Origin of the sequence: Novispirillum itersonii subsp. itersonii ATCC 12639, from assembly GCF_000381985.1 — a bacterium.
Classification (GTDB): domain Bacteria; phylum Pseudomonadota; class Alphaproteobacteria; order Rhodospirillales; family Rhodospirillaceae; genus Novispirillum; species Novispirillum itersonii.
This window is the reverse complement of record NZ_KB907338.1, coordinates 55,664-113,334: the sequence shown is the minus strand read 5'-3', so window position 1 is coordinate 113,334 and position 57,671 is coordinate 55,664. Positions and strand designations below refer to the sequence as shown.

Genomic DNA, 57,671 nt, shown 5'->3' with positions numbered 1-57,671 from the left:
CAACTGCGGCCAGAGCCCGAGACCGCAAATCAGAAGAGTAGCTTTGTTCCTGTCGCCAACCCATCGCCTCACCTGCGCATTCGTAAAATCCGGAAGCAGTGAATTACGGATGCGTGCAGATGGGAATCCCATATAGATTCCGGTCATTTTAAGAATGCTCTAGCCCCTCACGCGGCGGGCGGGCGCGTCAGGGCCTGTGACAGCCGGGTCAGACCCGCCTCGTCCGGCAGGCCGAAGCGCAGGTGGTCCGGGGCGCGGTCAAACCGGCGGACCAGAATCCCCTGCCGTCCCAGTCTGTCATACACCTGTTGCGCCTGCGGGTGCGCATACAGCCGGAACAGCCCGGTGCCCCCCACCAGCCGGAACCCCGGATCACTGCCCAGCACCACCTGATCCAGCCGCACCGCCAATGCCGCCAGCCGGTGCCGCATCGCCGTCGCCCACCGGTCATCGGCAAGCGCCACCGCCGCGCAGCGCAGGGCCGGGCCGCTGACCGCCCACGGCCCGATCAGGTCTGACAGCGCCCCGATCAGCCCCGGTGCCCCCAGCGCCACCCCCAGCCGGACCCCGGCCAGACCGTAAAACTTGCCGAAGGACCGCAGCACGATCAGGCCATCAGCCCCCGTGCTGCCATCAACCGCCGTCGCCGGGTCAATGTCGGCGAAGGCCTCGTCACAGACCAGCAGCCCCCCCTGCGCCGCCAGCGCCTGCCATAGCCGCCGCAACACCGCCCCCGGCAGCACCCGCCCGCTGGGATTATCCGGGTTGACCACCACCAGCGCCCGCAGGCCGGGCGGCAGATCCGGCAGGGGCCGCGCGGTATCAGGCCCGGCACCATCAGATGCAGCCTCAAACAGGGGGTGATCCGCCGTCACCTCGCGCACCGCATACCCTGCCAGCGCCCAGCAGCGGGCGTGTTCGCCATAGGTCGGACCAAGAATCCAGACCTCCGGCATGGCCCCGGCAGGCAGGCAGGCATCAGCCCGCTGCCAGGCCAGCGGCAACATCTGGATCAGCGCCTGCGATCCCGGGGCCAGACACACCGCCGCCCCGGCCCCGGCCCCATAGGCCCGGCGGGCGGCCTGTTCCGCCGCCTGTTCCAGATCGGCATCGGGCAGGCGGGTCCAGTCATCAGCGGGAAACACCGGCAGCGGATAGGCAAACGGATTGATGCCGGTCGACAGGTCCAGCCAATCCGCCGCCGCCACGCCAAAGCGGGCCGCCGCCGCCGTGCGGTTGCCGCCGTGGTCCCGCACGGCCATCCCGGTAAGGGGGGTGTCCATTGTCGCTGTCCTCCGCCGCCACCGGCCCGGAACATCCGGCCCGAAACATCCAAGCCTTATACCCAGCCGGTCCCGCCGCCACCATCCCCATAAAAAAACCGGCCCCATACAAAAAACCGGCCCCATACAAAAAACCGGCCCCATACAAAAAACCGGCCCCATACAAAAAACCGGCTCCATAAAAAAACCGGCGGCAGGCCGGATCATCCGCCTGCCGCCGGTCCTGTGCGCAGATCACCGCGCCCTGTGCGGCCTTATGCCGACCGCAGGGTCTTCAGAAAACCGGCCATCCGGTCCTGCAAGGTCTGGGCATGGTCCGTCAGCGTGCCCGACACCGCCAGCAAGCCGTTGGCGTCCTGCTCGGTCTGTCCGGCGGCCATCGCCACATCGGCGATGATTTCCGTCACTTCCTGCGTGCCCGCAGACGCCTGCGAGACGCTCTGCACGATCTCCCGCGTGGCCTCTTCCTGCTGGTTGATCGTCACCACGATGGACTGTGACGCCTCGCTGATCGCCCCGATCGCCTGCACCACGCCGGAAATCGCCTGCACCGCCCGCTGGGTGGTGCCCTGAATGGCCGACACCTGCTGGCCGATCTGTGCCGTCGCCGCCCCGGTCTGGGTTGCCAGCGCCTTCACCTCGTTGGCGACCACGGCAAAGCCCTTACCGGCCTCACCGGCGCGCGCCGCCTCGATGGTGGCATTCAGGGCCAGCAGGTTGGTCTGCCCGGCAATCTGCGAAATCAGATCGACAATGGTGTTGATGCGGCCTGCGGCCTCGTCCAGCTCGGCGATGATGTCGGATGCGACCTTTGCCTCGCCGACCGCCGCCTGTGCCCGGTCCGCCGAGAAATCCACCTGCCGGGAAATTTCCCCCACCGAGGCCCCCAGCTCTTCCGCCGCACCGGCCACCGCCGCCACATTGGTCGATGCCTGTTCCGCCGCCGCCGACACCGTGGTGGACTGCCGCAGGGTCGAGGCTGCCGACTCCGACATGCCCCGGGCCGAGCCATCCATCTGCCGGGCCGCATCAGACACCGCCCGCGCCGCCGCGCCGACGGTCTTTTCCAGCTCCTCGGCCATCTGACGCAGGGTTTCCGCCCGGCGGGCCTCGCCGTCACGGCGGGCCTGCCCGGCCTCGTCCTCCAGCGCCCGGCTGCGGACCAGACTGTCCTTGAACACCTCAACCGAGCGGGCCATCTCGCCGATTTCGTTGCCGTAACGGGTATAGCCGACGGTCGCCGTCAGGTCGCCCGCCGCCAGCGCCCGCATCGTTCCGTTCAGCCGTGACAGCGGCACGCTGATCCCGCTGCGCACCACCGTCACCCCGGCCACCACCAGCAGCGCGGTGGCCAGCAGCGCCGCCCCGGACAGATACACCCCTTGCCAGGCATCGGTCTGCACCTCTTCCGCCCGCATCACCATCTCGTCCAGCGCCTCGGTGGCCAGATCGACGATTTTGCCGCTGTTGGCGGTATCGCGGGGCTGAAGATCCTTGATCTCAATGCCGGGGGCGCGGCCCTCGGCCAGCGCCTCGTGCAGGGCCTTGGCATCCTCCCACGCCTTGCCGCTGAAATTGCTGTCATCGGCTTTCTGGTACGCCACCTTCAGCGCCGGCGGCAGCCCCGGCGACGCCATCGCATCGCGCACACCGCCCCACAGCACCAGCGCCTTGCCCCGCTCTTCAAAGGCGGCGCGGGCCTCCTGCGGGGTCCAGGATTTTCCCCCGGCGACCATCCGCTGGACATTGCCCATCAGCCCCCCCAGCTGCACCCGGGTCGCCCAGGCCCCCCGTTTGATGACCAGCAGGCTGTCCACCAGCGTATCCGTGCCGAAGATCCCCAGATCCACCGCATTGGCGGTTGCGGTCAGCGCGGTCAGAAAATCCTGATACAGCGCCTGCGACTGCGGGTAAGACGTCGGGTTGCGGGCCGCTTTGGCCACGGTCAGATCCTGATCAAACTGCTTCTGCTGCGCCGTCATCGCATCATGGGCCTTGCGCAGATCGGCCAGCGTGGCGATCGCCTGCGGGCGGCCACTGGCCTGCACCTGCGCCAGCACCGCCGCATAGCCATCCTCAACCGCCTTACGGTATCCGGCCACTTTATCGCGGTGCGCCTGCTCTGCCGGGGGCTCCGCCGTCAGGGCGGTGCTGAGGGCCCCGCGCTCAAGGCGGGTGTTGAGCAGGGTGTTCAGCAGCGTGCGGCTGGCTTCTGAGGATGTCAGGATCGCCTGCGCGTTGTTCTTACGCGCCCACGCCCCGGACAGGGTGACGCCGCCATAAATCAGCGCAACGCAGCCGATTGCGGCAAGAAACAGGCCGACGACGACCCGGATGGATAATGTACGCATATGAAAAACCCCTGACTGTGCTCCGGGGTCAGCTTACACCGTTTTTCTTACAATGTGGAATGGGGAAGAAATAAGATTACAAAATAGAAATATTTTTTGCATATTATGCAAAGGTTTTGCGTCTGAACGTTATAATCATTGCGCACGCCTTACAGGCCGGGCGGCGGTTGTAAGACCAGCTCCCACAGTGCCTTGGGCAGCCCGAAGCGCAGGCTGACCCGGTGGCGGCGGTGCAGCACCCGCCACCCGGCAAACAGCCGGTCAACATCAGCGGCGCTGACAAACCGCTTGGGGCTGCCATGCACATGGTACAGGCCGGGTTCAATCCGCCGGTGCCCGGCCAGCCGCCCCAGCGCGCCATAGCAGACATCGCGGCTGGAATTGAGACGGCAGACCAGCAGCCCGTCCGGCCCCAGCACCCCTGCCGCCCGCCGGATCAGCGCCTGCGTCTGCACCCAATCAAAGTAATGCAGCGACAGGCTGGCCAGAATCACCCCGGCATGGTCCAGCGGCCACGGGTCGCACAGATCCTGCTGCAAGAAGGTCGCCCCCGGCACCCGCTGCCGCGCCTGCGCCAGCAGCGCGTCGGACAGATCCACCGCCGTCACCGCCAGCCCGGCGGCGGTCAGCACCGCCGTATCATCGCCCCAGCCGCAGCCCAGCTCCAGCACCGGCGCCCCGGCGGCATGGGCGCAGATCAGCGGCAGCCACCGCCCCAGCCATGGGTCGCGCTGCCGGGCCGCACCGATCAACCGCTCCATCGTCGTCTTCATTCCGTCGTCCCCCACAGGGTCCGCCAGACCGCCTTCGCCCCTTCCGTCACCTGCCGCACCGTTTCGGCGGGCGAAAACGCCCCGGCCTGACGGTTCAGGCGGTCAAGCTGGTGGTGGCGGGCAGCGGTCTGCGTCACCGTAATCTCGTGCCACAGCACATCAATATTCCAGGGCTCCCCGGCGGTACAGACCGCCACCCCGGCAGACCCCGGCGGCAGCCCCAGATCCTGCGCCGCCGCCGTCAGGGCCTGCGTGATCGCCTGCGCCTTGGGGCGGGGGTCGCTGCCATCCAGCGCATAGGGCGGGGCCCAATCCCGGCGCGGCGACAGCAGATCAACATGGGTCAGCACCAGCCGCACCGGCGGCAGCGGCACCCCGGCGGCGGCGGTCTGGGCCCGCAGGGTATCCAGCGCCGCCCGGTCAGCCGCCCGGCCCGGATCATTGGCCGACACCACCCACAGAATCAGGTCGGCGCGGGCGGCCTCGGCCTCCAGCGCGGTTTCGCCCCGCCCGTCGTGGCCCAGCCCCGGCAGATCGGCCACCACCAGCTGCGGGCGGTCCGGCTGATCCAGCCGCAGCACCCCGACCCCTTCCCGCGACGGAGAAATGCCGGTGCGGCGCTGCACCGTCTGCGCCAGCGCGTTCAGCAGGCTCGATTTTCCGGCACTGACCTGCCCGGTCAGCACCACCCGCACCGGATGGGCCAGATCGGTGGCGGCCCCGGCGGCCTCGCCTGCCGCCAGCAGGCGGATTTCTTCATCCGACAGGCGCAGCCGCCCGGCGTACAGGTCAATCGCCGCCCGTCCGGCCTCGCGCACCAGCATCTGGGTCAACTGCCCCTGCAACCGCAGACTGACCGCGTCGCCAGCCTTATCCATCAGGATCCCGCCGACTTCCCGCAGCAGCGCCGCCCCCGGATTGCTGACCGCCGACACCACCCGGCCACCGGTTTTTCCCATCGTCCACAGCGTTTTGACGGTGCCGCCGTGGGCGTCGTACAGGTCCTTGACCATCAGCAGGTCTGACACCCGCACATGCTGCGCCAGCGGAATATACCGCAGCCCGGCCCGCCGCAGATCCTGCGCCACCCGCTCGGTCAGCAGCAGCAGTTCCGGCAGGGTCAGGCGGTAGCGTGCCTGGGCATCGCCGGGGTGATAGTGCGCCGCCACCGCATCAACCGTGCCCCGCAGCAGGGCCAGCACATCGGTCCACAGGTCTTTCGAGGGCTGCAACGGCGCGGCGGCCAGCGCCTGCGCCTCAACCACCGCCCACGCTGCCTGTTCCTTCGGCCCCCAGCCGATGCTCGCCGGGCTGGCCTGTGCCGCCTGCGCCGCAATCTCTTCCGCCGCGCGCCGCAGGATCGACCGGCGCACCATAAAGGCCGCCGCCCCGCAGACCGCGCCCGTCAGCGCCCAGACCCACGTCCAGCCCTGCTGATACAGCCACAGCAGCCCCGGGGGCAGCAGCAGCACAAACGGCAGCGCCGCCAGAACCAGCAACAACAGCTCCCGCCGGTAGCGGCGCAGCAGAGAGGGGGAAGACAGCATCGGCAGACAGACCCGGAATCAGAAGAACATCCGCCCACACTTCAGCCGGAACGGGAACAGTGTCAAGAGGGGGGCAAACAAGGGGGAGGAAGGCGGGCGCCGCCCGCCGGCCCGCAAGGAGGCGCGGCCCCCTTGACCTCGGGTGTTTCAGGCTTTTCCGCAGGCCGGGACAGACAACGAAGAACTGAAGGGATTGGCCGAGGAACTGCGCCGGAGTGCCCCCATCCGACGCTCACCGCCTCAGAGTGCCGCCTTTACCCCTGAAATGGCAGAAGACATTCGTGCTTTTGCCAAAAGGAACCCGCAGGCGTCCCAACAGCAGATTGCCAACCATTTTCAGGTCAATTCCGGCCGCGTCTCCGAAGCGCTGAACAACCGGACCAGATTTGATTCATAAAAGCAGCGCCCCGCCCTCAGCCCTCCGGTTCCAGCCCGTCCAGCAGTTTGCCGAGCAGGGCGGAAAGCTGGTCCTGTTCGTCCGGGGTCAGCGGGGCGAGGATGGCGCGCTGCACCGCGACGTGGCGGTCAACAAGGCGGTCGATCAGGGCCAGACCCGCCGGGGTCAGCGCCACCAGCGTGCCGCGCCGGTCATCGGGGTGCGGGCGGCGGGCGACCAGCCCCAGCCGTTCCAGACGGTCAATGCGGTTGGTCATACCGCCGGAAGACACCATCAGCGCCCCGTACAGCGCCGTCGGGGTCAGCCCCTGCGCCACGCCGGAGCGGCGCAGGGTCGCCAGCACATCAAATTCCCCCCGGTTGAGGCCATGTTCGCCGTAACCGGGCTCCAGCCGGAACGTGCGGATGCGGTGCACCAGCTCTGACATCCGGCCCAGAGGCAGCATCGGGGAGGCGTCTATCTCAGGCCGCACCTGCCCCCACTGGGCCACGGCGCGGGCGGCGCGGTCCTGCCGCCGCGCCGGGTCGGGCGACGGGACCGGAGAAGAACCCGAAGAAGAACCGGACCGGGTGATGACGATTTCTGTCACGCCGGGGTCCGGGTGCTGAACGGCGGAGGGGTCGGTCATGGCGGTGGCCCTGCGTATGTCTTGATGCAATGTATCTTGACGTAAAGATACTTTTGATCGAGATAACACGGCAACCCCCTTTTTCTCCCCCCTCTCTCTCCCCTCTCTCCGTCTTAAGGCTCCCCCCGTCATGACCACCCGCCCCGCTGCCCGGCAGGATCTGCTGCTGATGGCCGCCATCATCCTGCTGGGTCTTAACCTGCGCCCGGTGCTGGCCGCCGTCGGCCCGCTGCTGGATACCCTGCAACGCGATACCGGGCTGAGCGACAGCGCCGCCGGGCTGCTGACCACCCTGCCGGTGCTGGTGATGGGGCTGGGGGCACTGGGCGGGGGGCTGCTGCACCGCCTGACCGGCACCGGCACCGGGATTGCCGCCGGGCTGGCGCTGATTGCCGCCGCCTGCGCCCTGCGCGGCGGGGTCTCGGGTGGGGGTGGGCTGATCGCCTCCGCCATCGGGGCCGGGCTGGGGATTGCGCTGGTGCAGGCGCTGCTGCCCGCCGTCATCAAGGGGCGCTTCCCTGACCGGGCGGGGCCCCTGATGGGCCTGTACACCACCGGCATCATGGGCGGGGCTGCGGTTGCCGCCGCCTCTGCCGCGCCGCTGGGGGCATGGCTGGGCTGGTCCGGCACGCTGGCGGTGTGGGCGGTGCCCGCCGCCGGGGCGCTGGCCCTGTGGCTGTGGGTCCGCCCGCCGGAAGACAGCCCGGCCCGCCGCCGCGCCGCCCGGCCCCAATCCCCGCTCCCCCTGTTCCCCCAGCCCTTCCGCAGCCGCCGGGCCTGGCTGCTGATGGTCTTTTTCGGGCTGGGCACCGGCGGCTATACGCTGGTGCTGGCATGGCTGCCGCCCTATTACACCGCCATGGGCTGGTCAGCCGCCGACAGCGGCCTGCTGCTGGGGGGCATGACCCTGACCGAAGTCGCCGCCGGGCTGGCCGTCTCGGCGCTGATCGGGCGCTTTGCCGACCGCCGCCCGCTGCTGCTGGCGGTGCTGGGGCTGATGCTGGCCGGGCTGGGCCTGCTGGCCTTTGCCCCGGCACTGGCGATCCCCGCTGTTGTGCTGGCCGGGCTGGGCATCGGCGCCCTGTTCCCGCTGTCGCTGATCATCACGCTGGATCATGCCCACAGCCCGCAGCAGGCCGGCAGCCTGATGGGCTTTGTGCAGGGCGGCGGCTATGTCATCGCCAGCGTCATGCCGGTTGTGGCCGGGCTGATCCGCGAGGGCACCGCCAGCCTGACCCATGCGTGGACGGTGATGATCGCCGTCACCGGGGTGCTGGTGGTCATCGCCCTGCGGTTTTCTCGTTCATCTTCTGCTTTGCCTGTTCATACGCCTGAGTGAAGGTGGTGCGGATCGCCTCTTCATCCAGCGCGCGGCCATCGCGGCGGCCGGACAGATAGACGCAGGCGGCCTGCCCCAGCCCATACAGCAGCGCCCCGGCGGCCAGCGCATTCAGGGCCCCGGCGAACACGGTGCCCACCACCGGGATCAGCTTGGCCGCCTCACGCGCGCCATAGCCCGCGCCGATGCCCAGCAGGGTGGCGGTGCCCAGCGCCCCGCCGAATTCGGCCAGTCTGGCCCGGGTCCAGGGTTCGTCAAACCGCCCGGCCAGCGCCCGCAGCAGCAGCGCCGCCGTGCCGGCCACCCCGCCGACCCCGGCATAGGGCACCGGCACCGCCCCGGCAGCGGCGGCGGCGGCGGCATAGCCCCAGATCAGCTGCGTCGCCCCGGCGGTGATGGTGGCACTGTCCACCCCGGCGGTGGACGGCTGACCGCCCAGCAGATGGCCAACCCCGGCCTCGCACAGGGCCGCGTGCAGGGCATCCAGCCCGAAACAGGGGTCGGTGAAGCCATCCTCCGGCTGGGTGAAATCCAGCGGCACAAAGCGCGGGGCCGGGCCGGGCAGGCCGGAAAACAGCGCCCGCTGCTCCCGCAGGGCCCGTGTCAGGCCATCGGGCACCGTTGCGTCAGGCTCGCCGGTGGCGAGGCTGTAGGGGTACACCGCCGGGTGATCGGCCCCCCGTGGATACAGGGCGTGCAGGCCGGTCTGGGCCACCACCACCGGCCAGTGACGGCGGGCGCGGTCGTCGCGGATCTCTGCCAGCACCGCCCGCACCGCCGCCTGCTTCGGGTCGTTGATCTTTGCCACCACCAGCAGCACATGCGCCTGACGGGCGGCCCCGGCCAGATCATCCGCCGGGTCATAGCCGACCTCGCCCAGCCCCCGGGTGTCGAGAAAGCGCAGCACCGGGGTTTCCGGCGGCCAGTCGTACACCACCGACGACCGGGTGCAGGAGCGGATGCCGTCCCCCACCTGCGCCCGGCTGTCGCCGGTCAGCGCCGCGATCAGCGATGTCTTGCCCGACCCGGTGCGGCCCAGCAGCCAGATCACCGGCACCCCCGCAGGCACCCCCGCTGCGCTGTCCGGGGAGGATGACAGGACGGCGGCGCTCAGGCGGTCCCACCAGTCGGTGCCCTGCCCGGACAGGGTCTCTTTCAGCCGGTCCCAGATCATCTTCATCCCTTTCCGTAATCCTGTGACGGGTCTCAGATAACCATTTTCGCGCCCTGTTGCCAGCTACCCGGTTGTCACGCATCCGGTCGTAACACATCCGGTCGTAACACATCCGGTTGTAACGCATCTCTGGGCGGTCTTTGCCCCTTCCCCGGCGCGGCGGTTTCCGCCACCATCATGCTCTGCCCGTCCTGACAGCCGGTTCTGACAGAAGAAAGCGCCCCGCCATGAACATTGCCGCCCTGCTGGCCCGCACCGCCGCCCACAGCCCCGATGCCCCCGCCGTGCTGACCGGCGACCGCCCGGTTGCGACCTATGGCCGCTGGGCTGACCGGGCCGCCCGGCTGGCGGCGACCCTGCGCGCCCCGGCAGACAGTGGCGGCCACGGCCTGCGCCCCGGCGACCGGGTGGCCCTGTTTATGACCAACAGCCCCGATTACCTTGTGGCCCTGTTCGGCGTGCTGTGGGCCGGGCTGACGGTGGTGCCGGTCAACGCCAAACTGCACCCGCGTGAGCTGGCCTATGTGCTGGACCATTCCGGGGCCGCCCTGCTGCTGGTGTCGCCGGATCTGGCCGCCACCCTGCCGCCCGGCCCGTGCCCGGCGGTCAGCACCGGCACCCCGGCATGGGCGGGGCTGTTCAGCGCCGCGCCGCTGGCCGTGCAGCACCGCGACGGCGGCGACACCGCGTGGCTGTTTTATACCTCCGGCACCACCGGCACCCCGAAAGGAGTGATGATCACCCACCGCAACCTGATGATCATGACCCTGTCCTATGCCAGCGATGTTGATCCGGTTGACCCCGCCGATGCCACCGTCTACGCCGCGCCGATGTCACACGGGGCCGGGCTGTATACCTTTGCCTCTGTGCTGGCCGGGGCGCGCCATGTGGTGCCGCCATCCGGCGGGTTTGACCCGGCGGAGCTGTGCGCCCTGTCGCAGAGCGTCGGACGGCTGGCGCTGTTTGCCGCCCCGACCATGGTGCGGCGGCTGGTGGAACACATCCGCACCGCGCAGGCCGACCCGTCGGGGTTTAAAACCATCGTTTATGGCGGCGGGCCGATGTATGGGGCCGATCTGGAGCAGGCGATCACCGTGATGGGCGACCGCTTTGTGCAGATCTACGGGCAGGGTGAATGCCCGATGACCATCACCGTCCTGCCGCGCCGGGTGCTGGCCGACCGCAGCCACCCCCGCCGGGCGGCGCGTCTGGCGTCGGTCGGGTTTGCCCAGTCGCCGGTCGAGGTGGCGGTCTGCGCCCCGGACGGGCGGTTTCTGCCCCCCGGCGAAACCGGCGACGTGGTGGTGCGCGGCGATGTGGTGATGGCCGGATACTGGAACGCCCCGGACGCCACCGCCGCCGCCATCCGCGACGGCTGGCTGTGGACCGGCGATATCGGCAGCCTTGATGCCGACGGCTTCCTGACCCTGAAGGACCGCTCGAAAGACGTCATCATCTCCGGCGGGTCAAACATCTACCCGCGTGAGGTCGAGGAAGTGCTGCTGTGCCACCCGCTGGTGACCGAGGTTGCCGTCATCGGCCGCCCCGACCCGGACTGGGGCGAAACCGTCACCGCCTTTGTGGTCGGCACCGCCCCGGTGGCCGAGCTGGACGCCCTGTGCCTTGACCGCATCGCCCGCTTCAAGCGCCCCAAAGACTACCGCTTTGTCGATGCCCTGCCGAAAAACAACTACGGCAAGGTGCTGAAGACTGCCTTGCGCCAGAGTCTTTAAAACTGGCCTGCGCCAGAGTCTTTTAAAACCGGCCTGCGGCAGAGTCTTTAAAGCGGGCCGGGTCTGTGCGCAGTGACGCACAGACCCCCGCCCGTCTGCCGCTTTAAACCGCCCGCTTAAACCGCCTTAATCCGGTTCAGGAATATCCCGACTGCGCCGGTCAGGCTTTCCGCCTGCCCGGACAGCACCCCGACGGCGCCCAGAACCTGCTCTGACGCTGTCCTGGTGTCTTCCGCCACATCGCTGACCCCGGCAATGCTGGAGGCAACCATGTCGGTGCCCTTGGCCGCCGCCATGACGTTTTCGGCAATTTCTGACGTTGCCGCACTCTGCTGTTCCACCGCCGAGGCAATTGCGGTTGAGATTTCGCTGATTTCCGAAATCCGCCGGATAATGCCGGAAATCGCCCCGACGGCCGCCGACGTCTGGATCTGTACCGAACTGATCTGTTCCCCGATTTCTTCGGTGGCCCGCCCGGTCTGCGTCGCCAGACTTTTCACCTCGTTGGCGACAACGGCAAAGCCCTTGCCGGCATCCCCGGCGCGGGCGGCCTCGATGGTCGCATTCAGGGCCAGCAGGTTGGTCTGGCTGGCAATATCGTTGATCAGGCTGATCACATCGCCGATCCGCGATGCGGTGTCTGCCAGATCCTGCACGACACTGGTGGTCCGTTCCGCCTCTTCCACCGTGGTGCTGGCAACCGTGCTGGCCCCGGTGACCTGACGGCTGATTTCGCGGATTGACGCCGTCAGCTCCTCGCTGGCTGCGGCCACGGTCTGCACCGCGCTGGTGGCTTCCTCGGTCGCCGCCGCCACCGCAGACGCGCGGGTGCTGGCCTGATCAACCTGCGAGGCCATGCTTTCCGCCGTGCCTTCCAGCAGGCGGCAGGCATCGGCCACCGCCGCCAGCGTTGCGCTGACCTCAAGATCAAACGCAACGGTCATTTCTTCCATCGCCCGGGCGCGCTCGACCCGGCGGTTCTGTTCGGCCTTTTCCTGCTCTTCCAGCGCCCGGGCCCGGATCAGGCTCTGGCGCAGCTGCTCTGACGCGCGCGCCACCATGCCGACCTCGTCTTTGGCCCCGGTCGCCGGGATATCAATCCCCAGCCGTCCGGCGGCCAGATCCTGCACCGCCCCGGTGATCGCCTGCACCGGCAGCACGATGCTGCGGGCAATCAGGCCCCCCAGACCCAGCACCACCACCAGCACCACCGCCAGCCCGCTGCCGGTCAGTATCATTTCCTGCCGGATTGCATCGACCTTGGCTGACACGCTGCGGATCAGCATGACCCCGGCCTGATCCTCCACCGTCTTCAGGCGGTCAATCCGGCCGGTCATCAGCTCAAACCACTGCGGGCCGGTGACCCCTTCCAGCGTGCCGGTGAACGGGCTTTGCAACGCGGCCTGCCGCAGGGCCGTGATCTTCGCCTGATCCGGCGCCGACGCCACCGCCGCCATCAGCGCCCGGATTTCGGGGGCCGAATATTCATCCAGCAGGCGCAGATAGGTGTTTTCCTGCGTGACGTGATCGGCAAAGGCCTGATAGGCCGCCGGATCAAAACGGCCGTTGGTAAAGGCAACCGCCCCCAGGGCCCGTTGCAGACCGGCCCGTTCCTTGACCCGCAGCAGGCTGGAATAGGCAACAATGTCACGGGCAATCGCCGCATCATTGCCGATCATCGCCATCTGCTCAACCAGACGGATCATGCCGTAGGTCATTTCGGTATAGGCTTTGGTGACATCCGCCCCGGGGCGCGCCCGCCGGTCAACATCGGCGCGCAGGGCCGCCAGCTGCTCCAGCCCCTGCTGGACGGCGGTATATTTTTTGTCAAATCCCTGACCGTAGCTGTGCACCGCGATACCGGACAGACCCTGCCGCAGTGAGGCAAGGGCCTTATCCGCCGCGACCCGCTGCCCCTTCAGGGCTTCGGCCTGCGCTGCCGGGCCGCCGTTCAGCACGCTGGCGGTCAGCCCGCGCTCGCGTTGCAGCTCGTGCACGGCGCTGCCCAGCACCGGTGCCACCGCTGCCAGAGACGACACCCGCACCAGATCATCGCGCACCGCCAGATCCGTCATCATCCGGCTGCCACCCAGACCGAGAATCAGCAGCAGCGGCAACGCCGACAGGACGGCAAGACGCTTTCCGATAGAAACAGACGTCAGCCACGACACGCGGCCCCCGCCACGGATCGCTTCAGTAGTATTCTGCACCCCATTTACTCCCCTGCGCTGGGCCTCCGCACGGCCCGCCGACATCTCAGCCGGGTCCGACAGCCCTTCGGATCCGGCAGGGGGGCAGACAGATCCGGCTTTGCCTTCAGGCAGGATTCTTCCGGCGCCCGGCCCCCGGGGAAGATGACACCCAAGGGCAGCCCGCACTGCAAGCCTTATCTCCGCGAAAATGCATAATTTTGCATATTTTGGGACAAGCCGCACGTTAAGAGAGTTTTAAAGGATAAACACCCTCATGGAGAGATAGGCTGCGGAGCGGCGGGCACCTCCACCGGGGCCGGTTCCGGCGGCGGGGGCGGCGGCAGGCGGGTCAGGTCCAGCAGCACCACCTCTTTCCCGACGCTGTAGGCCAGACGGCTGCTGTCGGGGCTGAAGGCCAGCGCCGCCGGGGCCGGGTCGTCATGCACCACCCCGCCGGTCAGCGCGCCGGAGGCCAGATCCCACACCATCACAAAGCCTTTTTCAGTCCGGTCGGTCTTGCCCGCCGTCACCGCCACCCGCTGCCCGTCGGGGCTGACGGCGATATCCTGCGGGGCCCCGGCCCCCATGGCATAGGTCTGCATCAGGCTTTTGCTGTCCGCGGCCCAGCGCCGCACCAGCAGCCGCGCCGCCACCGCCTGCGGCTTCGGCGGGCTGGCTTTGTCGGGCAGGGGGTTCCAGCGGTAGTCCGCCGGGCTGCCGCCGTCAGGCAGGGTGCCGCCGGTCAGCAGCGACCCATCCGCCGGGCTGAAGGCCAGACCCGACACCGCCCCGCTGGCATAGGCCGGGTATTCCGTCACCAGTTGACCGTCGGTCAGTGACCAGATCTGCACCATTGGCCCGGCTGCCACCGCCAGCCGGTCGCGGCGGCGGTCCAGCGCGATGGCGGAATAGGTCAGCTCCCGCCCTGCCTTATCGACCCCCGGCCCGATGGTGCGCAGCAGCCGCCAGCGCTGGGTCTCAAACAGGCCGATGCGGGTGCCGCCCAGCACCACCGCCGCCACGTCGCCATCCAGCGCGAAGGCATGGGCCTGATTGACCGCGCCGCGCGGCTCTTTGCCCATCACCGTGCGCATCACCTTGCCGTTCAGCACCGACAGCAGGGTCAGCGCCACCTCCGGCGCGTCGGTCGCCACCCCGACAAAGGGCGTCGCCACCGACAGACCATCGCGGGTAAAGGCGATATCGGTGGCCGCCGCCCCGGTGACGGCGGCGCGGTTGGCTTTCCATTGCATCCGCCCGCTGGCGGTATTCCAGATCATCACCTGCGTGCCGCTGCTGCCCGCCGCCGCCAGCAGGCTGGCATCGGGGCTCCAGGCCAGCGCCTGCGGGGCCTCCGGCGCGGTCAGGCGGCTGATCTCGGTGCCCGGCGCGGTCAGCACCGCCGGTAACGGTGCCTGCGCCGGTTGCCCGGCACACCCGGCCAGCCCTGCCGCCACCAGTCCGGCCCACAGGACCTTGCTCACCCGCCGCAGCGCCGCCGTTGCCATGCCAGTCCCCTGTCTGTGCTGATCTGACGATGGTTTTAGCGTACCCCGCCCCCCCCGAACAAGAGGGCCAGAACAGGGGGAGGGGCCCGCCACGGGATCAGCAGGCAGGCGGCGGGGTCAGCAGGGTCTTCCAGCGCTCTGTCCAGCCCCGGTCATGGGTCGCCCCCGGCACCGTCACGGCGCGGACACAGCCCGACCCCGCCGCCTGCACAAAGCGGGCGGCGATTGACGGCGGAACCGTCCGGTCCTCCGCCCCGCTGAAATGCACCTGCGGGATGCGGGCGACCTGCGCGGCAGCGCTGATCGGGTTCAGCGAGGCCGGCATGGCGGAAACCCCGGCCAGCCGGTTGACCTCGGCATGGTCAAGGTTGCCCGCCACGGTGCGCAGGCTGATCACATCCTGCCGCCGCGCGGCGACCAGCACCGCCACCGCCCCGCCGCCGGAATAGCCGACCAGACTGACCTTCTGGCCCGGGGTCTGGGCCACCACCTGATCAACCGCCTGCGACAGCGCCGAAATCACCTCGGGCGCAAACCGCCTGCCGGTCCAGTACGCCGGGGTGCAGGCCGGGTTTTTCGCCCGGTCGGTGTACTGGCAGGGCCGGGCGATATAGACCACGTTGGCGGCGGGGTCCTGCGCCGCCAGCGCCAGCGCCTGCGCCTCGCGCGGGGTCGGGTCGCGTGACACCTCGGTCCGGCTTACCCACGCCAGCCCGTCGCCTTCAAAATAGACAGTCACCGGCTGGCTGCGGTCGGTGATCCGCACAAAGGCGGTCAGCCAGAACGGATCAGTCTTGATCAGCATCCGCGCCATCTGCGCCGGTCTGGCCAGCGCGTCGGCATTGGCATCGCGGTCAAGGGTGGCGCAGCCCGACAGCCCGCAGGCCAGCGCCACCCCCAGCAGGATTTTCCACATCATTAAAACTCGGTCCGCAGTTGCAGGGATGCCGTATGGCTGAGGTAGCGGTCGGCAATATCGGCATCATACTTTACCGACAGCGTGGTGTTGCGCACCGAGGCCACGTCCACCCCCAGCCCCAGCGTCAGATGGTCGGCGGCGATGTCGGTGCCCGGCGTGGTGAACGATGCCCCCCCGGCGACAAAGGCCGAGGTCTGATCGGGGGCCGAGCCGTTAAATTCGTGGTTCCAGACCGCGCGGGCGTTGGGAATAACCTCCCAGTTGCCGACCGTCGCCACCCGGGCCGATACCTTGCCGCCCAGACCGGAGCGGATGGAATCGGTGGATGACGACCCGACGCCAAGGGCCGCCGCCCCGCCGGTTTCGGTATAACCGTCCTGCTTCAGGGTGTTATAGGCCAGCGAGGCCAGCGGCGTCACCACCACCGCCCCGAAGGTCAGCGGCATCCCGGCTTCGGCCCGGGCCCCCCACTGCTGGCCGGTGTAGTCCGCCGTCAGGGTCTGCGCCGCCGCCCCGGCAATGGCAACCTGCCGGGTGCTGTCATAGGAATGCACGCCGTAGGTCAGCGCCCCGTCCACGTACCAGCGTTTGCCGGTATAGGTGCCGTACAGGCTGGTGATGTAAGAGTCGATATCCTGCCCGCTGCCGGTCCGGTCGCCGGTGGAATCAACCCCGGTACGGGCATAGGCGAAGGAAACACCGGCCCGCACCGGGTCGGCCACCCTGGCATCAACCCCGAAGGCCAGACCATAGGTGTCGGCGTCATAGCCTGACACCGCCTTCCGTTCCTGCTGGGTGGCGGTGGAGCCGAAACCCTGCCCCCAGACGCCCAGACCCTTCAGGGTTTCCCCCGAGGCCACCCCGGTTTCGCCCGCTGTGGCAGCGGCCACCCGCACCGCGTCTGACCGCACCTGTACGGTGGACAGCGCCTGTGAGACCGCCCCCAGCGACGCCTGAAGGGTGTTGCCGGTGGTTTCCGGGCGCAGCTGGGCCCCGGCGCGGCGGATATCGCCTTCATCCGTCAGATTGTTGACCGCCTGCGACAGCGCCTGAAGCCCGGGGTCTGACCCGGCATAGCCGACAATCGCCTGCATGCCCGCGCCGTTAACCCCCCCGGCGGCCCCGGCGGCCCCGGCGGCATTCAGCCGGTCGGCGGTGATGATAAAGTTGGTGTAGCCGGTGCCGAACGAAACACCGTGGTCATCGGTCTGCCCGGCCCCGGTTTCCTGACTGACGGTCCAGCGGTAGCCGCCGCCGTTGACCACGGCGGGCAGCACATCCGCCGTGCGGCCCAGCGTATCCTGAATAATGACGTAGCGTGACCCTTTGGCCACCGTGCCGACCACGGTGGGGGTGATGGTCGGCAGTCCGTCAAACGTCTCCGAGGGGTTAAGGACACCGGGGTTGTTACCGTCGGTAAACACGATATAGCCATGCTTTCTGGCATTGGCGTCAATGGTGGTCTTAAAGGCGATCCTGCCGTTGATGATATCCGTCGGGCCCTGACCGGTGGAATAATAGGTGATGCCCATGCGGTGGGTCTTAAAGTCATAGACCGTATCGCCGGAAACATTCAGCCAGTTGTAATGCAGCTCTGAATTTCCGGCCAGTTCCAGCGTGGTGCCGTTGACGATGTTGATCTGGTGCAGGGGCGTACCGGCAGAGCCGAGATCCCCGTTCAGCCGCACCGTGCCGCTGCCTGACTGCCCGAGGGTGACAATACCGTTTCCGGCGGTGTGGACCTCGACATTGCCGTTCAGCAGGCTGCCTTTGTTCAGATAAACAGCATGGTGGCTGTTGGCGACCACCCCAAGAACGATGTCACCGTTAACCGTGCCGTTGTTGGTGAAAGAGGCATCCTCGGTCACAGTGTCGAAATCAATGCCGATGTTGTGGCTCTGCCCGGCGCCGTTGGCATAAATGGTCCCGTTGTTGACAATGGTGGCGGAAGACCGCTCATCACCGCTGATCCAGCCGTTAATAATGCCGTTGTTGGTGATGGTGTTACCGGTGGAGTAATAGTCGATACCGCCATTGATGGTGCCATTGTTGACAATGGTGGCGTTAATCGCGGTGCGGATGCTTTTGTTGCCCAGACTGATCCCGCCGTCGATCCCTTCCTGCTCCTCGCCCGGCATCTGGTTGCCGCCGGGGGTCCCGCCGCTGATGGTGCCGTTGTTGGTGATGCTGACTGCCGCGCCGTAAACGCTGATCCCGGTGGCCGCGCTGCCGTCGCCGGTCTGCCCGCCGCTGCCCGCCGCTCCGCCGGACCCGGCAATGCCGCCGCTGACCCGCGCCGCCTGCCCGACCGTGACAGAGACAGTATTGCCCTGAACAAAAATACCCGCTGACCCGCCGCCGCGACCGCCGTTATAGCCCGGTGCCCCGGCCCCGCCGTCACCGCCCCGGCCCCCGTCAACCAGTCCGCCGGTGATATTCACCTGACTGTTATGCCCGGTCACATGGATGCCGACGCTGTTTTCCCCGTTAAAGCCATCGCGGTCCTGCCCCTGCGGCCCGGCGGCAACCCCATCCTGCCCGGTGGTGGCGGTCAGGCCGATAACATCGGCAGAGCTGGTGTAAGTGGCCCCGTCCTGATCGACGGTTTCCGCCGCCATCCACCCCGCCCACGCGGTGCTGCTGAGAACGGCCAGCGCCAGCGGAGACGTCCCCGCCAGCAGAATCCGGGTAAACATGCGCATTGTTTTCTCTCCCCCCTTGATAAACATGGGTCCCTGATAAACATGGGTCCCTGATAAAAAGGGCCGCCGCCGGGCCGCACCCCGGCAGGCACCCCGGCCTGAAATCACGCGTCAGCCGCGTCCAGAAGATTGTGTTGAAGGGCGATGACAACCGCCTGTGTCGCCGTTCTGGCCCCCAGCCTGGCCCGTGCTTCAGCTATCTGCTTTTCAACGGTCTGGGGGGCGGTCCCGAGGGTGGCGGCAATCGCATCCACCCGCAGGCCTTTTGCCAGCAGGGTCAGGCATTGCCGTTCACGTCTGGTCAGTGTCAGCGGTGGAAGGGTGGTTTCGGTCATCGCCTGCCCAGCAAAAACAGTCTGTCATCGGGCCGACTGTACCGACACAGCCGCAGCGGGGGCAATTGGGGGTTTTCCACCATGGCGGGGCGGCGCAGAGTCTCTTCAGAAGAGAAAATCAATAAACTTCAATGCAATAGGTCAGACCTCGATCATCCCCAGCACCAGCGCCCGCGCCACCGCCTGCGTGCTGGTCCGGGCCCGCAGCTTGGCGCAGGCACGGCTGATCCGCACGCCCACCTGCCGCTCGGTCAGGCGCATACGGTCAGCGATGTTTTTCTGTAGCAGCCCGGCGGCCAGCCATTGCAGACAGTCCCGCTCCCCCGTGGTCAGGCCGTACAGCCCGCCCAGATGATCGCGGCGCAAAAGACTGTCAAAAGCGTGCAGAATCCCACTCAGCCCGGCCTGCCCATGCGCCCACAGGGCATCAAATTCCGGCCACGACATCCCCGCCGCATGACAGCCGAACGAGCTGAACCCCAGCCCGTTGGCAAACCGGATCGGAAAGGTAACGCCGGTGGTCACCCCATAGTCATAATCCAGATCCAGCGACTGCCGCGCCAGCGGAGAGAGCTTTTGCAGCGCGACATGAGAGGTGTCACTCCACAGGATCGGCTCGGTCTGCGTGACGGACAGATCCACATAGGCGTCGGTATAAAACAGCCCCCGGTCGAACTTCTCCCGCAGCCACTCGGGGTTCAGGCTGCTCAGCAGCCGGTAATCCGCCTGTCCGGGGGTGGTGACCGCATCCAGCCCGTACAGAACGCCGGTGATGCCGACCCCGGCCAGATGGCGGTTCAGGCGGTGCCACAGGTCATCGTGGCTCTGGGCCTGCCGGAAGTCTTCCGCCGCGTCCTGAAAAATGCGCATCACCGGATTCATCGCCTGCCCCCATCTTGCGACAACCCAAGACTGTGCAGGCACTACACACAAAAGAAAAGATTAAATCTTACCCCATACATACGCCCATACGATGCACCCCCCTACCCCCTTAACCGCCGGTACAGGGTGTTGCGGCTGATGCCCAGCCGCTGCGCGGCGCGGGACATGTTGCCGCCGCAGGCCGCCACCGTGCGCTCCATCAGGTCCAGCGACAGGCTGCGCAGATCACCGTCAGCGGCGGTGTGGGCGGCATCGGGGCTGCGCATCTCTTCCGCCACGTCATCGGGCAGGTGGTGCCAGTGAATGCGGGTGTCGCCGGGATCCAGCAGCGCAACGGCGGTGCGCAGCACGTTGGCCATCTGCCGCAGGTTGCCCGGCCAGCCATAACGGTCAAACGCCGCCGCCACCGGGTCAGACAGGGTGATGCCGCTGTCCGGGGCCAGCCCGGCCAGCACCCGCCCCGCCAGCGCCAGCCGGTCACTGCGGGCCCGCAGCGGCGGCACGGTCAGGGTCAGGCCGTTCAGGCGGTAATACAGATCCGCCCGGAACCGCCCGTCAGCCACCGCCTGCTTCAGCGGCTGATGGGTGGCGGCGATCAGCGCAAAATCGACCGCCACCGCCTTGCCGCCGCCCAGCGGCACCACCTGCCGGTCCTGCAACACCCGCAGCAGGCGGGTCTGTAGCCCGGCGGGCATATCGCCGATCTCGTCAAGAAACAGCGTACCGCCCTGCGCCTGCCGGATCCGCCCCGGTGCCCCGTCGCGCCGGGCCCCGGTAAAGGCCCCGGGGGCATAGCCGAACAGCTCTGCCTCGATCAGATGTTCCGGCAAAGCGGCGCAGTTGACCGCCACAAACGGCGCTTTCGCCCGGGGGCTGCTGTCATGCACCGCGCGGGCGAACACCTCTTTCCCCGATCCTGATTCCCCCATCACCAGCAGCGCGATGTCTTTGCCCGCCACCCGCCGGGCGCGGTCAATCGCCTGTGCCATCTGCGGGTCGCCGCTGTCCAGCGCCGCCAGCGCATCCCCGGCGGCCCCGGCCCGGCGGGGGGACCGCACGACCGCCGGGGCGGTGCCTGCCCCAGAAGAAGAAGCCGGAGAAGAGGCCCCAGAAGAAGAAGAGGAAGAAGGGGAAGAAGAAGAGCCAGAAGGCGCCAGCCCCTCTGCCCGCAGGAACAGCGCCTGCCCCGCCGCCGTCTGCACCGCCAGCGGCCCCCCACCCTGCCGCACCAGATCCATCAGGCAGGCGGTGGTGGTGTCCAGCACCGCCTCCAGCCGTTCGCCCAGCCGGGTATGGGTCAGGCCCAGCAGCGCCAGCGCCGCCCGGTTGACACCGCAGATCCGCCCGTCGCCATCCACCGCCACCAGCCCTTCCGCCAGCGTGCCGATGCCGTCAGGCTGGGGGTGCAGATGCAGCCGCAGGGCGGTGCCGTGCCGCACCTCAAACAGGCGGTTTTCAATCATATGCGCCGCCGCGCTGACCAGCCCCGCCGTGTGCGGGTGGCGGCTGCGGTGATGGCCCGAGATATCAAGCACCCCCACCAGATGCCCGTCCGGGGCCACCACCGGCGCGGCGGTGCAGGTCAGAAAGCTGTTCTGGTCCAGAAAATGTTCGCCCCCATGCACGCTGACCGCCGCGCTTTCCGCCAGTGCCGTGCCGATGGCGTTGGTGCCACGGTGGTTTTCGTGCCACGACGCACCGGGCATCAGGGCCACCCGCTCCGCCCGGCTGAGGAAATCGGCATCCCCCAGCGTCTCCAGCAGCAGCCCCCGCTCGTCGGCCAGAATCACCATCGACCCCGACCCCCGCGTCTGCGCGTGCAGATATTCCATCACCGGGCGGGCCCGCGTCACCAGATCACGGCGGCGGTCCTGCGCCTCGCGCAGCAGCGGCGCGGCCAGATGCGGGGCCTGCGCCATCCGCCACGGGGCCAGACCGGCCCCCTGACTGCGCCGCCACGACCGTTCCACCACCGGATGCAGCAGACCGGACGGCAATACCTGACCGCGCTCCAGACAGGCCCGCGCCTGCCGCAACGCCTGCCCCGGCGCCTGTCGCTTTGCCAGATCCATCACCGATCCTCCCGCTTTTCTGACAGGGCTTTATGCCCCTTCCGTCACCGCACACACCTTGATCTATCGTAAACCACCGTCAGCCCGTACCCACCCAACCACGGGCTTTGCCCGTACCGGCCCAACCACGGGCTTTGCCCGTACCCACCAAGGGCCATTGGCCCTTGGATCCCGTTTCTGGGGGGCCCACTTTTTGGGGATCCCCCCTCTTTTTTTCTGTTTTCGCAGGGCTTTGCCCTGCACCCCACCACACCAGAAACCACGGGAACACCCCGGCCCTGCGGCCAAAGCTCCCCCACCACCCCCTCATCAGGTCAAGGAGCCTGAGGCTCCCCCCCCCTCCCTTCATCAGGTCAAGGAGCCCAAGGCTCCTTGTGGGGTTTGGGGCAACGCCCCAAAAAGCAGCCTCCCCCAAAAGCAGCCTCTCCAGGAAAACGCCCCGAAACCCTGCGTTGTCCGAGTGTCGGGGACAGCGGCGGTGCAGCGCAACGGTTTCCTGTGTGTGCGGCGCAACTGTCCCGTTTTGACACACCTGTCCCGTGGCGGGACATGCTGCGGGCGCAGTAACAGACTGAAAAAGCGCGATTTCCGTCTGGCATGCCCTGTGCGGAGTGTTCAGCAGCCCGGTGAGGAAACGCCGGACCGCGACACAAGAAGTCACAGACACAAGAAATCACAGGGAGTACCGTTCATGCTGTATGCCGCCCCCGGATCCGCTGATGCCCCGGTGCAGTTCAAGGCCCGTTACGACAACTTTATCGGCGGGCAATGGGTTGCCCCGGTGAAGGGCCAGTATTTTGACAATGCGACGCCGACCACCGGCAAGGTGTTCTGTCAGGCGGCGCGGTCCACTGCTGAAGATATCGAGCTGGCGCTGGATGCCGCCCATGCCGCCGCCCCGGCGTGGGGCCACACCAGTGTTGCCCAGCGGGCGCTGGTGATGACCCGCATCGCCGACCGCATGGAAGCCAACCTTGAAAAGCTGGCCTATGCCGAGACGGTGGATAACGGCAAGCCGATCCGCGAGACGCTGGCCGCCGATATTCCGCTGGCGATTGACCACTTCCGTTATTTTGCGTCGTGCATCCGGGCGCAGGAAGGCAGCCTGGCGGAGCTGGATTCTGACACCGTCGCCTATCACCTGCACGAGCCCCTTGGCGTGGTCGGCCAGATCATCCCCTGGAACTTTCCGATCCTGATGGCGGCCTGGAAGCTGGCCCCGGCGATTGCGGCGGGCAACTGCGTGGTGCTGAAGCCGGCGGAACAGACCCCGGTCGGGATTCTGGTGCTGATGGAGCTGATCGCCGACATTCTGCCCGCCGGGGTGATCAACGTGGTCAACGGCTTTGGGGTCGAGGCGGGCAAGCCGCTGGCATCCAGCCCGCGCATTGCCAAAATCGCCTTTACCGGCGAGACCAGCACCGGCCGCCTGATCATGCAGTACGCCAGCCAGAACCTGATCCCGGTGACGCTGGAGCTGGGCGGCAAGTCGCCCAACATCTTCTTCTCTGACGTTGCCGCCGCCGATGATGACTTCTTCGACAAGGCGATTGAAGGGTTTGTGATGTTCGCGCTGAATCAGGGCGAGGTCTGCACCTGCCCGTCGCGGGCCCTGATCCACGAGTCAATCTATGACCGCTTTATGGAACGGGCGCTGGCCCGCGTGGCGGCGATCAAGCAGGGCAACCCGCTGGATACCGACACCATGATCGGGGCGCAGGCCTCGTCTGAACAGCTTGAGAAGATCCTGTCTTACATCGGTATCGGCAAGGACGAAGGGGCAACGGTGCTGGCCGGGGGCGGGGCCGCTGATCTGGGCGGGGACCTGTCGGGGGGCTATTACGTCCGTCCGACCGTGTTTAAGGGCCACAACCGCATGCGGATCTTTCAGGAAGAGATCTTCGGCCCGGTGGTGGCGGTCACCACCTTTAAGGACGAGGAAGAAGCCCTGCACATCGCCAACGATACCCTGTACGGGCTGGGGTCGGGGGTATGGACCCGCGACGGCAACCGCGCCTACCGCTTTGGCCGGGGCATCAAGGCAGGCCGGGTGTGGACCAACTGCTATCACCTGTACCCGGCCCATGCCGCGTTCGGCGGGTACAAGCAGTCCGGCATCGGGCGCGAAACCCACGCCATGATGCTTGACCACTACCAGCAGACCAAAAACCTGCTGGTCAGCTACAGCCCGAAGGCGCTCGGGTTCTTTTAAGCCTGTCAGACCTTCCGGGGTCTAAAGACCGGGGGAACCGGGGAGCCGGGGGGGATGGGGTGCGGACCCCTCCCCCCCCATCCCCCGCACCCGGATAAAAACCGTCTTCATAAGGGGGAGACCACACCCATGACCCAGACCGCGTTTTATATTCCGTCCGTCAACCTGATGGGCTCCGGCTGTCTGACCGATGCCGTCGCCCGGATCAGAAGCTACGGCTACAGCCGCGCCCTGATCGTCACCGATGCCGTGCTGGCCAAAATCGGCGTTGCCGGTAAGGTCGCCGCCCTGCTGGAGGCCGCAGGCCTGACCGTCACCGTTTTTGACGGGGCCAAGCCCAACCCCACCATCGCCAATGTTGATGCCGGGCTGGCCCTGCTGCGGGCCAATGACTGTAACGTTGTGGTCTCTCTTGGCGGCGGGTCGCCGCATGACTGTGCCAAAGGCATCGCCCTGTGCGCCGCCAACGGCGGATCCATCGCCGACTATGAAGGCGTTGACCGCTCGGCAAAGCCGCAGGTGCCGCTGGTGGCGATCAACACCACCGCCGGGACCGCCAGCGAGATGACCCGCTTCTGCATCATCACGGACGAGGCCCGCCACGTCAAAATGGCCATCGTCGATAAGCACGTCACCCCGGTGCTGTCGGTCAACGACCCCGACCTGATGCTGGCCAAGCCGCCGGGCCTGACCGCCGCCACCGGCATGGATGCCCTGACCCACGCCGTCGAGGCCTATGTCTCCACCGCCGCCACCCCGATCACCGATGCCTGTGCCCTGAAGGCGGTCAGCCTGATTGCCGCCAACCTGCGGCAGGCGGTGGCCCACGGCGATGATCTGGCCGCGCGGGAAGCGATGGCCTATGCGCAGTTTCTGGCCGGGATGGCCTTTAACAATGCCTCGCTGGGCTATGTGCATGCCATGGCCCATCAGCTTGGCGGGTTTTATGACCTGCCGCACGGGGTCTGTAACGCCGTGCTGCTGCCGCATGTCGAGGCCTTTAACGTGCAGACCAGCGCCGCCCGCCTGAAGGACGTCGCCGCCGCGATGGGCGAGCCGGTGGCCGGGCTGTCGGATGCCGACGGGGCCGCCGCCGCGCTGGCGGCCATCCGCCGCCTGTCCGCCGATATCGGCATCCCCGCCGGGCTGACCGAACTGGGGCTGAAGGATGCCGACATCCCGGTGCTGGCGGCCAATGCCCTGAAAGATGCCTGCGGCCTGACCAACCCCCGCCCGGCGGATCAGGCGGATATCGAGGCGATCTTCCGCGCGGCGGCATAACCGGGTTTTCCTCCCCACCTCAGGGGGGCACTTCCGGGTGTCCCCCTGCTTTTTTTGTCAGAGGTCAGCCAGAGACACACACATCAGAGAGAACAGGCCATGCCCACCCCACCGCCCCGCGTGCTGGCGACCCCGGCCGCCCTTGACCTGATCGCCGTGCTGCACCGCAGGCACGGGCCGCTGATGTTTCATCAGTCCGGCGGCTGCTGCGACGGCAGCGCGCCGATGTGTTATGCGCTGGGCGACTTCATCACCGGCGACAGCGATGTGCTGCTGGGCCAGATCGGCGGCTGCCCGTTTTATATGGGCCGCGCCCAGTTTGAATACTGGCGGCATACCCAGCTGACGATTGACGTGGTGCCGGGCCGGGGCGGCATGTTCTCGCTGGAAGGGGCGGACGGGCTGCGCTTTCTGACCCGGTCGCGGGTGTTCACCGATGCCGAGGCAGCGGCGCTGGATGCACAGGGCGACCCGTGAGGGAGCCCCCTTTCCCCCCCCACCCCGGTTTCTGCTGCGGGGGACACGGGCGGCCCTTTCGGCGCGGAAGGGGTCGCCCGTGACATTTTCGGCACCCATCTTCCCCTTACGTCACGTCTGGTCTTTTTTTAATCTTTCGATTTTTCAATGCATTACCAGAAAATCATTCGTCCATATGTGAAACTGAGCGTCGTTTAAGGGCCCAAAAGACGGAACTGCCCCCCTCTTTAACTGTCCCGAGTACGGAACTGCCCCCCCCTTTAACTGCCCCGAGTACGGAACTGCACCCCCCTTTAAGCGCCCCGAGTACGGAACTGCACCCCCCTTTAAGCGCCCCGAGTACGGAACTGCCCCCCCCTTTAACTGTCCCGAGTACGGAACTGCACCCCCCTTTAACTGCCGAAAAAGCGGAACTCGCGCCGCAGAGGGAAGAGGAAGAGAAGGAGGGAGAGGAGGAGGGAGAGGAGCAGGAGCAGAAGGGAAAGAGGAAAGAGGAAAGAGGAAAGAGGGAGGGGGAGAGAAGCAGGAGCAGGAGCAGGAGCAGGAGGGCAGGGGCCGGGAGCCCTGCCGCTGCTGCCCCCCACCCGCCTGCGGCCTGACGGTAATCGGTCCCGGTTGGCAGACCGGGGCGGGTCGGGCAGTGTGGATGCCCCCCCTTGCAACCGCCGGTCCTGCCCGCATATGGGAAGGCCGGATCCCCTTTCAGCGATGGACCTGCCCGCGATGACCCGCCCCGCCCTGCTTGCCGTCCTGCTGCTGCTGCCCACCCCCACCGTGGCCGGTGACTTCAATGATACCCCGCCCAATGCCGCCGCCCAGCGCCCGGCCTTCCCCGGCCAGACCCGCGCCCCGGTGATTGCCGACACCACCCGCCTTCAGCACAGCGTGGTTGCCGCCGGTCTGGAACACCCGTGGGGCATGGCAGAGCTGCCCGACGGCGGCTGGCTGGTGACGGAACGGCCCGGCCGCCTGCGTCTGGTGCGGGCCGACGGCACCCTGTCGGCCCCGGTGGCCGGACTGCCGGAGGTGGACGCCGACGGTCAGGGCGGGCTGCTGGATGTGGCGGTGCGCGACGACTTTGCCACCACCCGCCGGGTGTGGTGGAGCTATGCCGAGCCCCGGGGCAGCGACGGCAACGGCACGGCGGTCGCCACCGGCACCCTTGCCGCCGATGGCAGCAGGCTGACCGACGTGCGGGTGATCTTCCGGCAGACCCCGGCGTGGCGGTCGCGGCTGCATTTTGGCTCGCGGCTGGTGTTTGACCGCGACGGCGGGCTGTTTGTCACCACCGGCGAACGGTCAGACCGGGCGGCGCGGCCACTGGCGCAGGACCCGGCGACGCATCTGGGCAAAGTGGTCAGGATCTCGCCCGACGGCGGGCCGATGCAGGCCACCCCGGCCTTTCCCGGTGGCCTGCCGGAGGTCTGGTCGGTCGGCCACCGCAACGTGCAGGGGGCAGCACTGGCCCCCGACGGCACCCTGTGGACGGTGGAACACGGCCCCCGGGGCGGTGACGAGCTGAACCACCCGCAGCAGGGCAAAAATTACGGCTGGCCGGTAATCACCTATGGGCAGGAATACAGCGGCAGCGCCGTCGGCGGCGGCAAAACCGCGCAGGATGGCCTGGAGCAGCCGGTCTATTACTGGGACCCGGTGATCGCCCCCGGCGGCATGGCGTTTTACACCGCCGACCGCATCCCCGGCTGGCGCGGCAGCCTGCTGATCGCCGGGCTGGGGGCGCAGGCGCTGGTCCGCCTGACGCTGGACCCGGCCAGCGGGCCCGGCGGGGGATCCGGCAGTGGCGGCAGCCTTGTCACCGGCGAGGCCCGCTACTTCGACGGCACCGCCCGCATCCGCGATGTGGCGGTGGCCCGCGATGGCAGCGTCATGCTGCTGACCGACGAAAGCGACGGCGCCCTGATCCGGGTGGATGTGGCGCGCTGACGGAAAACCATCATGGCGCGCTTTAATGATAAAAATCTCTTAAAAAGAGCATTGCGCCGGGCGGGCCGGACGCCTGAGGGACCGGTCAGGGGCCGCAAAGTGACAGAAAGTGACAGATTTTGTCATAAAAGATCACATCAGGTCACAGTCAGGGGTCTTAACACGATAATCTGTCAAAAACTGTCAGTCCGCAGAGCGGCATAAATCGAGAAAACCGTTTTTTCTGAAATATCTCTGCTTTTATTTCCCCATTCCCCGCCTAGATCTTCTGTACTATTCGCGTCCATAGGCTGTCACATCCCCGTCTGCTCACCCCAAGGGGGACAGGCGTTCACCCTATGGAAGCGTCATCATGTCAGAGACTCTGTTCAAAGGCCTCTCGTGGAAGCTGGTCAAGACCCCCGGCGTTGACGAGATTGTGCTGATCAACAACACCGATCAGGAGATTAAGCTGACGCAGCTTGAGCTGCGGACCAACATCCTGATCGGTCAGGGCACAGACCAGAAAAACCTGACGGCAGAAGCCATTGAGGAGCTGTCTGACGACAAAAACTATAAAAAGCTGATGGAAGGGCCGGACTGCGAGGAAAAAACGCAGGCCATCACCAGCAAAAAAGAAGAAATCTTCCGCAGGGCTATGGCGAAGTCAAAGTTCTCCTACGCCCCGGAACAGATAAGATACGCCACAGACATTTATCTGTGTCCGTGGGGTGATCTGTCGATCAGTGACAGCGACCTTGGCTATTACGGGACATCCGCCGACTGGACCAAAGACGCCCGGGATGAGGATTATTACAAATACCGGGTCACATACTTTAACTACAAGCGCCCGGCCAGCATTCCGCCCCGGGGGCAGGCGTCGCTGTCTTATGTCAGCAGCTTCCGGTATATGTCTTACGATGCCTCGATCGAAGGTCTGGCGGCGCTGCCCGATGTGCGCGTCAAACAGAAGGGCGACGCCGCCGCCAGACCGGTGGAGCTGGTGGCGGTGGTCACCGCCATGCACGGGCTGGATGGCCCGGTGAAGGTGGTGTCAAAGGCCGATACCGGCCTTGTCGGCGGCGCGTCGCTGCCCCGCCGGGTGCTGGGCTATTACGCCAATTACTTTGCCTATGAACGCGGGATCTCGATCCGCGATCTGCCGTTCTCGCACCTTAACGAGCTGTCATACGGCATGTTCTCGATGACGGTTGACGGTGTTCCCGCCAGCTCTGACAGCTGGGGGGATGACTGGCAGATCAGCTCGTTACAGTTTCTGCGCCGCCTGAACCCGGAGCTGAAGGTCAACCTGATCGTCGGCGGCTGGCCGAAAGAGCTGAGCTTTGACGTCCGCCGGGTCAGCGGCCCGCCGGAAAGCTGGGCCAACATGCCGCGCGGCGGGAACAATCCCGACGTTTCGCTGTATATTGTCCCGGCCACCGGCCTTCAGCCCCCGCAGTTTTACATCCAGCGCTGGCCCCGCTATGACGGCGACGGGTCAGCCGACACCAGACCGTGGTCGTTTTACCCGGTTTCCACATCGCTGTTCGGCGGGCTGTCTTTCATCAGCGGTGCCAAAGAGATTGCCGTCCTGCTGGACAGCCTGCCGCACACCCCGGCGACGCAGTGGTTTAAGGATATCGACCTGCTGACCCAGCTACAGCTTCAGACACTGCTGGCCGCGGCCCTTAATCGCCAGATTCTGCCGGCGGCTGACCTGTTTACGCTGATCAGCCGCGACCCCGCCCGCCGCCGCACCTTTGCCCGGCGGATCATGACCGCCATCGACACGCTGGGCTTTGACGGGGTTGAGATTGACTGGGAATACCCGTCCGCCGCCGACGGCCCCGGCTATGTCGCCCTGCTGGAAGAGCTGCGGAAACAGGCCGAGGCCCTGTACCAGAAGAACCTGCGCGCCGGAACCCCCCGGCCCCGCATCAGCATCGGCATCGCCGCCCCGGCCAGCCCGCAGAAGATCCGGCTGCTGGATACGGTGGACCCCGCCGATCAGGGGCTGGATACCTACTGGCGGCGGATCGGCGAGCTGGTCGATACCGTGCATGTCATGACCTATGACTACGGCGGGGGGTGGCTGCAGTATTCCGACTTTAACGCCCCGATGCGCCCGGCGTCGTCGGCCCCTGCCGACGGGTCAGAAGCGCCCTGCGGCGTGATCCCGACCATCGAAACCATGCTGGGCTATGTCAACAGCCTGTGCCTGACCCGCCGCCAGCTTTCGCTGGGGGTGCCGTTCTATGGCCGCGCCGTCTATGTCAGCAGTGACGACAAAGACCGCCCCGCCACCACCAGCCGCGAAGACTGGGACAGCGGCATCAACCGCCCGGTGCTGAAGGGCCCGGCGGTGCCGGGGCAGTTTAACGACAGCTCGGGCACCTATCTGTACAGCCACATCGTGCAGGAAATGGACAAGGGCGCGGCGTCACCCGCCTTCCCCGCGTTTAAGGCCGCGCCGCTGCACCCCAAGGCGCGGGCCCCGTCGCTGCTGACCTCGCACGCCGGTAAGGCGATGCTGGTGACCTATGACAACCCGGCCTCGGTGCGGGAAAAGGTCCGCTATGCCCGGCAACAGGGTCTGGGCGGGGTGATGGTGTGGGATCTGTCAGGCGATGTGCCGGTCGATCACCCGAAATCGCTGCTGCGTGCCGTCGCCGACGAACTGCGGCAGGAACGCCCGGCCCTGCGGCCCGACACCCGCACCGCCGGGGCCGCCGCCGGGCCTGACGGTCAGGGGCAGTTTTCGCTGGCCGCACAGGCCCATGCCGCCCTGCCGTCACGGCGGCTGTGGGCGGCGGCCCGCGATTACGGCGGCCTGCGGGCGGCCCGGGCGCTGCCGCAGGCCGACCGGCTGCTGGCGATGGCCCCGCTGCCCGGCGGGCGGCTGGCGGTGGCGCTGGCGGCAGGCCGGGTGCAGTGCCTGACGGTGGACAACACCAGCAAAGACCGCCCCTGGGTCACCCGCATGGCATGGCTGATAAACGGGGAGGGAACAGGAGGAAACGCCACCGTGCGCGCCCTGCTGGGCCTGCCATCGGGGCGGATTCTGGCCCTGCTGGCCGACGGGCGGCTGCTGTCTCTGGCCGGCAATGCCGACACCCCCGCCGACACGGAGACCATCGCCACCGGTCTCCCCGCCGGTACAACCGCCGCCCTGATCCCCGGCTGGGGCAATACGGCCCTGCTGCTGCTGGGGGGCGCGGTGTATCTGTATGACCCCGCCGCCGGGGCCGGGACCCCGGCGGTGCGGCTGCTGCTGGGCGGTGGCACCGCCCCGGCGGTGCGCTGCGCCGTCGCCATGCCGGGCGGCCTGCTGGTGACCGGCGGGGACCGCACGGCAGAGATCCCCACCGTCGGCGTGTGGGATGTCAGCGGCAGCGCCCCGGTGCTGCGCGGATCGCCGGGCCGGGCCGATGGCGAGGACTGGGGCAGCATTGCCTTTCTGACCGCGCTGGCCGACGGGTCGGTGGCGGCCCTGACCGCCTATGGCAACTATCAGGTCTACGGCCCCGATGCGCTGGCCCCCGGCCACATGACCCCGGCGTGGTGCGCCGCCGCGCGCAACCAGCAGGCCGGGCGCGCCCTGCTGGCGCTGCCGCACGGCGGGTTCCTCAGTGTTACCGACAATGCCATCCTGTTCTGGTCGCCGCAGGCGGACGGCGGCTATACGCTGATCCACCGCCTGACGCCGCCCCCGGCCTTCTTCCTGTCGGCGGCGGTGCTGGATGACGGCGGCGTGGTGATCAGCCACGACACCGATACCCTGCTGCATATCGAGGCCCGGGGCTGGCCCCGGACCGAAGCCACCCTGCGCGGATCGTGGGACTGGCGCTATGGGGCAGACCGCGCTTCGTGGCTGCATCATCTGGTCCGGGCCGGAAACACCGCCGGGCTGGTGCAGGCCCTGACCGACGGGGCCCCGGCGGATCTGACCACCGATACCCCCGATGCCCCGGTCAGCCTGATCGGCGCCGCCCTGCTGTCACAGAACGCCGACGCGGTGCCGCTGCTGGCCGCCGCCGGGGCCCCGCTGTGGAGCGCCCCGGCGGTCAACCGCATCAGCGGCCCGGTGTTTGGCGAAGCGCTGCTGGCCCGGCTGCTGCCCCCGCCCCTGCGGGAGGTGGTGCCCCACACCGTGCCCACCCTGCCCGACAGCGACCCCCACAGCCCGGAGCCACCCGATACTGATACCGATCTCGATACAGATACGGATACGGATCCCGCCCTGCCCGCCCCCCCGGCGGTGATCCTGCCGCCGGAGACCGCCGCCTTTCTGTCAGATCACCCGCGTCTGGGCCTGCTGATGGTGTCCACTCTGGCCCCGACCCTGCCGGAGGTGGCCCGCGCCATCCAGCACATCCTTCAGGATTACGCCGTCGATGATGCCCTGCTGGCGGTCGCCGCCGGGGATGGCGACGCCGCCCTGATGCACCTGCCCGCCACCGAGCCGGGCAAACCGCAGGACATGACCGCCCGGGAAGGGCTGAGCCCCGCCCTGCGGGAGGCCGTCGCCCGGCTGAAAGGCCAGCGCTTTGCCGATGACCGCGCCTTTCAGACCGCCCTTGACGCGGTCTGGACCGACCCGGAGAAAGACCGCCCGTGGCGCCGGTATGAACGCGATCAGCTGATCAGCGCCGCCAGCCACCCCCTGCGGCCCGAGGCCTTCCGGCTGACCGAAACGCCCGAAGCCAGCGCCGTGGCCCTGCACCACTACGGCAGGCTGCTGGATCTGGGCTGGCCGGTGACTGTCAAGGGCGCCCCGGTGCCGCTGTCCACCGCCGCGCCGGTGCTGTACAGCCAGCTGATGCAGGCCGGGCGCGACGCGCTGACCCCTGACAGCGCGCAGGACCCGGTGGCCGACCCGCAGGCCGGGGGCAGGCCGCTGCCCCCCGCCGTCACCAACCTGCTGCTGGCCGCCCCCTTTATCGCCGAGCCGCTGGCACAGGCGGCAGACAGCCTGATTGCCGGGCTGGGCCAGCCGGTGCGGCAGTTCAGTCAGGCGGAACAGCAGGCCAACCGGGTCTCGCTGGCCGATCTGTCGGCGGTGCAGGACCCGTTTCAGGCCCTGACGGAGCTGGACGGCGGCGTGCCGATGGCCGCGGCCGCCCTGTATGCGCTGGTGCGCGACCGCACCCTGTCACCCCGGGGCGACCGCCCGACCCGGGCCGAGGTGCTGGACTTTATCGCCCGTCACAACGCGGTGGACTGGCTGCCGCAGGCCGACCCCACCGGCCTGCCGCAGGCCGATACCGCCTGGACCCGCGAAGCCCTGAGCCTGCCGCCCGACCCGGCGATGCTGCCCGACCAGCCGACCGACGGGGCATCGCCCGATGCGGTCTCCGCCGGGCGGATGGGCACCCTGCTGCGCCCCCCTGCCCCGGTGACGAAAGACCCGGTTGATCACACCAAAAGCGAGTTCAGGCGCCAGACCCAGTTTCTGCACGAACAGCAGATGAAGTTTAAGATGCAGGCGTGGCAGAATAAGATCAACTTTGACACCGGCATCCTGAAGCAGGCGGATGAAGAGCTGAAGCAGGCCGCCGCCCTGCGGGCACGGGTGGCCAATGTGGATCTCCACATCAGCACGATCCGCAGCAAACTGGACAAGATTGATCAGATCACGACCCAGAAAACCGAGCCGATGTCCCCGAAGGCACTGCGCGAGGCGGGCTTTGTCGCCCCGACCCCGGCGGGGGCAGGAGACAACGATCCGCTGCCGCCCGAGGCGTTCAAAAAGCTTCTGGCCGACGAAAAAATACGCCTGACGGACGCCTGCGAGACCACGGTCAAGGGCCGCGACGCCCTGAGCGCTGAGGCCGACACCCTGACCCGCAAGGCCACCGCCACCCAGAATGGGCGGCGGACCAGCGACGTCCGCGCCGCCCGCGCCGAGATGAGGGAGGCCCAGCGCAAGCTGACCAAAATGCAGGACTACGCCATGCTCGCAGAGAAGGCGAAGTACTACGGCGACAAAGCCATCGACTGGCTGCAAAGCAAGGGCCATCTGTCCGCCGAAACGGCAGAGGTGCTGCACAAGGTGCTGGATATCAGCAACCGGGTGGTCAAGTTCGGCACCGCCCTTGGCACCATCTTCTATGGCCTGAAGCAGATCACCGCCATGAAGAAGGGCGGCGGGCTGGGCAAGATGGATATGGTGTCGATGGGCATGAGCATCGCCTTCACCGCCGTCAGCCTGATCACCGAGGCCATCTGGGGGCCGGAGCCGGACCCGGTGGAGGAAATGTACAAGGCGCTGGCCGAGCAGATGGAGCAGATTCAGAAAAGCCTTGGCATTCTGTCTGACCAGATCACGGTCTTCAGCGCCGCCGTCGATCAGCGCTTTGACGAGCTGTCAGCGCAACTGGACGGCATGATGCGCGACCTGAGCGCCCGGCTGGACACGATGGCACAGACCATCGAGGCCGGTTTCTCGGTGACCCGGCAGGAGGTCAGGCAATCCACCGCGCAGGTGCTGCTGGCCCTGCAACGCGGCTTTGACGCGGTTGACCGCCGTCTGGATCTGCTGGGCGACCGGCTGGAGGCCGACGTCACCTATCTTCAGTCGATGATCACCGCCGGTCTGATGACCGAATACGAAGAGATCGACATCACCATCGAAAAAGAAGAAACCGAACAGCTGACCCTGCCCGCAACCGACCGCCGCCTGTCTGACGACCCCCTGCGGCTGGCCGAATACCGCAACCGCCTGATCGGCGGCCTGCGCGACAAGCTGCTGGGCCTGCCGCCCAAGGCGCTGGAAACCAGCCTGCCCGCCCCGTGGCTGGGGGCATGGCCGCTGGCGGTCGGGGCGACATCCGCCGCCATCACCCCGGCCATGCTGGACCGCATCGGCGACTGCTACGACTTTTACATCCGCCGGGGCACCGGGGCCACGGCACAGGGGGCGCGGGTGTACTTCTCTGCCCCCTACGGCCAGAAGCTGGCGCGGCGCTTTCTGTGGATCTCAGAAAAGCTGGTGCCGTTTTCCCTTACCCCGGCCCTGCTGGCCGCCGATGTCGATGCCCTGCTGGTCACGCCGCTGCGCCGCCTGACCGGCTTCCTGACCGATCTGCCGCACAGCCAGGACTTTTTCGCGGCCCTGCTGGATGATTATGATCAGGCGGTGGCGGCGCTGGCCGCACAGTGCGAAACGGTGATGCCCGGCGACATCGTGCAGGGCTGGAACCTGCCCGCCGGACGCCTGCAGGATATCCCCTTCCTGACCGGCCTGATCTGCGACGATGTGCCGGTGCTGTCGCTGTCAGATCTGGCCGCCGACACCGTGCCGTCTAACGCCGCCGTCCGCCGGGCGGGCCAGCTTGCCGACTTTGACCGCCTGCTGACCGGCCCGGCCCTGGGCTGGCGCGCCACCCGTCTGGCCCGCACGCTGGCGCTGGCCCATGCGCTGGGGGTGGCGGCCCTGTCGCTGAAGGAAGACGCCGACGGCGGCACCGTCACCCTGTGGGTGTCGTTTCAGGGGGCCAGCCTGCCGGTGGCGCAGATCATCATGCTGGCCGGGCGGGTGGTTGACAGTGACCTGCTGATGCCCGGCAACGCCCTGCCGACCAAAATCGCCCGCGCCTGCCGGGCGGTGCAGGGGCAGGCGATTGACGCCCGCAACCGCCGCATGATCGCCGAAACCGGCCCGCAGCGGGCGGATCTGGATGCTGCGGTTGGCCGCCTGTGCCTGTTTATGGGGCTGGCGGGCCTGTCAGAGGCAGGCATGGCGGAAACCCTGAGCCTGCTGTGGTCTTCAGGCCGGATAGAGGCCTATCTGGCGGCACAGGCCGATCTGGCCCGCAGCCGCCGCGACGGCGACCCCCGCCGCTGGGTGTTCAGCCCGCCGCTGCCGGTGCTGCTGCGCAGCAGCACCGAGACCAACGCCCGGGACCGCCTGACGGCGGCCCTGACCGGTCTGGCCGCCCTGCCGCCGCAGGACAGCCGCCGCGACCCGGTGCCCGCCCGGATGCTGGCCGACCTGAAAGCCGTGCAGGATCAGGCGGAGGCCCATCTTGCCCGGCTGCGGTCGATCCCGGTGCCGGAGCTGCCGGAGCTGGCCGGTCTGGATGGTCTGGCCGGTCTGGCGAAACTGCCGGAGCTGGCGGGGGCATAACCCGGTCGGGGGTCGCCCCCTCTACCCTGTCCATCCGGCTGCCGGATGCTATAAAGGACCCTTGCACAGACATACGCCCCCCGCCGGAACCCCCGGCGGGGGCGGGCAATGGGACTGACTGGGTATGCCACGGATTTTGGTTGTAGAGGATGACGCCTCGCTGCGGGATGATCTGACGGTCTTTCTGGAGGCAAAGGGCTATACCGCCACCGGGGCCGCCACGGTGGCCGGGGCCCTGCAAACGCTGGAGGCTGCCGCCTTTGATCTGATTCTGCTGGATCTCGGGCTGCCCGACGGCAACGGCCTTGACCTGCTGCGGCAGGTGCGGGCCCGCTGCGGCCTGCGCTGCGGCGTGGTGGTTTTATCCGCCCGGAACGGTCTGGAAGACCGCCTGCAGGCGCTGGAGGCAGGCAGCGACGGCTATCTGATCAAACATGCCAGCCTGCGGGAAATTGAAGGCACCCTGCGCAACCTGCTGCAGCGGCTGCCCCCCGCCGCCCCGCACGCCCAACCCCGCCGCCCGAGAGATCCACACGCCACCACACCGGACGCCAGAGCCCCCCACACCAGCCTGTGGACCCTGCACCGGCTGAACCGGACGCTGACCACCCCGGCGGGCACCCCGGTCGCCCTGACCGCGCGCGAGCTGGTGTTTCTGGACCTGCTGGCCGCACAGGCCGGGGCGGTCTGCCCCCATCAGGACCTGACGGCGGCGCTGGCCGAACACGGGGGGGATGCCAGTCAGGCCGGACTGATGACGCTGGTGCGGCGGCTGCGGCAGAAGGTACAGGACCAGACCGGGCAGGAGTCGCCGGTGCGGACGGTGTACGGGCGCGGGTACTGCTTTGCCGGTTCGGTGACGGTTCTGCCCCCGGCTGGCCCTTCCCCGGCTGGCCCTTCCTGACGGCCCGGTAAACGGCGATGGATCCCGTCACATCCCTGATTTTTGTCGAGGTGCTGACCGTCACCAACAGCATCACCGCGTTTCTGCTGTGGCGGGCCCGCCCCGGCCTGCGCGGGCTGGCGCAGATTTCCGCCGGGTGCCTGCTGCTGGCGGTGGCCTTCGCGCTGATGACGGTGCGCCTGCCGGTGGTGATTGTGATCGCCAACATCGCCACGACCGCCGCCATCGCCGCCGCCACCGAAGGCATGGTGATTCTGGCCGGGGGGCGGCCCATGCGCCTGCTGCTGCCGGGGATGACGGCGCTGACCGCCGTGCTGTGGATCGCCATGATGGGGCTGCTGCCGGAAGAAACCGGGCTGCGGGTGGCGGTGGCCTCTGCCCTGTACGGGGTGCTGTATATCCGGCTGCTGTGGCAGGTGATGGAAAATGGCCGGCGGTTCGGCGCGGCCCGTACCTGCATGGCGGTCAGCCTGCTGTGCCATCTGGCGGTGCTGGCCGGGCGGGCCGGGGCCGCCCTGCTGCACCCGGACCCGAACTTTACGGTCTCACCGCTGCTGATGTCGCTGCTGCTGCTGGAAGGGGCGGTGGTGATGACCCTGACCCTGTTCGCGACGATGATGATGGTGGGCACACGGCTGGATGATGACCTGAAAGAACGCACCCACACCCTGATGGCAGAACGGCGGATGCATGGGCAGCTGCGACAGTTTCTGTCAATGCTGGGGCACGAACTGCGGACCCCGCTGGCGGTCATCGACCGGGCGGCGGAACTGGGGCTGATGCTGCTGGACCCGCCACAGGCGGCGGTGACCGCGCGGTTGCAGACCATCCGCACCGCCGTCACCCGGGCCAGCACCCTGATGGATACCCTGCTGCTGGCAGAACGGGCGGAGCTGGACGGCAACACCGGCGACCTGATCGATCCGGCCCGGCTGATCCGCGATATTATCCGGGTGCTGGGCGACAAATACGACGGCCGCCGGATCCTCAGCACTCTGCCCGCCGACACCGCCCCCGAGACAGAAACGCCGGAGGGAGGGGCACCGGAGAGAGGGACGCCAGAGAGAGGGGCACCGGAAAACCGGCTGATGCTGCGGGGCGACCGCGAAATGCTGGCGGTGGCGGTCAGCAACCTGCTGGACAACGCCCTGAAGTTTTCCGGCCCGGATCAGACGGTGGAAATCACACTGCGGCGGGAAGACATGATCCGGATTTCGGTACGGGACCGGGGCATCGGCTTCCCGCCTGAGCAGATCGGCCAGGTGGGGCAACGGTTTTTCCGCGCCGCCAACGCCAGCCCGGTGCCGGGCACGGGGCTGGGGATGAGCATCGTCAAAACCGTCATCATCCGCCACCACGGCCACCTGACCCTGCGCAACCGCCGCAACGGCGGCGCCGAAGTCACCCTGCACCTGCCCCCCGCCGTGTGAGGGGGGGGGAATTCTGTGCTGCGTAACCTTAGTCAGGCCTCCCCTGACGGCTGGATGAAAAAGTCACGGCAGGTCAATTCGGGAGCCGTTCATCCAACGCCTGAAAGACCCCTGCCTTCCTCCACAGTTCTCTGTTTCCTACCACGTATAGACACTCCTTGGCCCGGGTCACGGCGACATTGAGCAGGTTGGGGCGCTCACCGGCCCAAGTCCGGGCACCGGCCTGGGTAGCAGCGGGTGCACCCAGCACCAGAATAACCGCCTCGGCCTCCCGTCCCTGAACCGTATGAACCGTACCGATCCGCTCACGGGCCCACTGCCAGGAGTTTCCGCCCCAATTTTCGGCTATTTTCTCCCGCTCAACGAGTACTCGAAGAGTGTCTGCGACGATGACAAAAGGGGTAACGAGATAAATGTCGGGGCCCTTACCGTCATCAAAGCCAATGCGAGCGTCTACCAACCGCCGCAGCATGCCTATGACCTCCCGGCCTTCCTCTGGCGACCACTTGTCGGCACCACCGCCCTGAACGTCGATCCAGGCCGATGGGCCTAGCACATCCCGAATGCGCGAGGCGCCAGACTTCTTTGCCTGCACCATCAGTCTATTATACGCGGTAACGTTAGAAACCCCGAACATGGGCTCGGCGCAGCGGCGATGCACCAACAATGGAACCCCGACCTCCCGGCTGCCGTTCCGCCCATCGAATTCGGCCATATAGGGGGTGGCCACGTCAGCCAATGTCTGAACCGAGGCATCGGGAGCATTGAAACGATCGGGATCGGCGCCAAACTGGCGACAAATGGCCTTCGTCAGAGTGTCCGGCAGGACCACCACTGGCTCGATTTGCAGGGGATCCCCCACCACCACGGCGCGACGTGTTCTCATTAAGGCACCCACTGCGGCCTGGGGTAAGGCTTGACCTGCCTCATCCACAAGCAGCCAACCGAGGCTCTGGGGAGGCAATGCCCCTAACATGCGCCCAACAGACGCAAATGTGGTTGAGAATAAGGGCACCACCAGGAACAACGATGCCCAGAGATCCGGCACCAGGGCGGCCTTAGCCTCGTCAGGCATTGCCTTACCGGCAAAGATGTTCATGAGGTTCCCAAGGTTATGACGGAGCGGCTTGGCCGCAGCATCAATGAAGGCCTTGTGCAGCTGCATGGCGGCGATGAAAACATCGTCGCGCGTTCGTTGCACGGCCTCATCCATCCATGGGGTCGCCTTGTGGAGCTCAGCGTGTGGCTGCACGAAAAATGCACTGTCAGCCACAGCATTCCCCAACCTGGCTCGCGCAGCCTTCACCGTACCGCGCAAAGCCGCATGCTCGTCTACCGCGGCCCTCAAAGCGCGTTCAGCCTGCTGCACGGCAGCCATTGTGTTAACACACTGCAATTCGCAGGCTCGTTTTTTGCTCTGGGCCTCCTGAAGAATTGCTCGAGCCGCGCGCTCTCCGGCCATCAGCGGATCATGCAGAGCTTTCCATTGGCGTGCTGCGGCCGACCGCAACAGGCGGTGGAGAAATCCAGGCCGAGCCCGGCCATGGCTCTCCAATTGTGCCCGGGAAAATTCTGCGGCCAAGGCAGCATCCCGGACCGCGTCTTCCACCTGTGAACGATCGGCTTCGGCCGCTGCAGCACGTCTGCGGGCAGCGTCAAGAGCCTGGCTCGCGGCGCTCTCCCGTTCCGCCGCAGCGTCAAGCTGCTGAACAGCCTGACGGGCAGTTTCCAGTTCCAGCAGGTGCTGGCGGCTGCGCTTCAGGGCCTGCCTAAACACCTCGCGAGCCCGGCGCCATCGGGCCAGCGCTTCCTCGTGATTTGCTGGGGGATCTTCCTCAAGGACGATTTTTGGCGGTCGCTCGAAGGTTTTGCCGGTCGCCGGGTCCTTATCTTCGACCATTTGTGGCGTGCCTGCCGCAGCCGCAAGATAAGTCGACATTCCGATGTCGCTGTCCCACCAGAAGGTCTGGCGAAACTTGCTACGATTGGTGGCATTCCCAAGGACCGCAGCGATCAGCCCCCACGTCTTCTTCGGCGCGTGGAGGGCGTCGGACAGGCAACGAAAATAACCAAGCCCCGCATCCTCAGCCAGTGCATCCAGGCCCGGCAATTCGGCGCTGACGTTCTCCACTGCCTTATTGTTGGAGGACGCCACCAATATCTCAAAACCCTTCAGCCGGTGATCGATGCGATAGAGGTGTAGCCACGCTTGACCCGCCTTGACTTTCTCACCGCTGTGCGTGAAGGCCTGCTGCGGATCATCGAAGCCCGCCATGACTTCGGCACGGGCCGTCACCAGCGCAGCGACCAAGTCGCGCAGCAGAGTCGTCTTCCCGGTTCCCGGCGGGCCGTTGACGGCTAGGATGCCGTCGTCTTGCAAGGTGGCGATGGCGGCGTTGACCGCAGCCTGCTGGAGCAAAACCAATGGATGTCGCCCCTTGCCGGGCCAACGCGCCGGAGGAATGAGTGCTGGTGCAATCGCGGCTTCCAGCGCACGATGGTCGCACAAGAGATCCTTCCGTGAAGCGGGATACTCCACGCCAAGATAACGACGCAGGTTGGGTGTGGCTCGTCCGGTCAGGAACGCACTTCGCGCGCTTGCCAGGTCCCCCAAGAAGAAACTGTTAAGCAGCAATGGCTCAGGTGAATCCGGTTGCTTGAAGTGCTGGAAGGTGCGAATAGCGAAGCTTGGCGGCTCAATCAGGTCCGCCGGCAGGCCGAGGGTTCCCGTAAGCCACTCATGGAGCTCTGTTATCATCTGCCGGGTGAGAGGAAGTACGTTTCCGTCCTGATCTGTACGCCGGATCTTGCCTTCCATGGCTTTGGTGAGTGCCATTTCGGCGGCTGGCCAGCCTGCCAGTCCGTCGAGATTGCCAGCCAGGGCATGGGGGACCGCCCAGCCAAAACTGGAGACTCCAACCGCAGACGCCTCCACGGGCATACCGTGCTGATCCACCACCACTACCGCCAGGGCCGCGTTCCCACGGGTTGCCGGCCGCTCCACCCGCCGGTCAGCATAGACGTCGAGGATGCGTTTGACGGTTTCTTCCAGACGTACGCTGCCGAGCACGATCTGATAATAGAGGCGGAAACCTTTCCGGAACGGCTCGCCACCAGCATCCCAGGGCAGTCGTGCCTGATCAATGCGGGCCACTGCCTGCTTATCGCCCCCTGCCAGATCTTCCGGTCGACGGTAAGATTGAGGTGAGAGGACTTCCAGCGCTACCCACGCATCAAGAGTGGCCTGCGGTGTTCCTGGAGCTGCAGGCTGTGGCGGGATGCGTCGTGCCGGCACATCTTGCACCGAAACCGATCTGGGTGCTGTCGCGGCCGCAGTCTGTAATTCTGGTTCAGGAGAACGGGCTATTTTCGCCGGGGGTTCTTTTAACCGCAATTGCACCTCGGCCATCAGCTTGACTGCGCGCGGAGTCCTGCGATGGGCAAGCTCAACCATGAGGAGTTTTAGCAACTGCCCATCCTCATTACGCTCAGCGAATGCGTCCTCCAACTCGCCAATCTTGTACGCGATAAATGGTCGGTCCATGGGGTCCTGGTAGGAGATTGGATGATTCTCTAAGATTACAACTCGCCTTTAGCGGGCGTAAAGATGTCAAAAGACGTGCAGACCATGCCTGGTCACTGTTGATACCTTAGCCCCTGGGAGAGACCTTAAACGCCCACCACGTCAGGAATCCCACATGCCCGCAGGGTGGCATACAAAGCATCATAAGCGGCAGGGGGGCGGGTCGGATCATCCGGGTCCCCCTTGGGGACGAACAGAACAAAACCCTGCCGAGCCCGCGTCATCAGAACCCGATATGTATTAAGGAGATAACGCCGCCGTAGCGGATCTGCCACCGCCTGCCACTTTGTGCCACTAAACCGATGGACAGCCCATGCATCAGCCGTCCGCCGGACATCCAAGTCCCAACAGACCACCGCCCAATCCAACTCAAGCCCCTGAACGTCAAATTGCGTGGCAACCTCTTCCAACGCGCAGGAGGCCCGGACATCTCCCTTCGGATTCAAAAACCAATTGGCAGGGTCGATGGCGGCTTTGACATGCACACCCTCCGGCCGTAAGCGCAGGGCGCCAGAGGATGCTAACATGCCATAGCGTTCGCTGCCCCGCGCCTTACTCCGTACCCAAGTCCGCGCAATAGCAAGATCGCGTGTGATTGCGATGGGATAGCGATTGCCCAGGTCATGATAGATCTGCGCTGCGGCTTGAGGTGTTCCGTCCAAAACTTCGCTGACAAAAGCTGAAAGCTGTTCCGCCCGGAAGGAGCGGAGCGACACCGATAGATGCAAATCAGACAGCTTCTGTACATCGTCATGGATCAACAGAGCTTTCGCCGGATCATCCAGCGCATAATGCGGGTCCGCCAAAACGGTTGAGGCATAGACCGCCCAATGCGGGAAACGATATCGCAGAGCAGAGAGCCACTCTGAAAGGCCGGCCTCGCCAGTATTGATTTCCTGCCCGCCGCCAATCAGGCAAATCACCGTGCACCACTCTGGGTTTCGATCCATGACGCTGATCAGAAACTCAGGCTCCGACATATTAAAATCGGCATGCCCCCGTTTGGTCTGCATAAACTTAGAGGTCTGATCACGATTCCAGGCCCGTTGGGCTTCATCAAAAACCACGACCTTTTCAAACGGGACCTCTACCGTATCAACATAGTGATCCCGGAAATGATGAATGTTTTGAATAAATTGACAAACGGACCGCTCAGCATCTGTCTTCTTACAGTTTTCCCGCGACACTTGATCGCGTGTTAAAGCCTCCCGCAGGACATCAACCAAAGCACCATTCCCAGATAAGAAAACGGCATGCTCATCTTGGTGCCCATGCTTGCGCAAAGTCGCGATATTAAGACCAGCAAGGGTCTTTCCGGCACCCGGGACACCTGTCACAAAGCAGATTGATTTCTTGCTGTCTCTTTTTGATGCCTCAATAACCTGCGCAATGCAGTGGGCCGTTTCTTGAAGATTTTTAGCACCAGCGTCAGAGCGAGCAATTTCAACCACCGCATGCTGACGATACAGGGCCTCTGCTGCTTCAATAATCGTTGGTGTTGGACGATAGCCTGAAGTCGCCCACTCAGCAGCCAACAAAGGCACTTGCGTCACCGTCTGCGGGAGAGACTGGTCAAAAACCGCGACCAAACCATCCCGCCCAATCAGCACCGGCGTCGCCACCCCATCGGCAGCCCAAACCATATCATGCGTGGGTGTTTTTGCCTCAGTCGCGATCAAAACTGGGACAATCGCCCGATCATGACTGCCAGCATGAAAGTTTTTCAAATCCAAAGCATAATCATGCACTTGATCCAACGCATAACGATCAAAGCTCTTGGATCCAACCTTGAATTCCAGAACGTAGACAGCCGCCCCGTGGATCACAACAGCATCCGCCCGCTTACCGACCCGAGGAATGGAAAACTCTAAGAAAAGAAACCCATCAGGAACCACAGCCAGAACCTGTCGGAGGTAACGAATTTCCTGCATCCACGCATTGCGCTGCTGATGCTCTAAAGCATGCTGGTGATGCTGCGCCAAAGCCCCAAGAACTTGCTCGTCCGATGCCCGCAAAAAATCGACAGTCTGAGCAGCATAGTAGGCAACAATCATCAAAGCGCATCCTCTCAGGAGCAGATTTTTCCCGACAGCAGACAATACATCCTATAGGGGTTTATGGCAGAGGATATCCCTCAAAACCTCCAGGGAACTTTACCGATATGCTTGACCTCTTTACGGAATATGCAACCCGCGGCACATCTTTGGCAAACATCGGCATCTTACTGACCACTGCAGGGGCCTATCGGGCCTACATCGGCAGCCTTCCCGGAAAAAAATTTTCACAACATATTTTTAAACGCAATAAAAGTATGGATGAACAAAAAAGCAAAGCGTCAAAAATTTTTACAATAATCATTGCCATAGAATCATTTATTATAACTTTTTACAGCACTATTACGATAGCCATTGGAGTCAATGCGATACCTCATGCTGCATACTGGAAAAGTTCAATCTCTATTATTATTGGCTTTTGCATGATCTTTTCCGCATGGTTCATCCTTTATATCTCTCACAAACCATCCACCTTTATTGATCGATGGCAGATGAATAAAGAACTGAAAACATGGCGAAGCAGTGACTTAGGTGTTTAGTCCCGACATTTGATGGCGCGAATTAAGCCTGCGACGCCCCCACAGGCGGCCCCCTCGCCGGGGCTGCCTGTGGGGTAAAACCGGGTTACACACGCCCCGGTCGGTCGGTTTGTGGCAGCAGCGGCGGTGCTTACGAGCAGCCGCTGGTTGATCCGCAGGTGTCGCACTTCATGCAGGTGCCGTTGCGCACCAGCGTGAAGTTGCCGCATTCGCCGCAGCTGTCGCCTTCATAGCCCTTCATCCGGGCTTCGCGGATTTTGCCGAGGCGGGTGTCCACCCGGCTGGATCCGGTCACGGTGGTATCCACCGTCACCGCCTCGTAATGGGTGTGGGTGTGCAGGGTCTGCACCGTGGCCCCACCGGCCCCACCAGCCCCGCCGGCCACGGCGGTGGCCTTGGGGGCTTCTTCGGCACCGGCCCGCAGCACCACAAGGTTCTTCAGGTCAGAAGAGCGCACATAGCCCTTTGACACCGTGCGTTCCACCAGCGTGCCGCCCCAGTGGGCAAGGTCGCCTTCGTCGTGGCCGTCGCCCAGTGTATCCGGGTGGGTGTCTTCCGGGATGACGTGGGCCAGATCGGTCCGCCCGAGGTAGCTGATCGCCACTTCGCGGAACAGGTAATCAAGGATTGAGGTCGCCATTTTGATGGCGTCGTTGCCTTCCACCATCCCTGATGGCTCAAACCGCACAAAGGTGAAGGCCTCGACAAACTCTTCCAGCGGCACGCCGTATTGCAGGCCGATCGACACCGCGATGGCGAAGTTGTTCATCAGCGACCGGAACGCCGCCCCTTCCTTATGCATATCGACGAAGATTTCGCCCAGCGTGCCGTCTTCGTATTCCCCGGTGCGCAGATAAACCTTGTGGCCGCCGACCACCGCCTTCTGGGTATAGCCCTTGCGGCGGTCCGGCATGCGGCGGCGCACGGCGCGGTGAATCACTTTTTCGGCAATCTTTTCGGCCACCGCCACCGCTTTTTCCGGGGTCGGGGCGGCCTTTACCGCCTCGATCAGGTCCAGCGCCGCGTCTTCGGCCCCGTCATCGGGTAAGCTGTCGTCGATCAGCGCCGACTGCAACGGCTGCGACAGCTTCGACCCGTCGCGGTACAGGGCGTTGGCCTTCAGGCCCAGCGACCATGACAGCTCGTAAGCGGCCATGCAGTCCTGCACCGTGGCGGTGCCGGGCATGTTGATGGTCTTGGAAATCGCCCCGGAGATAAACGGCTGCGCCGCCGCCATCATGTGGATGTGGCTGCCCACCGACAGATACCGCCTGCCCAGCCGCCCGCAGGGGTTGGCGCAGTCAAACACCGGCAGGTGATCCGCCTTCAGGTGCGGCGCGCCTTCCAGCGTCATCGCCCCGCAGACGTGGGTATTGGCGGCATCAATCTGCGCCTTGGTAAAGCCCAGCGCCGCCAGCAGGTCAAAGCCGGGGTTGTCCAGCTGCGCCGCCGACAGGCCCAGCGTATGCAGGCAGAAGTCTTCGCCCAGCGTCCATTTGTTAAAGACAAACTTGATGTCATAGGCACTCTTCAGCGCCTGTTCCACCTTATCCAGCACGGCGGTGGTGAAGCCTTTGGCCCGCAGGCTGTCATGGTTGATGTGCGGGGCCTGCACCAGCGTACCGTGGCCGGTGGCATAGGCGATGATGGCGTCACTCTCCGCCGGGGCGTAGCCCAGCGTCTGCAACGCCAGCGGCACCATGCGGTTGATGATCTTGAAGTATCCGCCGCCCGCCAGCTTTTTATACTTCACCAGCGCGAAATCAGGCTCGATGCCGGTGGTGTCGCAGTCCATCACCAGCCCGATGGTGCCGGTCGGGGCAATCACGCTGACCTGCGCATTGCGGAAGCCGTGCGCCTCGCCCAGTGTCAGGGCGCGGTCCCACGCGGCGCGGGCGGCTTCCACCACCTTCGGGTCATGGCACGACCGGCCATCCAGCGGCACCGGGCGGATGGTCAGCCCTTCATAGCCATCGGCCAGCCCGTGGGCGGCGCGGCGGTGGTTGCGGATCACCCGCAGCATGTCGGCGCGGTTATCGGCAAAGCCGTCAAAGGCCCCGAGTTCCGCCGCCATTTCCGCCGAGGTGGCATAGGCCCCGCCGGTCATCAGGGCCGAGATCGCCCCGCACAGGGCGCGGCCCTCGTCAGAATCATAGGGGATGCCGTTGGCCATCAGCAGGCCGCCGATGTTGGCATAGCCCAGCCCCAGCGTGCGGTAGCGGTACGACCGCTCGGCAATGCGGGCCGAGGGGAACTGCGCCATCAGCACCGACACTTCCAGCACCACGGTCCACAGCCGCACCGCATGCTCAAACGCCGCCACCGCAAAGCTGCCGTCAGCATTGCGGAACTGCATCAGGTTCAGCGATGCCAGATTGCAGGCGGTATCATCAAGAAACATGTATTCAGAACACGGGTTAGACCCGTTGATCCGGCCCGACTGCGGGCAGGTGTGCCATTCGTTGATGGTGGTGTCGTATTGCAGGCCGGGGTCGGCGCAGGCCCAGGCCGCTTCGCCGATTTTTTCCCACAGGGCGCGGGCCTTCAGGGTTTTCGCCGGTTTGCCGTCGGTACGGCGGATCAGCGACCAGTCGGCACCGGTGCGCACCGCATCCAGAAAGGCATTGGTGACCCGCACCGAGTTGTTGGAGTTCTGGCCCGCCACGGTGACATAGGCCTCGGAATCCCAGTCGGTGTCGTATTCGGGAAACTCGATGCTGCTGAAGCCCTGCTTCGCCAGCAGGATGGTGCGCTGAATGACATTGTCGGGCACGTCGGCGCGGCGGGCGGCGCGGATCGCCTGGCGCAGGGTGACGTTGACCGCCGGGTCAAAGCGGCCTTCACCGGCGGCGGCGCTTTCGCCGGGGGCCCCCCAGCCGGTGATGGCGTTAAACACCGCCGTCAGGTGGCGGCGGCAGGCTTTTGATCCGGCGACCAGCGCCGCGACCTTCTGCTCTTCCACCACTTTCCAGTCGATAAAGGCTTCGACATCGGGGTGGTCAACATCAACGATCACCATTTTGGCGGCGCGGCGGGTGGTGCCGCCGGACTTGATGGCCCCGGCGGCGCGGTCACCGATCTTCAGGAAGCTCATCAGCCCGGAAGATCTGCCGCCCCCGGCCAGCGGCTCGCTCTCGCCGCGCAGGGTGGAGAAGTTGGTGCCGGTGCCGGAGCCGTACTTAAACAGCCGCGCCTCGCGCACCCACAGATCCATGATGCCGCCGTCGTTGACCAGATCGTCGGCGATGGACTGAATAAAGCAGGCATGCGGCTGCGGATGTTCATACGCCGAGGAGGAGCGGACCAGCGCCTTCGTCTCCGGGTCAACATAAAAGTGCCCCTGCCCGGCGCTGTCGATGCCATAGGCCCAGTGCAGCCCGGTGTTGAACCACTGCGGGGAATTGGGGGCGCCCATCTGCATCGCCAGCATATAGCGCATTTCGTCATAAAAGGCGCGGGCGTCGGCCTCGCCGTCAAAGTGGCGGCCTTTCCAGCCCCAGTAGGTCCAGGTGCCGGCCAGACGGTCAAACACCTGCCGGGCGTCGGTCTCGCCGCCGCTGCGGGCGTCTTCCGGCAGCTTTGACAGGGTGGCGGTGTCGGGGGCGCGGCGCCACAGCCAGTCCGGCACGCCTTTTTCTTTCACCGGGGTCAGGGCGGCGGGCACGCCACGGCGGCGGAAGTACTTCTGCGCCAGCACATCGCAGGCCACCTGCGACCATGCCGCCGGCACCGCGATATCGGTCTGCCGGAACACCACCGACCCATCCGGGTTGCGGATCTCGGACGCTGTCGTGCGGAACGCGATGTCCGCATAGGGGGAGACACCGTCCTTGGTGAACAAACGCGCGAACTTCATCCCACCGCTGCCCTTTCTGTCAGTGACTGTCCGCCGGGCTCCGGCGCGGCTGTGCCCCGCGCCTGTCTCTTGTCCCGGCCTGATCCTAAAATCCGCCAGACCCGCCCACGGCGGGCCCGGTACCCAAACAGACCCGCCCGCAGCGGGCCCGGCACCCAAACCAAACGGCGGTGTCCGGGCAAAGCGATACCGTCAGCGCGCATCCCCTACACGCACTGGGGGCAGAACCGGCCCGACGCCGTTCACGAAAAATCAGTCTGCTGATGCCTGCACCGGGGGGTCTGACGCCCGGCGGCAACACAGGTCACAGCCCACACAGGTCACAACGTTGTCTCCGGCGTCGGCTGCCTGCCCCCCAGACTTAAGGGGCAAAAGCCGCTGCCGCACAAGATATGGTGTTTTTGTGCAGTTGCGGCCACAACACTACGCATCCGGGCCGGTCACATCAACCACGTTTTCACGGTCTGACAACCCTTTTTTCGGTTGCAAAAACCTGCGGTCTGGTCCGTGGCCCGCGTCGCCCGACAAGGCCGGAAATGCGCCGGACCAACCGCCGACTCCGGCACCCCGGAGCCATTCCAATCCGCAGACACAGGCCCGCCGCCCCCACCACGGAAAACACCATGGCTGGACGTAAAACGCGCCAGAGACACCAGATGTCGTGGACGCTAGCCCATTCCCCGGCCCCTGCCTGTGACGGGGCGCACTGCGTAAAATACGATGTATACCGACGGTCGCGGCAGAAAACCGGCACAAAAAAACGGGACGGCGCGCAGCCGTCCCGCAGGGTGTTGTTTCCGGCGCGTCTTTCGCCCGCCAGTCATATGCAGACAGCCAAAATTCAGGCCAGAGCCAGCGCCGGATAATCGACATAGCCGACCCGTTTATCGTCCAGCCATGCCCCATAAAAGGTATCGGGGTCCGGGGGATTCAAGGGCTGGCCGTCGGCCAGACGGCGCGGCAGGTCGGGGGTGGCGATAAAATCCTTGCCGAAGGCCACGGCGTCGGCCTCCCCGGCGGCGATCACCTGCTCTGCCGTTTCGCCGGTAAAGCCTTCGTTGGCGATGTAGACCCCCTTGAACAGCGCCCGCAGATCCGGCCCCAGACGCGGGCCGTCCAGCCCTTCGCGCACGCACAGAAAGGCGATGCCGCGCTGGCTGAGGGCGGTGACCACATGGCTGAACAGGGCCCGGGGGTTGCTGTCGCTGACCTCGTGGGCATCGCCGCGCGGCGACAGATGCACCCCGACCCGGTCCTTGCCCCAGACGGCGGTGACGGCGTCGGTGACCTCCAGCAGCAGGCGGGCGCGGTTTTCGATGCTGCCGCCATAGCCATCGGTGCGGGTGTTGGTGCCGTCATGCAGAAACTGGTCGAGCAGATAGCCGTTGGCCCCGTGGATTTCGACACCGTCAAACCCGGCGCGGCGGGCATTTTCGGCCGCGCGGCGGTAATCCGCGACGATTCCGGCCAGCTCGGCGGTCTCCAGCGCGCGCGGCACCTCATAGGGCTGCTTGGGGCGCAGCAGGCTGACATGGCCGGTCATGGCGATGGCGCTGGGGGCCACCGGCAGCGCCCCGTCTAGCAGGCTGGCCAGCAGGCTGGAATGCGACACCCGGCCAACATGCCACAGCTGGGCATAGATGCGCCCGCCCGCCGCATGCACCGCCCGCGTCACCTGTGCCCAGCCCTGCACCTGCTCTTCCGACCACAGGCCGGGGGTATCGGGGTAGCCGACCCCCTGCGGGCTGACCGAGGTGGCTTCTGACAGAATCAGCCCGGCGGAGGCCCGCTGGGCGTAATAGGCGGCCATCAGCGGGGTGGGCACCCGCCCGGCCCCGGCGCGGGCGCGGGTCAGCGGGGCCATGATGACACGGTTGGGCAGATCCAGATCGCCCAGACGCAGGGGGGTAAACAGATCGGTCATGACGGTGGGACTCCGGCAGGGGCAGGCCCGGCGCGGGGCCGCCCGAAGAAGACAGGAACAGACCCCGCATCTAGGGACGGCCCCGCCGGTTGCGCGAGGGGCAAAATGCCTGTGGGCGTCTATTTCAGGCTGCGGCGGTATTCTTCTACCGGCACACCGCCGACGCCCCAGTCTTCCAGCGCCACCTCGTCAATAACCACAAAGGTGGTCGCCGGGTTTTTATCCAGCACCCGGGCCAGCAGGTCGGTGACCCCCCGGATCAGTTCGGCCTTCTGGGCCGGGGTCGCGCCTTCACGGGTGATCTTGATATTGACATAGGGCATGGGTCAGGCCCCCCTTTCGATGATCTGGAACACTTTGGCGATGATCCGCCACTGGCCGTCAACCTGCACCAGCGTCAGGAAGTCGACGAAATCGCGGTCACCGATGGAACAGCGGACCCGGGCGCGGGCGGTATTGGCCCCGGCCAGATCAATGCCGTCGATGTGGTCGCGCCGGGGCTCCCCCCGCGATGCCGGGGACTGCCGCGCCGCCACCACCGGCACATACTCCGCCATGGTGCGGAACAGAAACGGCGTCTCGTCCGCCGTGGCATAGACCGCCTGCGGGTGAAACACCGCCTGCAACAGCGCGGTATCGCAGAAATACAGGGCATCAAAATACTGGTGCAGCACAGCGGTGATACGGTCAAACACCGGGGCTTCCGCCGCCGGGGAAGGCTGGGGGGTCATCGTGTCACTCCTTTATAAGAGACAGGACAGAGCCAGAAAGAACGGTTGGCCAGAACCGCAGCACCGGTGCAGGCAAAACGATAGGCAGCGCTGTTACCGGGGGCAACCTGATTTCCTTTGGTTACCGCATTCTCCGGTTCCCGATCCGTAACCTCCTGCGGGGGGCACAAGGTCTGATCATGCCTTCCCGGAGAGGAGGGTATGCCGGGTTTTATGACTCCTTGGGCTGGACCCCGGCGGGGTTTTGGTCCCCCACCCCGCCGGGCGCGGTCTCAGGTTTTATGACTCCTTAGACTGGACCCCGGCGGGGTTTTGGTCCATAGTCGCGCCGATTTGCAAGGCCTCGCCCCGGGCCGGGGTGATCCCGGCCACAGGCGGGCTGTCTGTGCTGTAGGCGTAAAACCGCGGGACGCAACGCGGAGTCAATGGAGCGTGCAAGGATGATCACCGGCACCCTGATCGATACCTGGCTGAATGGCCGTCTGGTTGGCACCGACGAGTTCGGCAACCGCTACTATGAAGACAAGCGGACCCCGAAGGCTGGCCGCCGCCGCCGCCGCTGGGTGATTTACAAGGGTGACATCGACGGCTCCCGCGTGCCGCCGCAGTGGCATGCGTGGCTGCATTACACCACCGACACCCCGATCGACACCGAAACCCGCCCGTGGGAAAAGGCCCACAGCGGCAACCCGACCGGGTCGGCGGCTGCCTATGTGCCGCCGGGCGATGACCGTGCCGGGGGCGTGCGCTCCGGGGCGACCGGCGATTACGAGCCGTGGCGCCCGGCCTGATCCGGCAGCCTGCGGACAGCGGTTTCCATGACACGCTCGCATTCCCCGCGCCCGGCGCTGACTGACATGCGCGAAACCCTGATCGGGGCCCTTGTTCTGGGGGTTCTGGCGGTGGTGCTCGCCCTGAATGCAGCCGACAAGGGGCAGGACGAACACATCGACGGCTATGTGCTGTCCGCCAGCTTCCAGCGTACCGATGGCATCACCATCGGCGCGCCGGTGCGGCTGGCCGGGCTGCGGGTCGGCGAGGTGATCGGCCAGTCGCTGGTTGACGGGTTCCGGGCGGAGCTGACGATGCGTGTCAACAGCGGGGTGGAAATCCCGGTGGACAGCGCCGCCGTGATCGAGACCGACGGCCTGCTGGGCCCGAAGTACATCGAGATTCACCCCGGCGGTGAAGACGATGTGCTGGCCCCGGGCACCCGGTTTGAATACGCCCAGGATGCCATGGTGCTGGAAGACCTGCTGTCGCGCATTGTCGAGCAGGCCCGCCAGAAGGCGCTGGAACGGGCCGGAGCCGTGGGCGGCCCTGCCGCCAGCCCGGCGGACGGCGACGACGGGGATGATGCCCCCCCCGGCGCGGTGCCCCCCGGCGCGGCCCCCCCCGGTGCGGCCGGTGGCGTGCCCGGTCTGGTGCCGTCCCTGCGTGACCTGCTGAACAACCGGACCGAAGACGGCGACAAGGCGCTGGAACACCTGCCGGACATCACCCCCAACGGGGTTCTGCCCGCGCCGGACCCGCGCCCCGGCCAGAGCGGTGGGCAAAGCGGTGGGCAAACCGGCAACCGGAGCAGCCAGAACGGCCAGAGCGGCTTTCTGCCGCCGGGTCAGCGCCCGGCGGCCACCGCCGCCAGCCTGACGGTGCCCGCACCACGCTGAAGATGGGCGCTGAAGATGGGGCGCTGAAGATGGCACCCCACAGGATAGTGATGCTGATGGTAAGGAAAGGGCACAGATGAGCCGCAACCCGATCGAAACCGTGATGGGCGCCGTGGTGCTGCTGGTGGCTGGCAGCTTCCTTGCCTTTGCCGTCAATTCGGCCAACCTGCGCCCGGTGTCGGGCTATGCGGTCAAGGCCGTGTTCAACAAGGTCGGCGGCCTGACCGTCGGCTCTGATGTCCGTATTTCCGGGATCAAGGTCGGCAGTGTCACCGGCCAGTCGCTGGACCCCCGCACCTACCGCGCGGTGGTCACCCTGTCGATTCTGCCGGATGTGAAGCTGCCCGCCGATACCGTCGCCTCGGTGGCGTCAGACGGGCTGCTGGGCGGCAAGTTCGTCAAGCTGGAGCCCGGCCAGTCCGGTGCCCTGCTGGAAAACAACGCCGCCCTCAGCCGGACCCGTGATTATCAGTCGGTGGAAGATCTGGTCAGCGAGCTGATCTTTATCGCCACCAAAGACCCGCCGCCGGGCGCACCGCCGGGTGGCGCGCCGGGGCTGGTGAAGCCGTGATGGCGGCCCGCCTGCCCGTTCTGATGCGCCGGGCCCTGCTGGCCGCCGGGCTGGGCGCAACCCTTGGCACCGCGACCCTTATCGGCCCCGCCGCCGCCGGGGAAACGCTGTCGCGCAACACCGCCGTGCTGCGCTGGCTGGACAAGGGCGCCGCCCGGGTGCAGACGGTGGAAGTGCCGGTCAACCAGACCGTCACCATCCAGACCCTGCAAATCATCGTGCGGGCCTGCCAGCAGACCCCGCCGGAAGAGCCGCCGGAAAGCGCGGCCTATGTCGATGTGTGGGAAACCAAGGCCGGACAGCCGACCGAAGAGGTGTTCCGGGGGTGGCTGTTTGCCTCCAGCCCGGCGCTGTCGGCGCTGGAACACCCGGTCTATGACCTGTGGATGCTCGACTGCAAGGACGTCACCGCCAAAGGTGGCCCGGCCCCGTCATCCGCCCCGGCCCAGCCGGACCCCGCCCACCCCGGCACCCCAACCCCTGCCCCGGCGGGCAAACCGGCCAGCCCCGGCCCCAACGGCTGACCCAAAGCCCTGATCCGGCAGCGCGCAACTGGCAGAACGCAACTGGCGATCAATCCCGGTTGAAGGTTGTGCCCCCGCCCCTGCCCTGACGCCCCCCGTGGTCTATTCTGCCACGGGGGGTTTTTCCTGTGCTGTCACGGGGCCTGTCTGTTACGCGCCCCCGCCGGAAAGGAAAGCCCGTGCTGATGCCTGCGTCCTGCCCTGTCGCTGACGGCTGTGTGCTGTCCGTCCATGCCCTGCCTGCCGCCCTGCCCGCCCATGCGCCCCTGACCTATCCGCGCTGGCGGCACTGGCTGGACGATCCGCAGGGGGCCGGGCCGGAAGCACCGGAACAGCCGGAACAACAGCCGGAACAGCCAGAACAGGCGACGTTGCGGGCGGTCTGCGCCACCGGCCCCGGTGGCGATGCCGCCGGGCTGGCGCTGCTGCATCTGCCCCCCGGCCTGCCGGGGCGGCTGCTGTCGGTGATGGTGGCCCCGGCGTGGCGGCGGCGGGGCATCGGCTCTGCCCTGCTGGCGGCGGCAACCCGGCAGGCGGCGGCGCAGGGGTGCCCTGCCCTGACCGCCCAGCACAGCACGGCAGCGGCGGGAATCGGGGCCTATGATGCCTTTATGGAGGCCAACGGCTGGCCACAGGCCGCGCTGATGCAGGTGCGCGGCTATGGCCGGGCGGGCTGGGCCCGCACGGCGGGGCAGACCTTTGCCCGCCACCGGGCGGCACTGGGCCGCCGGGGCTATGCCCTGACCCCGTGGCCGGAGCTGACCGCCGCTGATCTGGCCGGGATCAGGGCCCTTGTCGCCAGCGGGGCGGTGCCCGATGGCTACGACCCGATGTTGCAGCATGACCGCGATGCCCCCGACCTGTCGGCGGTGCTGCGGCGGCACGGCGCGGTGGTCGGCTGGGCCAAGGCCCACTGGCAGGATGCGGCACAGACGCAGGCCTTTTATCACAGCGGCTGGGTGCTGCCGGACGTGGCGCGGCAGGGCTGGCTGGCGGTGGCGATGATTGACCTGTCCGCCCGGCAGGCTGACCTGTACGGCGATGACAGCCTGACCGGCTTTTCCACCGATGCCGCCAACCTGCCGATGCAGGCGATTCTGTTCAACCGCTTCGGCGCACTGGCAGAGCGGATCGACCGCCTGATGCGGCGTACCCTGCCCCTGCCAGCCGCCGGAACGGAGCCCCCGCCCGGTCTTACTGCGGCAGGGGGAAATCCACCGCCGTGTCATTCACCCGGTTGACCAGATTGGTCATGGTGATCAGCGCAATCACCAGCAGGGTCTCAATCACCTGCGCCGGAGTGACCCCGGCCTGAATCACCGCCTGCACCGCCGCCTCCGGCACCGTGCCCCGGGTGCCTGCCACGGTCAGGGCAAACTGCACCAGCGCATCGCGGCGGCTGTCGCCGGTCTGGGCCCGCCCGGCCCGCAGGGCGCGGGTGGCCTCGCGGCTCAGGCCGCTTTTTTCGCCGATCAGCGCGTGGGCCGCGACGCAGTAATCGCAGCCGTTCAGGGCGCTGACCGCCAGCCGCACCGCTTCGATATCGGCCCGCGACAGCGTGCCTTTGCTCAGGGCGGCATCCCCGGACAGCAGCAGCGCCAGCGCCGCCGGGCTGTGGCCGCCGATCACCGCATAGGCATTGGGCAGCATCCCGGCGGCCTTGCGGATCTGGGCGAACAGGGTCAGGGCCTCGGCCGGAACGGCATCGGCGGCAAGGCTGGGAAGACGGGACATGATAGAGTACTCCTGAAAGAAGACTGAGGCGGTCAGCCACGGCATCGCGCGGCACCGGAAGACACCCTAGGCCACCCGCCCCCCGGCCTGAATGCCCGCCCGGACCGCTTTCATGCCCGATCGTGTCAGCCCACCGCCCACAGGAGGCCCCCGCTGGATATTCTCGATCATCTGCTGACGCTGGGTCCGGTCACCGGCACACTGGAGGTACGCTGTGACCTGCTGGCCCCGTGGCGGCTGGATCACGGCCCCGGCCCCCGGCAGGGGGTGCCGTTCCATCTGATCACCGCCGGATCGGTGCTGGTGCAGGGCGACGGACTGCCGCCACAGCGGCTTGGGGCCGGTGATATCCTGCTGCTGCCCGGCGGGCTGCCGCACCGCCTGAGTGACCCCGGCAGCGGAGAGGGCCGGGCCCGGCTGCTGTGCGGCACGGTGTTTCTGTCAGCCCCGGCGTGGCGGCTGGTGCGGGCCCTGCTGCCCGGCCTGCTGGTGGTGCGGGCGGAAGACAGCAGCGCCCTGCACGGCCTGCTGGCCCTGATGCGGCAAGAGGCGGACAGCCCCGCCCCACAGGCCGGGTCAGCCGCCGTGCTGGGCCACCTGTCGGCGGCGCTGTTCGGCCTCAGTCTGCGGCAGGCCACCCGCCTGCCGGACCCGCCGCCCGGCCTGCCGCGCCTGACCGCCGATGCCCGGCTGTGCGGGGTGGCGCTGGCGGTGCTGGACGACCCGGCGGCAGACTGGACGCTGGACCGGCTGGCCGACCGGGCGGCGCTGTCGCGCTCGGCCCTGATCCGGGCTTTTACGGCGGCGGCGGGCCTGACCCCGGCGGATTTCGTCACCCGGTCCCGCATGGCCGCCGCCGCCCGGCTGCTGCACGCCACGGCGGATTCGGTGGCCGCCATCGGCGAGGCGGTCGGCTATGCCTCCGACGCGGCTTTTCAGCGCGCGTTCAAGCGGGAAACCGGCCTGACCCCGGCGGCGTGGCGGGCGCTGCCTGACAGGGCCGCTCCGGCCCCGGCCCCGCTCCGGACGGTCCGGTCCTGACGCTTACCCCAGATAGCGGTCCAGCACGATCAGGGTGGTGATTTCGGCAATGCCGGGCAGGGCAAAGACGGCGGCGCGGGTTTCCTCGATCTCTGCCACGCTGGCGGCTTCGACCCGCAGCATCATATCCGTGGCCCCGGCAACGGCATGAATCGCCACCACCGCCGGCAGCCGCCGCAGGTGCGGCAGCAGCGGGGCGCAGCTGTGGCCGGGCTGGTGACGCACCAGCAGATGGGCGCAGGCCCGGGCTTCCGGCGCGGCAGCCTCGACGGTGGTAAACCCCCGGATCACCCCGCTTTTCAGCAGGCGGGCCAGACGGTCCTGCGTCGCGCTGCGCGACAGGCCGATATCCCGCGCCAGCGCCACCAGCGGGCGGCGGGCATCGCGGCGCAGGGCCGCCAGCAGAATACGGTCTTTGTCATCCAGCGGCGGTGTCTGTGTCATGCCCTCGGCCCCCGGCGGAATGCCGGTCTGTCCGGCGTCTTGCCGGGTGAAACCGGCGCGGTGCGGCGGCAGGATAGCGCCTGTCCCCTCCCCAGAACAGATCTCTTCAAACAGGCCTCTTCAAACAGACCTCTTCAAACAGATCTCTTCCACAGGATGCACCGATGATGCTGTCGTTTGATCTCAAGACCACCGTGCTGCTGCCGGTTGACATGCAGCAGGCCTTTGACGGCCCCGGCTGGCCGCGCCGCTGGAACCACGCCGCCGATGCCAACGGGCAGGCGCTGCTGGCAACATGGCGGCGGGCAGGCGGGCCGGTGATCCACATCCGCCACGACTCTTCCGAGCCGGGATCAACCCTGCGACCCGGCCAGCCGGGGCATGCCTTCCGCCCCGGCTTTCAGCCCCTGCCCGGCGAGGCGGTGGTCGGCAAGTCGGTCAATTCCGCCTTTCTGAACACCGACCTTGACCTGCGGCTGAAGCGGCTGGGGGCGACGCAGGTGGTGGTGTTCGGCATTTCCACCGACATGTGCGTTTCCACCACCGTGCGCACCGGCAACAATCTGGGCTGGCGGATGACGCTGGTGGCCGATGCCTGCGACTGCTTCGACCTGCCCGACGGGCACGGCGGCACCATCCCGGCGGAGCAGATACAGGCCGCCCACGTCGCCACCCTGGGGTTTGAGTTCTGCACCGTCACCACCACCGACGCCGCGGTGCTGGCGGCGGCAGGCCGGTAAGGCCGGGCCAGAGGGATCAGAGGGGGTCAGAGGGATCAGAGGGGCTTTTCGTAAGTCACCCAGCGGGCCG

Annotated in this window: 41 protein-coding genes and 1 pseudogene (2 of these 42 running past the window's edge); 18 read left to right on the top strand and 24 right to left on the bottom strand. The window is 66.7% G+C overall.

Features of this window, described 5'->3' with window-relative positions:
- The 5 genes and pseudogenes from G365_RS23385 to G365_RS0103840 all read right to left on the bottom strand — a co-directional run.
- Positions 1 to 64 (bottom strand): annotated as a pseudogene (locus G365_RS23385) (IS630 family transposase); it reaches 888 nt to the left of the window's first position.
- A 103-nt stretch (positions 65 to 167) separates the two neighbouring features.
- Complete coding sequence (cobD, locus tag G365_RS0103855) at positions 168 to 1,283, bottom strand: threonine-phosphate decarboxylase CobD (RefSeq protein ID WP_019644186.1); 1,116 nt, start codon at positions 1,281 to 1,283, stop codon at positions 168 to 170.
- Between the two features lie 254 nt (positions 1,284 to 1,537).
- Complete coding sequence (locus tag G365_RS0103850) at positions 1,538 to 3,634, bottom strand: methyl-accepting chemotaxis protein (RefSeq protein ID WP_019644185.1); 2,097 nt, start codon at positions 3,632 to 3,634, stop codon at positions 1,538 to 1,540.
- A 149-nt stretch (positions 3,635 to 3,783) separates the two neighbouring features.
- Positions 3,784 to 4,407, bottom strand: a complete 624-nt coding sequence (locus G365_RS0103845; RefSeq protein WP_211217654.1) for a class I SAM-dependent methyltransferase — start codon at positions 4,405 to 4,407, stop codon at positions 3,784 to 3,786.
- Positions 4,404 to 5,954, bottom strand: a complete 1,551-nt coding sequence (locus G365_RS0103840) for a GTPase family protein (RefSeq protein WP_019644183.1) — start codon at positions 5,952 to 5,954, stop codon at positions 4,404 to 4,406. The genes G365_RS0103845 and G365_RS0103840 overlap by 4 nt, the downstream gene beginning before the upstream one ends.
- Before the next feature lie 193 nt (positions 5,955 to 6,147).
- On the opposite strand from G365_RS0103840, the gene G365_RS0103835 reads away from it, so the two are divergent.
- Positions 6,148 to 6,351, top strand: a complete 204-nt coding sequence (locus G365_RS0103835) for a hypothetical protein (protein ID WP_155976111.1) — start codon at positions 6,148 to 6,150, stop codon at positions 6,349 to 6,351.
- A gap of 16 nt (positions 6,352 to 6,367) precedes the next feature.
- Here G365_RS0103835 and G365_RS0103830 read toward each other — a convergent pair whose 3' ends face one another.
- Positions 6,368 to 6,979, bottom strand: coding sequence for a MarR family winged helix-turn-helix transcriptional regulator (locus tag G365_RS0103830; protein ID WP_019644181.1), 612 nt, complete (start codon positions 6,977 to 6,979; stop codon positions 6,368 to 6,370).
- Positions 6,980 to 7,109: 130 nt separating this feature from the next.
- Between G365_RS0103830 and G365_RS0103825 the strand changes: the two genes are divergently transcribed.
- A complete protein-coding gene (locus tag G365_RS0103825; RefSeq protein WP_019644180.1) occupies positions 7,110 to 8,318 on the top strand; it encodes an MFS transporter in 1,209 nt (402 codons plus the stop codon).
- Here the strand turns inward: G365_RS0103825 and G365_RS20235 are convergent.
- The gene (locus tag G365_RS20235; RefSeq protein ID WP_019644179.1) at positions 8,260 to 9,498 is read right to left on the bottom strand and encodes a GTPase family protein; all 1,239 of its coding nucleotides are present in this window, start codon (positions 9,496 to 9,498) and stop codon (positions 8,260 to 8,262) included. The two genes, G365_RS0103825 and G365_RS20235, sit on opposite strands and share 59 nt — an antisense overlap.
- A gap of 221 nt (positions 9,499 to 9,719) precedes the next feature.
- Between G365_RS20235 and G365_RS0103815 the strand changes: the two genes are divergently transcribed.
- Positions 9,720 to 11,225 carry a class I adenylate-forming enzyme family protein gene (locus G365_RS0103815; RefSeq protein WP_019644178.1) on the top strand — a complete coding sequence of 502 codons (1,506 nt, stop codon included), beginning with the start codon at positions 9,720 to 9,722 and terminating at the stop codon, positions 11,223 to 11,225.
- A gap of 116 nt (positions 11,226 to 11,341) precedes the next feature.
- On the opposite strand, the gene G365_RS0103810 is transcribed toward G365_RS0103815, so the two are convergent.
- The 7 genes from G365_RS0103810 to G365_RS0103780 form a co-directional block, all read right to left on the bottom strand.
- On the bottom strand, positions 11,342 to 13,435 hold the full coding sequence (locus G365_RS0103810; RefSeq protein ID WP_019644177.1) for a methyl-accepting chemotaxis protein: 2,094 nt from the start codon (positions 13,433 to 13,435) through the stop codon (positions 11,342 to 11,344).
- A 254-nt stretch (positions 13,436 to 13,689) separates the two neighbouring features.
- Positions 13,690 to 14,925, bottom strand: coding sequence for a WD40 repeat domain-containing protein (locus G365_RS24620; protein WP_020722889.1), 1,236 nt, complete (start codon positions 14,923 to 14,925; stop codon positions 13,690 to 13,692).
- Positions 14,926 to 15,022: 97 nt separating this feature from the next.
- Positions 15,023 to 15,844 (bottom strand): alpha/beta hydrolase, encoded by an 822-nt coding sequence (locus G365_RS20230; protein ID WP_019644176.1) that lies wholly within the window; start codon positions 15,842 to 15,844, stop codon positions 15,023 to 15,025.
- Entirely contained in the window at positions 15,844 to 18,546 is a 2,703-nt protein-coding gene (locus G365_RS0103795) for an autotransporter family protein (protein WP_169545044.1), read from the bottom strand. Before G365_RS0103795 ends, G365_RS20230 begins: the two co-directional genes overlap by 1 nt.
- A 104-nt stretch (positions 18,547 to 18,650) precedes the next feature.
- Complete coding sequence (locus G365_RS0103790) at positions 18,651 to 18,881, bottom strand: response regulator transcription factor (protein WP_019644174.1); 231 nt, start codon at positions 18,879 to 18,881, stop codon at positions 18,651 to 18,653.
- 141 nt (positions 18,882 to 19,022) lie between these two features.
- On the bottom strand, positions 19,023 to 19,751 hold the full coding sequence (locus G365_RS0103785; protein WP_169545042.1) for a helix-turn-helix transcriptional regulator: 729 nt from the start codon (positions 19,749 to 19,751) through the stop codon (positions 19,023 to 19,025).
- A gap of 113 nt (positions 19,752 to 19,864) precedes the next feature.
- Complete coding sequence (locus G365_RS0103780; RefSeq protein WP_019644172.1) at positions 19,865 to 21,835, bottom strand: sigma-54-dependent Fis family transcriptional regulator; 1,971 nt, start codon at positions 21,833 to 21,835, stop codon at positions 19,865 to 19,867.
- 691 nt (positions 21,836 to 22,526) lie between these two features.
- Between G365_RS0103780 and adh the strand changes: the two genes are divergently transcribed.
- The 7 genes from adh to G365_RS0103745 all read left to right on the top strand — a co-directional run bounded on the left by adh (position 22,527) and on the right by G365_RS0103745 (position 38,190).
- On the top strand, positions 22,527 to 24,047 hold the full coding sequence (gene adh, locus G365_RS0103775; protein WP_019644171.1) for an aldehyde dehydrogenase: 1,521 nt from the start codon (positions 22,527 to 22,529) through the stop codon (positions 24,045 to 24,047).
- A gap of 129 nt (positions 24,048 to 24,176) precedes the next feature.
- Positions 24,177 to 25,328 carry an L-threonine dehydrogenase gene (gene yiaY, locus G365_RS0103770; protein ID WP_019644170.1) on the top strand — a complete coding sequence of 384 codons (1,152 nt, stop codon included), beginning with the start codon at positions 24,177 to 24,179 and terminating at the stop codon, positions 25,326 to 25,328.
- Between the two features lie 99 nt (positions 25,329 to 25,427).
- Positions 25,428 to 25,805, top strand: a complete 378-nt coding sequence (locus tag G365_RS0103765; RefSeq protein ID WP_019644169.1) for a DUF779 domain-containing protein — start codon at positions 25,428 to 25,430, stop codon at positions 25,803 to 25,805.
- A 723-nt stretch (positions 25,806 to 26,528) separates the two neighbouring features.
- The gene (locus tag G365_RS0103760) at positions 26,529 to 27,749 is read left to right on the top strand and encodes a PQQ-dependent sugar dehydrogenase (RefSeq protein ID WP_043741505.1); all 1,221 of its coding nucleotides are present in this window, start codon (positions 26,529 to 26,531) and stop codon (positions 27,747 to 27,749) included.
- 352 nt (positions 27,750 to 28,101) lie between these two features.
- Positions 28,102 to 35,856, top strand: coding sequence for a glycosyl hydrolase family 18 protein (locus G365_RS0103755; protein ID WP_019644167.1), 7,755 nt, complete (start codon positions 28,102 to 28,104; stop codon positions 35,854 to 35,856).
- A gap of 124 nt (positions 35,857 to 35,980) precedes the next feature.
- The gene (locus G365_RS20225; RefSeq protein ID WP_019644166.1) at positions 35,981 to 36,760 is read left to right on the top strand and encodes a response regulator transcription factor; all 780 of its coding nucleotides are present in this window, start codon (positions 35,981 to 35,983) and stop codon (positions 36,758 to 36,760) included.
- Positions 36,761 to 36,777: 17 nt separating this feature from the next.
- The gene (locus G365_RS0103745) at positions 36,778 to 38,190 is read left to right on the top strand and encodes a sensor histidine kinase (protein WP_019644165.1); all 1,413 of its coding nucleotides are present in this window, start codon (positions 36,778 to 36,780) and stop codon (positions 38,188 to 38,190) included.
- Positions 38,191 to 38,263: 73 nt separating this feature from the next.
- Here G365_RS0103745 and G365_RS0103740 read toward each other — a convergent pair whose 3' ends face one another.
- Both G365_RS0103740 and G365_RS0103735 read right to left on the bottom strand, forming a co-directional pair.
- Positions 38,264 to 41,734 (bottom strand): DEAD/DEAH box helicase, encoded by a 3,471-nt coding sequence (locus G365_RS0103740; protein WP_019644164.1) that lies wholly within the window; start codon positions 41,732 to 41,734, stop codon positions 38,264 to 38,266.
- Positions 41,735 to 41,859: 125 nt separating this feature from the next.
- Positions 41,860 to 43,827 (bottom strand): DUF2075 domain-containing protein, encoded by a 1,968-nt coding sequence (locus tag G365_RS0103735; RefSeq protein WP_019644163.1) that lies wholly within the window; start codon positions 43,825 to 43,827, stop codon positions 41,860 to 41,862.
- Between the two features lie 107 nt (positions 43,828 to 43,934).
- Between G365_RS0103735 and G365_RS23760 the strand changes: the two genes are divergently transcribed.
- Complete coding sequence (locus G365_RS23760; RefSeq protein WP_155976110.1) at positions 43,935 to 44,366, top strand: hypothetical protein; 432 nt, start codon at positions 43,935 to 43,937, stop codon at positions 44,364 to 44,366.
- A gap of 130 nt (positions 44,367 to 44,496) precedes the next feature.
- On the opposite strand, the gene G365_RS0103730 is transcribed toward G365_RS23760, so the two are convergent.
- The 4 genes from G365_RS0103730 to G365_RS0103715 form a co-directional block, all read right to left on the bottom strand.
- Positions 44,497 to 48,222 (bottom strand): vitamin B12-dependent ribonucleotide reductase, encoded by a 3,726-nt coding sequence (locus G365_RS0103730; RefSeq protein ID WP_019644162.1) that lies wholly within the window; start codon positions 48,220 to 48,222, stop codon positions 44,497 to 44,499.
- Positions 48,223 to 49,063: 841 nt separating this feature from the next.
- Entirely contained in the window at positions 49,064 to 50,146 is a 1,083-nt protein-coding gene (locus G365_RS0103725) for an alkene reductase (RefSeq protein ID WP_019644161.1), read from the bottom strand.
- 119 nt (positions 50,147 to 50,265) lie between these two features.
- A complete protein-coding gene (locus G365_RS0103720) occupies positions 50,266 to 50,469 on the bottom strand; it encodes a tautomerase family protein (protein WP_019644160.1) in 204 nt (67 codons plus the stop codon).
- A gap of 3 nt (positions 50,470 to 50,472) precedes the next feature.
- Positions 50,473 to 50,877, bottom strand: a complete 405-nt coding sequence (locus tag G365_RS0103715) for a nuclear transport factor 2 family protein (protein WP_019644159.1) — start codon at positions 50,875 to 50,877, stop codon at positions 50,473 to 50,475.
- A gap of 440 nt (positions 50,878 to 51,317) precedes the next feature.
- Here G365_RS0103715 and G365_RS0103710 point away from each other — a divergent pair, with 440 nt between their 5' ends.
- The 5 genes from G365_RS0103710 (at position 51,318) to G365_RS24200 (ending at position 54,883) form a co-directional block, all read left to right on the top strand.
- Positions 51,318 to 51,668, top strand: coding sequence for an NADH:ubiquinone oxidoreductase subunit NDUFA12 (locus tag G365_RS0103710; protein ID WP_019644158.1), 351 nt, complete (start codon positions 51,318 to 51,320; stop codon positions 51,666 to 51,668).
- A 27-nt stretch (positions 51,669 to 51,695) separates the two neighbouring features.
- Positions 51,696 to 52,547, top strand: coding sequence for an MlaD family protein (locus G365_RS22675; protein ID WP_019644157.1), 852 nt, complete (start codon positions 51,696 to 51,698; stop codon positions 52,545 to 52,547).
- Between the two features lie 76 nt (positions 52,548 to 52,623).
- Positions 52,624 to 53,118, top strand: coding sequence for an outer membrane lipid asymmetry maintenance protein MlaD (mlaD, locus tag G365_RS0103700; RefSeq protein WP_019644156.1), 495 nt, complete (start codon positions 52,624 to 52,626; stop codon positions 53,116 to 53,118).
- Positions 53,118 to 53,642 carry a DUF2155 domain-containing protein gene (locus G365_RS20215; protein WP_019644155.1) on the top strand — a complete coding sequence of 175 codons (525 nt, stop codon included), beginning with the start codon at positions 53,118 to 53,120 and terminating at the stop codon, positions 53,640 to 53,642. Before mlaD ends, G365_RS20215 begins: the two co-directional genes overlap by 1 nt.
- 185 nt (positions 53,643 to 53,827) lie before the next feature.
- Positions 53,828 to 54,883: a GNAT family N-acetyltransferase gene (locus tag G365_RS24200; protein WP_211217653.1), complete on the top strand. Its 1,056-nt coding sequence runs from the start codon at positions 53,828 to 53,830 to the stop codon at positions 54,881 to 54,883.
- Here G365_RS24200 and G365_RS0103685 read toward each other — a convergent pair.
- Together G365_RS0103685 and G365_RS22670 are read right to left on the bottom strand one after the other, a co-directional pair.
- The gene (locus tag G365_RS0103685) at positions 54,837 to 55,376 is read right to left on the bottom strand and encodes a carboxymuconolactone decarboxylase family protein (protein WP_019644153.1); all 540 of its coding nucleotides are present in this window, start codon (positions 55,374 to 55,376) and stop codon (positions 54,837 to 54,839) included. The genes G365_RS24200 and G365_RS0103685 overlap by 47 nt on opposite strands.
- A gap of 66 nt (positions 55,377 to 55,442) precedes the next feature.
- Positions 55,443 to 55,655 carry a hypothetical protein gene (locus G365_RS22670; RefSeq protein WP_155976109.1) on the bottom strand — a complete coding sequence of 71 codons (213 nt, stop codon included), beginning with the start codon at positions 55,653 to 55,655 and terminating at the stop codon, positions 55,443 to 55,445.
- Between G365_RS22670 and G365_RS20210 the strand changes: the two genes are divergently transcribed.
- The gene (locus G365_RS20210; RefSeq protein ID WP_322095808.1) at positions 55,557 to 56,417 is read left to right on the top strand and encodes a helix-turn-helix transcriptional regulator; all 861 of its coding nucleotides are present in this window, start codon (positions 55,557 to 55,559) and stop codon (positions 56,415 to 56,417) included. The two genes, G365_RS22670 and G365_RS20210, sit on opposite strands and share 99 nt — an antisense overlap.
- A gap of 3 nt (positions 56,418 to 56,420) precedes the next feature.
- Here the strand turns inward: G365_RS20210 and G365_RS0103670 are convergent, their stop codons facing one another.
- Positions 56,421 to 56,861: an Lrp/AsnC family transcriptional regulator gene (locus G365_RS0103670; protein WP_019644150.1), complete on the bottom strand. Its 441-nt coding sequence runs from the start codon at positions 56,859 to 56,861 to the stop codon at positions 56,421 to 56,423.
- Between the two features lie 164 nt (positions 56,862 to 57,025).
- On the opposite strand from G365_RS0103670, the gene G365_RS0103665 reads away from it, so the two are divergent.
- Positions 57,026 to 57,601 carry a cysteine hydrolase family protein gene (locus tag G365_RS0103665; protein WP_019644149.1) on the top strand — a complete coding sequence of 192 codons (576 nt, stop codon included), beginning with the start codon at positions 57,026 to 57,028 and terminating at the stop codon, positions 57,599 to 57,601.
- 35 nt (positions 57,602 to 57,636) lie between these two features.
- On the opposite strand, the gene G365_RS0103660 is transcribed toward G365_RS0103665, so the two are convergent.
- Positions 57,637 to 57,671 carry the 3' portion of a GNAT family N-acetyltransferase gene (locus G365_RS0103660; RefSeq protein ID WP_019644148.1) on the bottom strand. 481 nt of this gene lie beyond the right edge of the window, so only the last 35 of its 516 coding nucleotides appear in the window; its start codon lies off the right edge, out of view; the stop codon is at positions 57,637 to 57,639.

Excerpts from the sequence above, each read along its gene's own strand:
- G365_RS0103790 (WP_019644174.1), bottom strand. The coding sequence starts at position 18,881 with ATGACCGAAACCACCCTTCCACCGCTGACACTGACCAGACGTGAACGG.
- mlaD (WP_019644156.1), top strand. The coding sequence starts at position 52,624 with ATGAGCCGCAACCCGATCGAAACCGTGATGGGCGCCGTGGTGCTGCTG.
- G365_RS0103755 (WP_019644167.1), top strand. The coding sequence starts at position 28,102 with ATGTCAGAGACTCTGTTCAAAGGCCTCTCGTGGAAGCTGGTCAAGACC.
- G365_RS0103735 (WP_019644163.1), bottom strand. The coding sequence starts at position 43,827 with ATGATTGTTGCCTACTATGCTGCTCAGACTGTCGATTTTTTGCGGGCA.
- G365_RS0103715 (WP_019644159.1), bottom strand. The coding sequence starts at position 50,877 with ATGACCCCCCAGCCTTCCCCGGCGGCGGAAGCCCCGGTGTTTGACCGT.
- G365_RS20225 (WP_019644166.1), top strand. The coding sequence starts at position 35,981 with ATGCCACGGATTTTGGTTGTAGAGGATGACGCCTCGCTGCGGGATGAT.
- G365_RS0103850 (WP_019644185.1), bottom strand. The coding sequence starts at position 3,634 with ATGCGTACATTATCCATCCGGGTCGTCGTCGGCCTGTTTCTTGCCGCA.
- G365_RS0103760 (WP_043741505.1), top strand. The coding sequence starts at position 26,529 with ATGACCCGCCCCGCCCTGCTTGCCGTCCTGCTGCTGCTGCCCACCCCC.
- G365_RS0103670 (WP_019644150.1), bottom strand. The coding sequence starts at position 56,861 with ATGACACAGACACCGCCGCTGGATGACAAAGACCGTATTCTGCTGGCG.
- G365_RS0103840 (WP_019644183.1), bottom strand. The coding sequence starts at position 5,954 with ATGCTGTCTTCCCCCTCTCTGCTGCGCCGCTACCGGCGGGAGCTGTTG.
- G365_RS0103845 (WP_211217654.1), bottom strand. The coding sequence starts at position 4,407 with ATGAAGACGACGATGGAGCGGTTGATCGGTGCGGCCCGGCAGCGCGAC.
- G365_RS0103730 (WP_019644162.1), bottom strand. The coding sequence starts at position 48,222 with ATGAAGTTCGCGCGTTTGTTCACCAAGGACGGTGTCTCCCCCTATGCG.
- G365_RS0103685 (WP_019644153.1), bottom strand. The coding sequence starts at position 55,376 with ATGTCCCGTCTTCCCAGCCTTGCCGCCGATGCCGTTCCGGCCGAGGCC.
- G365_RS0103745 (WP_019644165.1), top strand. The coding sequence starts at position 36,778 with ATGGATCCCGTCACATCCCTGATTTTTGTCGAGGTGCTGACCGTCACC.
- G365_RS0103780 (WP_019644172.1), bottom strand. The coding sequence starts at position 21,835 with ATGGATCTGGCAAAGCGACAGGCGCCGGGGCAGGCGTTGCGGCAGGCG.
- G365_RS20215 (WP_019644155.1), top strand. The coding sequence starts at position 53,118 with ATGGCGGCCCGCCTGCCCGTTCTGATGCGCCGGGCCCTGCTGGCCGCC.
- G365_RS23760 (WP_155976110.1), top strand. The coding sequence starts at position 43,935 with ATGCTTGACCTCTTTACGGAATATGCAACCCGCGGCACATCTTTGGCA.
- cobD (WP_019644186.1), bottom strand. The coding sequence starts at position 1,283 with ATGGACACCCCCCTTACCGGGATGGCCGTGCGGGACCACGGCGGCAAC.
- G365_RS0103815 (WP_019644178.1), top strand. The coding sequence starts at position 9,720 with ATGAACATTGCCGCCCTGCTGGCCCGCACCGCCGCCCACAGCCCCGAT.
- G365_RS0103795 (WP_169545044.1), bottom strand. The coding sequence starts at position 18,546 with ATGCGCATGTTTACCCGGATTCTGCTGGCGGGGACGTCTCCGCTGGCG.
- G365_RS0103825 (WP_019644180.1), top strand. The coding sequence starts at position 7,110 with ATGACCACCCGCCCCGCTGCCCGGCAGGATCTGCTGCTGATGGCCGCC.
- G365_RS24620 (WP_020722889.1), bottom strand. The coding sequence starts at position 14,925 with ATGGCAACGGCGGCGCTGCGGCGGGTGAGCAAGGTCCTGTGGGCCGGA.
- yiaY (WP_019644170.1), top strand. The coding sequence starts at position 24,177 with ATGACCCAGACCGCGTTTTATATTCCGTCCGTCAACCTGATGGGCTCC.
- G365_RS0103830 (WP_019644181.1), bottom strand. The coding sequence starts at position 6,979 with ATGACCGACCCCTCCGCCGTTCAGCACCCGGACCCCGGCGTGACAGAA.
- G365_RS20235 (WP_019644179.1), bottom strand. The coding sequence starts at position 9,498 with ATGAAGATGATCTGGGACCGGCTGAAAGAGACCCTGTCCGGGCAGGGC.
- G365_RS22675 (WP_019644157.1), top strand. The coding sequence starts at position 51,696 with ATGACACGCTCGCATTCCCCGCGCCCGGCGCTGACTGACATGCGCGAA.
- G365_RS0103785 (WP_169545042.1), bottom strand. The coding sequence starts at position 19,751 with ATGCGCATTTTTCAGGACGCGGCGGAAGACTTCCGGCAGGCCCAGAGC.
- G365_RS22670 (WP_155976109.1), bottom strand. The coding sequence starts at position 55,655 with ATGGAACGGCACCCCCTGCCGGGGGCCGGGGCCGTGATCCAGCCGCCA.
- G365_RS0103765 (WP_019644169.1), top strand. The coding sequence starts at position 25,428 with ATGCCCACCCCACCGCCCCGCGTGCTGGCGACCCCGGCCGCCCTTGAC.
- G365_RS0103665 (WP_019644149.1), top strand. The coding sequence starts at position 57,026 with ATGATGCTGTCGTTTGATCTCAAGACCACCGTGCTGCTGCCGGTTGAC.
- G365_RS0103720 (WP_019644160.1), bottom strand. The coding sequence starts at position 50,469 with ATGCCCTATGTCAATATCAAGATCACCCGTGAAGGCGCGACCCCGGCC.
- G365_RS0103740 (WP_019644164.1), bottom strand. The coding sequence starts at position 41,734 with ATGGACCGACCATTTATCGCGTACAAGATTGGCGAGTTGGAGGACGCA.
- G365_RS20230 (WP_019644176.1), bottom strand. The coding sequence starts at position 15,844 with ATGATGTGGAAAATCCTGCTGGGGGTGGCGCTGGCCTGCGGGCTGTCG.
- G365_RS24200 (WP_211217653.1), top strand. The coding sequence starts at position 53,828 with ATGCCTGCGTCCTGCCCTGTCGCTGACGGCTGTGTGCTGTCCGTCCAT.
- G365_RS0103710 (WP_019644158.1), top strand. The coding sequence starts at position 51,318 with ATGATCACCGGCACCCTGATCGATACCTGGCTGAATGGCCGTCTGGTT.
- adh (WP_019644171.1), top strand. The coding sequence starts at position 22,527 with ATGCTGTATGCCGCCCCCGGATCCGCTGATGCCCCGGTGCAGTTCAAG.
- G365_RS0103725 (WP_019644161.1), bottom strand. The coding sequence starts at position 50,146 with ATGACCGATCTGTTTACCCCCCTGCGTCTGGGCGATCTGGATCTGCCC.